This window comes from Pseudomonas sp. R1-18, assembly GCF_051132095.1.
Classification (GTDB): Bacteria; Pseudomonadota; Gammaproteobacteria; order Pseudomonadales; family Pseudomonadaceae; genus Aquipseudomonas.
The window spans coordinates 3,095,001-3,152,671 of sequence record NZ_CP071658.1; the positions used below are offsets into that span (position 1 = coordinate 3,095,001).

At 61.4% G+C, this 57,671-nt stretch carries 52 protein-coding genes (2 of these 52 cut by a window edge); 34 read left to right on the forward strand and 18 right to left on the reverse strand.

Annotation, left to right across the window (positions count from 1 at the left end; genetic code table 11):
• The 3 genes from J3P77_RS14230 to J3P77_RS14240 all read left to right on the forward strand — a co-directional run.
• Positions 1–267 carry the 3' portion of a hypothetical protein gene (locus J3P77_RS14230; RefSeq protein ID WP_434677248.1) on the forward strand. Its footprint begins 102 nt before the window's first position, so the window shows 267 of its 369 coding nt (coding positions 103–369); the start codon falls outside the window, past its left edge; the stop codon is at positions 265–267.
• A gap of 138 nt (positions 268–405) precedes the next feature.
• Complete coding sequence (rhtA, locus tag J3P77_RS14235) at positions 406–1,290, forward strand: threonine/homoserine exporter RhtA (RefSeq protein WP_434677249.1); 885 nt, start codon at positions 406–408, stop codon at positions 1,288–1,290.
• 173 nt (positions 1,291–1,463) lie between these two features.
• The gene (locus tag J3P77_RS14240; protein ID WP_434677250.1) at positions 1,464–1,778 is read left to right on the forward strand and encodes a hypothetical protein; all 315 of its coding nucleotides are present in this window, start codon (positions 1,464–1,466) and stop codon (positions 1,776–1,778) included.
• 36 nt (positions 1,779–1,814) lie between these two features.
• On the opposite strand, the gene J3P77_RS14245 is transcribed toward J3P77_RS14240, so the two are convergent.
• Positions 1,815–3,623: a M24 family metallopeptidase gene (locus J3P77_RS14245; RefSeq protein ID WP_434677251.1), complete on the reverse strand. Its 1,809-nt coding sequence runs from the start codon at positions 3,621–3,623 to the stop codon at positions 1,815–1,817.
• 58 nt (positions 3,624–3,681) lie between these two features.
• Positions 3,682–4,851 carry a cysteine desulfurase family protein gene (locus J3P77_RS14250; protein WP_434677253.1) on the reverse strand — a complete coding sequence of 390 codons (1,170 nt, stop codon included), beginning with the start codon at positions 4,849–4,851 and terminating at the stop codon, positions 3,682–3,684.
• Positions 4,852–5,795: 944 nt separating this feature from the next.
• On the opposite strand from J3P77_RS14250, the gene J3P77_RS14255 reads away from it, so the two are divergent.
• From J3P77_RS14255 to ssuE, 16 genes are all read left to right on the forward strand, one after another.
• Entirely contained in the window at positions 5,796–6,590 is a 795-nt protein-coding gene (locus J3P77_RS14255) for a hypothetical protein (RefSeq protein WP_434677254.1), read from the forward strand.
• 45 nt (positions 6,591–6,635) lie between these two features.
• Entirely contained in the window at positions 6,636–7,757 is a 1,122-nt protein-coding gene (locus tag J3P77_RS14260; RefSeq protein WP_434677255.1) for a DegT/DnrJ/EryC1/StrS family aminotransferase, read from the forward strand.
• Between the two features lie 4 nt (positions 7,758–7,761).
• Complete coding sequence (locus tag J3P77_RS14265; RefSeq protein WP_434677256.1) at positions 7,762–9,276, forward strand: lipopolysaccharide biosynthesis protein; 1,515 nt, start codon at positions 7,762–7,764, stop codon at positions 9,274–9,276.
• 3 nt (positions 9,277–9,279) lie between these two features.
• Positions 9,280–10,215, forward strand: coding sequence for a glycosyltransferase family 2 protein (locus tag J3P77_RS14270; RefSeq protein WP_434677257.1), 936 nt, complete (start codon positions 9,280–9,282; stop codon positions 10,213–10,215).
• On the forward strand, positions 10,205–10,657 hold the full coding sequence (locus tag J3P77_RS14275) for a low molecular weight protein-tyrosine-phosphatase (protein WP_434677258.1): 453 nt from the start codon (positions 10,205–10,207) through the stop codon (positions 10,655–10,657). Before J3P77_RS14270 ends, J3P77_RS14275 begins: the two co-directional genes overlap by 11 nt.
• Positions 10,658–12,874, forward strand: a complete 2,217-nt coding sequence (locus J3P77_RS14280) for a polysaccharide biosynthesis tyrosine autokinase (RefSeq protein ID WP_434677259.1) — start codon at positions 10,658–10,660, stop codon at positions 12,872–12,874. It abuts the gene before it with no gap.
• A gap of 53 nt (positions 12,875–12,927) precedes the next feature.
• On the forward strand, positions 12,928–13,716 hold the full coding sequence (locus J3P77_RS14285; protein WP_434677260.1) for a WbqC family protein: 789 nt from the start codon (positions 12,928–12,930) through the stop codon (positions 13,714–13,716).
• Positions 13,717–13,720: 4 nt separating this feature from the next.
• Positions 13,721–14,236 (forward strand): transcription/translation regulatory transformer protein RfaH, encoded by a 516-nt coding sequence (rfaH, locus tag J3P77_RS14290; RefSeq protein ID WP_434677261.1) that lies wholly within the window; start codon positions 13,721–13,723, stop codon positions 14,234–14,236.
• An 87-nt stretch (positions 14,237–14,323) separates the two neighbouring features.
• Entirely contained in the window at positions 14,324–15,325 is a 1,002-nt protein-coding gene (locus tag J3P77_RS14295; protein ID WP_434677262.1) for a glycosyltransferase, read from the forward strand.
• Complete coding sequence (locus J3P77_RS14300; RefSeq protein WP_434677263.1) at positions 15,322–16,575, forward strand: glycosyltransferase family 4 protein; 1,254 nt, start codon at positions 15,322–15,324, stop codon at positions 16,573–16,575. Before J3P77_RS14295 ends, J3P77_RS14300 begins: the two co-directional genes overlap by 4 nt.
• A gap of 150 nt (positions 16,576–16,725) precedes the next feature.
• Positions 16,726–18,018 (forward strand): hypothetical protein, encoded by a 1,293-nt coding sequence (locus tag J3P77_RS14305; protein ID WP_434677264.1) that lies wholly within the window; start codon positions 16,726–16,728, stop codon positions 18,016–18,018.
• Positions 18,019–18,072: 54 nt separating this feature from the next.
• Positions 18,073–19,188, forward strand: coding sequence for a glycosyltransferase family 4 protein (locus J3P77_RS14310; RefSeq protein ID WP_434677265.1), 1,116 nt, complete (start codon positions 18,073–18,075; stop codon positions 19,186–19,188).
• A gap of 71 nt (positions 19,189–19,259) precedes the next feature.
• Positions 19,260–20,483 carry a glycosyltransferase family 4 protein gene (locus J3P77_RS14315; RefSeq protein WP_434677266.1) on the forward strand — a complete coding sequence of 408 codons (1,224 nt, stop codon included), beginning with the start codon at positions 19,260–19,262 and terminating at the stop codon, positions 20,481–20,483.
• A 12-nt stretch (positions 20,484–20,495) separates the two neighbouring features.
• On the forward strand, positions 20,496–21,905 hold the full coding sequence (locus J3P77_RS14320) for an undecaprenyl-phosphate glucose phosphotransferase (protein ID WP_434677267.1): 1,410 nt from the start codon (positions 20,496–20,498) through the stop codon (positions 21,903–21,905).
• Between the two features lie 157 nt (positions 21,906–22,062).
• Positions 22,063–23,151, forward strand: a complete 1,089-nt coding sequence (locus J3P77_RS14325) for a polysaccharide biosynthesis/export family protein (RefSeq protein ID WP_434677268.1) — start codon at positions 22,063–22,065, stop codon at positions 23,149–23,151.
• Positions 23,152–23,427: 276 nt separating this feature from the next.
• Complete coding sequence (ssuE, locus tag J3P77_RS14330; protein ID WP_434677269.1) at positions 23,428–24,009, forward strand: NADPH-dependent FMN reductase; 582 nt, start codon at positions 23,428–23,430, stop codon at positions 24,007–24,009.
• Between the two features lie 331 nt (positions 24,010–24,340).
• On the opposite strand, the gene J3P77_RS14335 is transcribed toward ssuE, so the two are convergent.
• The 3 genes from J3P77_RS14335 to J3P77_RS14345 form a co-directional block, all read right to left on the reverse strand.
• Positions 24,341–24,949 carry a LysE family translocator gene (locus tag J3P77_RS14335; RefSeq protein WP_434677270.1) on the reverse strand — a complete coding sequence of 203 codons (609 nt, stop codon included), beginning with the start codon at positions 24,947–24,949 and terminating at the stop codon, positions 24,341–24,343.
• 137 nt (positions 24,950–25,086) lie between these two features.
• On the reverse strand, positions 25,087–25,362 hold the full coding sequence (locus tag J3P77_RS14340; RefSeq protein ID WP_434677271.1) for a hypothetical protein: 276 nt from the start codon (positions 25,360–25,362) through the stop codon (positions 25,087–25,089).
• Positions 25,363–25,449: 87 nt separating this feature from the next.
• Positions 25,450–26,340 carry a LysR family transcriptional regulator gene (locus tag J3P77_RS14345; protein ID WP_434677272.1) on the reverse strand — a complete coding sequence of 297 codons (891 nt, stop codon included), beginning with the start codon at positions 26,338–26,340 and terminating at the stop codon, positions 25,450–25,452.
• Positions 26,341–26,467: 127 nt separating this feature from the next.
• On the opposite strand from J3P77_RS14345, the gene J3P77_RS14350 reads away from it, so the two are divergent.
• The 4 genes from J3P77_RS14350 to J3P77_RS14365 all read left to right on the forward strand — a co-directional run bounded on the left by J3P77_RS14350 (position 26,468) and on the right by J3P77_RS14365 (position 30,485).
• Positions 26,468–27,169: a CoA transferase subunit A gene (locus J3P77_RS14350; protein WP_434677273.1), complete on the forward strand. Its 702-nt coding sequence runs from the start codon at positions 26,468–26,470 to the stop codon at positions 27,167–27,169.
• A gap of 46 nt (positions 27,170–27,215) precedes the next feature.
• Complete coding sequence (locus tag J3P77_RS14355) at positions 27,216–27,872, forward strand: CoA transferase subunit B (protein ID WP_434677274.1); 657 nt, start codon at positions 27,216–27,218, stop codon at positions 27,870–27,872.
• Positions 27,873–27,957: 85 nt separating this feature from the next.
• On the forward strand, positions 27,958–29,376 hold the full coding sequence (locus J3P77_RS14360; RefSeq protein WP_434677275.1) for a short-chain fatty acid transporter: 1,419 nt from the start codon (positions 27,958–27,960) through the stop codon (positions 29,374–29,376).
• A gap of 368 nt (positions 29,377–29,744) precedes the next feature.
• Positions 29,745–30,485: a CTP synthase C-terminal region-related (seleno)protein gene (locus J3P77_RS14365; protein ID WP_434677276.1), complete on the forward strand. Its 741-nt coding sequence runs from the start codon at positions 29,745–29,747 to the stop codon at positions 30,483–30,485.
• 15 nt (positions 30,486–30,500) lie between these two features.
• On the opposite strand, the gene J3P77_RS14370 is transcribed toward J3P77_RS14365, so the two are convergent.
• Positions 30,501–31,436: a 2-hydroxyacid dehydrogenase gene (locus tag J3P77_RS14370; protein WP_434677277.1), complete on the reverse strand. Its 936-nt coding sequence runs from the start codon at positions 31,434–31,436 to the stop codon at positions 30,501–30,503.
• A gap of 128 nt (positions 31,437–31,564) precedes the next feature.
• Between J3P77_RS14370 and J3P77_RS14375 the strand changes: the two genes are divergently transcribed.
• Positions 31,565–32,710, forward strand: coding sequence for a glycerophosphodiester phosphodiesterase (locus J3P77_RS14375; RefSeq protein WP_434677278.1), 1,146 nt, complete (start codon positions 31,565–31,567; stop codon positions 32,708–32,710).
• Positions 32,711–32,842: 132 nt separating this feature from the next.
• Entirely contained in the window at positions 32,843–34,186 is a 1,344-nt protein-coding gene (gene pssA / locus J3P77_RS14380; RefSeq protein ID WP_434677279.1) for a CDP-diacylglycerol--serine O-phosphatidyltransferase, read from the forward strand.
• Between the two features lie 10 nt (positions 34,187–34,196).
• Here pssA and J3P77_RS14385 read toward each other — a convergent pair whose 3' ends face one another.
• The 4 genes from J3P77_RS14385 to J3P77_RS14400 all read right to left on the reverse strand — a co-directional run bounded on the left by J3P77_RS14385 (position 34,197) and on the right by J3P77_RS14400 (position 40,156).
• A complete protein-coding gene (locus J3P77_RS14385) occupies positions 34,197–35,015 on the reverse strand; it encodes an aldo/keto reductase (RefSeq protein ID WP_434682019.1) in 819 nt (272 codons plus the stop codon).
• Positions 35,016–35,193: 178 nt separating this feature from the next.
• Positions 35,194–36,480 carry an NTP/NDP exchange transporter gene (locus tag J3P77_RS14390; protein WP_434677280.1) on the reverse strand — a complete coding sequence of 429 codons (1,287 nt, stop codon included), beginning with the start codon at positions 36,478–36,480 and terminating at the stop codon, positions 35,194–35,196.
• Positions 36,481–36,523: 43 nt separating this feature from the next.
• Entirely contained in the window at positions 36,524–39,217 is a 2,694-nt protein-coding gene (gene ligD / locus J3P77_RS14395; RefSeq protein ID WP_434677281.1) for a DNA ligase D, read from the reverse strand.
• Between the two features lie 21 nt (positions 39,218–39,238).
• The gene (locus J3P77_RS14400; protein ID WP_434677282.1) at positions 39,239–40,156 is read right to left on the reverse strand and encodes a Ku protein; all 918 of its coding nucleotides are present in this window, start codon (positions 40,154–40,156) and stop codon (positions 39,239–39,241) included.
• Positions 40,157–40,401: 245 nt separating this feature from the next.
• Here J3P77_RS14400 and ssuD point away from each other — a divergent pair, with 245 nt between their 5' ends.
• A complete protein-coding gene (gene ssuD, locus J3P77_RS14405) occupies positions 40,402–41,541 on the forward strand; it encodes an FMNH2-dependent alkanesulfonate monooxygenase (RefSeq protein WP_434677283.1) in 1,140 nt (379 codons plus the stop codon).
• Between the two features lie 106 nt (positions 41,542–41,647).
• On the opposite strand, the gene J3P77_RS14410 is transcribed toward ssuD, so the two are convergent.
• Both J3P77_RS14410 and J3P77_RS14415 read right to left on the reverse strand, forming a co-directional pair.
• Entirely contained in the window at positions 41,648–43,069 is a 1,422-nt protein-coding gene (locus tag J3P77_RS14410) for an FAD/NAD(P)-binding protein (RefSeq protein ID WP_434677284.1), read from the reverse strand.
• A 40-nt stretch (positions 43,070–43,109) separates the two neighbouring features.
• On the reverse strand, positions 43,110–43,679 hold the full coding sequence (locus tag J3P77_RS14415; RefSeq protein WP_434677285.1) for a helix-turn-helix domain-containing protein: 570 nt from the start codon (positions 43,677–43,679) through the stop codon (positions 43,110–43,112).
• A 94-nt stretch (positions 43,680–43,773) separates the two neighbouring features.
• Between J3P77_RS14415 and J3P77_RS14420 the strand changes: the two genes are divergently transcribed.
• The 7 genes from J3P77_RS14420 to J3P77_RS14450 all read left to right on the forward strand — a co-directional run bounded on the left by J3P77_RS14420 (position 43,774) and on the right by J3P77_RS14450 (position 50,993).
• Positions 43,774–44,694 carry a DMT family transporter gene (locus tag J3P77_RS14420; protein ID WP_434677286.1) on the forward strand — a complete coding sequence of 307 codons (921 nt, stop codon included), beginning with the start codon at positions 43,774–43,776 and terminating at the stop codon, positions 44,692–44,694.
• 202 nt (positions 44,695–44,896) lie between these two features.
• Positions 44,897–47,836, forward strand: coding sequence for a monovalent cation/H+ antiporter subunit A (locus J3P77_RS14425; protein WP_434677287.1), 2,940 nt, complete (start codon positions 44,897–44,899; stop codon positions 47,834–47,836).
• Positions 47,836–48,180 carry a Na+/H+ antiporter subunit C gene (locus tag J3P77_RS14430; protein ID WP_434677288.1) on the forward strand — a complete coding sequence of 115 codons (345 nt, stop codon included), beginning with the start codon at positions 47,836–47,838 and terminating at the stop codon, positions 48,178–48,180. Before J3P77_RS14425 ends, J3P77_RS14430 begins: the two co-directional genes overlap by 1 nt.
• Entirely contained in the window at positions 48,177–49,859 is a 1,683-nt protein-coding gene (locus J3P77_RS14435) for a monovalent cation/H+ antiporter subunit D (RefSeq protein ID WP_434677289.1), read from the forward strand. The genes J3P77_RS14430 and J3P77_RS14435 overlap by 4 nt, the downstream gene beginning before the upstream one ends.
• On the forward strand, positions 49,856–50,344 hold the full coding sequence (locus J3P77_RS14440) for a Na+/H+ antiporter subunit E (protein ID WP_434677290.1): 489 nt from the start codon (positions 49,856–49,858) through the stop codon (positions 50,342–50,344). The genes J3P77_RS14435 and J3P77_RS14440 overlap by 4 nt, the downstream gene beginning before the upstream one ends.
• The gene (locus J3P77_RS14445; RefSeq protein WP_434677291.1) at positions 50,341–50,619 is read left to right on the forward strand and encodes a K+/H+ antiporter subunit F; all 279 of its coding nucleotides are present in this window, start codon (positions 50,341–50,343) and stop codon (positions 50,617–50,619) included. Before J3P77_RS14440 ends, J3P77_RS14445 begins: the two co-directional genes overlap by 4 nt.
• Positions 50,616–50,993: a Na+/H+ antiporter subunit G gene (locus J3P77_RS14450; protein ID WP_434677292.1), complete on the forward strand. Its 378-nt coding sequence runs from the start codon at positions 50,616–50,618 to the stop codon at positions 50,991–50,993. Before J3P77_RS14445 ends, J3P77_RS14450 begins: the two co-directional genes overlap by 4 nt.
• A gap of 32 nt (positions 50,994–51,025) precedes the next feature.
• Here the strand turns inward: J3P77_RS14450 and J3P77_RS14455 are convergent, their stop codons facing one another.
• Positions 51,026–51,493 (reverse strand): hypothetical protein, encoded by a 468-nt coding sequence (locus J3P77_RS14455; protein ID WP_434677293.1) that lies wholly within the window; start codon positions 51,491–51,493, stop codon positions 51,026–51,028.
• Between the two features lie 394 nt (positions 51,494–51,887).
• Here J3P77_RS14455 and J3P77_RS14460 point away from each other — a divergent pair, with 394 nt between their 5' ends.
• Positions 51,888–52,118, forward strand: coding sequence for a DUF2789 domain-containing protein (locus tag J3P77_RS14460; RefSeq protein ID WP_434677294.1), 231 nt, complete (start codon positions 51,888–51,890; stop codon positions 52,116–52,118).
• 6 nt (positions 52,119–52,124) lie between these two features.
• On the opposite strand, the gene J3P77_RS14465 is transcribed toward J3P77_RS14460, so the two are convergent.
• The 5 genes from J3P77_RS14465 to iolB all read right to left on the reverse strand — a co-directional run.
• Positions 52,125–53,606 (reverse strand): phospholipase effector Tle1 domain-containing protein, encoded by a 1,482-nt coding sequence (locus J3P77_RS14465; protein ID WP_434677295.1) that lies wholly within the window; start codon positions 53,604–53,606, stop codon positions 52,125–52,127.
• A gap of 274 nt (positions 53,607–53,880) precedes the next feature.
• Positions 53,881–55,500, reverse strand: a complete 1,620-nt coding sequence (locus J3P77_RS14470) for a methyl-accepting chemotaxis protein (protein ID WP_434677296.1) — start codon at positions 55,498–55,500, stop codon at positions 53,881–53,883.
• Positions 55,501–55,675: 175 nt separating this feature from the next.
• The gene (locus J3P77_RS14475) at positions 55,676–56,080 is read right to left on the reverse strand and encodes a TraR/DksA family transcriptional regulator (protein WP_025259414.1); all 405 of its coding nucleotides are present in this window, start codon (positions 56,078–56,080) and stop codon (positions 55,676–55,678) included.
• A 283-nt stretch (positions 56,081–56,363) separates the two neighbouring features.
• The gene (locus tag J3P77_RS14480; protein ID WP_434677297.1) at positions 56,364–57,383 is read right to left on the reverse strand and encodes a Gfo/Idh/MocA family protein; all 1,020 of its coding nucleotides are present in this window, start codon (positions 57,381–57,383) and stop codon (positions 56,364–56,366) included.
• A gap of 63 nt (positions 57,384–57,446) precedes the next feature.
• Positions 57,447–57,671, reverse strand: partial view of a 5-deoxy-glucuronate isomerase gene (gene iolB / locus J3P77_RS14485; RefSeq protein WP_434677298.1) — the end only. The gene runs 585 nt beyond the window's last position; 225 of the gene's 810 nt are visible here — the last part of the coding sequence; its start codon lies beyond the right edge, outside the window; its stop codon occupies positions 57,447–57,449.

Below are 57,671 nucleotides of genomic sequence, written 5' to 3' on the forward strand. Positions count from 1 at the left end.
AAGTTTCAAAGTTTCCTTATTCACTTCAACCACTTGCGCCTCGATCAACTCTGCGTTGCTCGTCAGCGGGAGGCGAATTCTACAGCGTTACAACCGCGTGTCAAACTCTTTTTTCTCACCGCTGTCGATCAACCTGATCGACGCCACTTCTTCGCTGACCTCACCCTCAAAACCTTGCAACTCGTTGATTCGCAAGGCTTTTTCGTTTCCGTCTGCGCCGGAAGTGGGGCGAATTATAGAGAGATTGAATCAGGCGTCAACCCCTAATTTGACCTTCGATGAAATTAACCCGTTAACCACCACCTAAGGGCCCCAAGGATCGTTGAATGCGCATTATATTGCCCAACTCACGCACATAGACCATGATGTAGTGCACTGAAATCAACGACCCGGACACCAGCCACAATGAAAGGCCTTCCAGGCAAGTCTGCCTCCCTGCTGTTTCCTCTGTTTCTTCTATTGATCGCGATGGCGTCTATCCAGACCGGCGCGTCTCTGGCGAAAAGCCTGTTCCCCGTCGTCGGCGCTCAGGGCACCACTACGTTGCGGCTGGTTTTCGCCAGCCTGATCATGCTGATCATCCTGCGCCCCTGGCGCGCACGGCTGACCGCCAGGTCGCTGCGCACGGTGATCATCTACGGCATAGCGTTGGGCGGGATGAATTTTCTCTTCTATATGTCACTGCGCACTGTCCCACTGGGTATTGCCGTCGCGCTTGAGTTCACCGGTCCGCTGGCAGTCGCTCTGCTTTCGTCGCGCAAGGCTGTCGACTTCGTCTGGGTTGTATTGGCATGCATCGGTCTGCTGCTGCTTATTCCCACCGGAGCCTCAAGCGCGCAACTCGACCTGCCGGGGGTGTGCTACGCGCTCGGCGCGGGGGTGTGCTGGGCAGCCTATATACTGTTCGGCCAGAAAGCCGGTGCCGACAACGGCGTCCAGACCGCTGCGCTGGGCGTGATGATCGCCGCTCTTTTCATAGCACCCATCGGCATCGTTCACGCAGGGCCCGCATTGTTCGATCTTGCGCTGATACCTGCCGCGGTCGGCGTAGCCGTTTTGTCCACCGCCCTCCCCTACAGTCTGGAGATGGTCGCCCTTACGCGCATGCCGGCGCGCACGTTCGGGACCCTCGCCAGCCTTGAGCCGGTATTCGCTGCACTCTCAGGCCTGATCTTCCTGCATGAAATGCTGACGGTTACCCAGTGGCTGGCCATCGGCGCAATCATTGTGGCCTCGATCGGCGCGACGCTCAGCTCCTCGTCCAAATCCCGGCTGGTGCCAGCTGACTGACCAGTCAGCCGGACGCGCACGATAAGGCACTAGCATTTGTTTCGCGGTTGAGCCATGTTAAGCGCTGTCCGGTCCCGGATCCGAGATACGACGGAACGGCTGAAGTGCGACTGACAGACGAATTGCGAGCTGCGCCTGACAAAGGCTCAGATCGGTGCTGGCTAAGGAATTGAATGAAATACATCTTTATTGCGTTGGCTGTACTGGGGCTGGTCGGTTGCGCCGCCACTTCCAAGCCGATCAAGCAAGGCAAACGAGGCATTCACATCAATTGCTCCGGCCTGTCGTCGTCGTGGGACAAGTGCTACACGCTGGCCTCCAGTGCCTGTACGTCGAAACGCTACAAGGTCATCGCCAAATCCGGCGACGCGGTGGAAGAACCCGGTGATTACCCTTTCGGATTGAATCCGGCCGGTTATACCAGCCGCAGCATGATCATCGTCTGCCGCAAAGGTGCGCCAGGGATAGTCAGCGAGCCGCAACCCTGAGGTTGCGGCACACCAACAACAATTGCGAACCTGCAATCAGATCGCGACGGTTCGGGCATTCAGCCATTGCAGCGCTGCCCCTTCCACGAGCGGACTCACACGCTCCCTGACCTGCGCGTGATAGTCGTTCAGCCAGCGCCGTTCTTCCTCACTCAACAGTGAAACCTCCAGGCACCGCGTGTCGATCGGGCACAAGGTCAGCGTTTCGAATCTCAGGAAGTCACCGAATTCGGTTTTCCCCGCCTCCCGATTGAGCACGAGGTTCTCGATTCGCACGCCCCAACGTCCCGGCCGGTAAGTGCCCGGTTCGATCGAAGTGATCATGCCCGCTTGCATTGCGGTTTGCGGCGTGGGCGCCGCCTGATAGGCGATGACTTGCGGCCCCTCGTGCACATTGAGGAAGTAGCCCACTCCGTGCCCGGTGCCGTGCCCATAGCTGACGCCGTCGGCCCAGATCGGCGCGCGTGCAATGGCGTCCAGCAACGGTGACAGGATCCCTGCGGGGAACTGCGCGCGAGACAAGGCGATCACCCCCTTGAGTACCCGGGTGCAGTCCAGCTTCTGTTCTGCGCTGGGCGTGCCAACCGCAACCATGCGGGTGATGTCTGTCGTCCCGCCCAGGTACTGTCCGCCGGAGTCGATGAGCAACAGGCCGTCACCTTCGATCTGCGCATGCTCTGCTTCGGTGGCTCGGTAATGCGGCATTGCACCGTTGGCATTGAAGCCTGCGATCGTGGCGAAGCTGGGCGAGACGTACCCCGGACGGCGCTCACGTGCCTGTGTCAGCTTCTCATCAATGGTGAGCTCGCTGACAGGCTCGTTCCCGAGCGCGCTGTCCAGCCAGGCAAAAAATTCGCAGAGCGCGGAGCCGTCCTGCTCCATCGCCTGACGGATATGCTGCGCGTCGTTTTCGGTCTTGCAGGATTTGAACAGCGTCGTCGGATTCAGACCCTCGACCAGCGCGACCTCGCTGTTCAGGTAATCGAGCAGGCCGCAGGTCACTCGCGCTGGATCGATCAGCAACCGCGCGTCTTTCGGGACTTCGCGCAGAGCGGCACCGATCTGGGTGTATTCCAGCAGCGTCACACCGTCCTGCTCCAGGCTGCGGCGCACGGCGCTGTCCACTTTCCGCGAGTCAACGAAAAGCGTCACGCTTTGCGGCCCGATCAACGCAAAGGAGATAAAGACCGGGTTGTACGAAACGTCCGCGCCACGCAAATTGAACAGCCAGGCGATGTCATCAAGCGTCGCAATGAAATGCCAGTCCGCCCCGCGTTCGCTGATGACCTGACGCAGCCGCGCCAGCTTTTCTCGCCTGGCGACAGAGGCCTGCGGCGCCAGGTGCTCGTAGATTGGATTGGCCGGCAAGGCGGGACGGTCGCCCCACAGCTCGATAAGCGGATCCATGTCGGTGCGCAGCCTGGCCCCACGCGCATACAGCTCGCTGGCCAGTGTTCGGGAGGACGCCACGGCAAGGACTGCACCGTCGACCGCCACTACCGTATCGGCGGTCGCCTGCGCAGCCAGCCATTCGAGCGGGCCTTTCTGGCCTGGCATTAGCTTGACCAGCTCGATGCCGCTGCCGGCCAGCTCCTTGGTCGCCTGCTCCCAGTAGCGGCTGTCGGCCCACACGCCAGCAAAATCCTGGGTAATGATCAGAGTCCCGACCGATCCGTGGAAACCGGACAACCACTGGCGCCCCTGCCAATACCCTGGCAAGTATTCGGAAAGATGGGGGTCCGCCGAAGGCACCAGCCAGGCGTCGATCCGTTCCCGGCTCATAAGGGCGCGAGCTTGCACCAGACGTTCGGCCGCCACTGCACCGGTTTTGGATTGCGTAATCATCGATTCTCCTGCTGACCCGGAATTAACCCCTACATCGGGTCAGATAATGGAGCACGCGTCACGACTGAGCAACCGCCCAGAAGGGTCGCGCCTTGATCGCTGACCGGATCAGCGTCGCTGCGCGGTCGATGTCGGCTTCTGTCGTGTAGCGCCCCATGCTCAGGCGGATGGTTTGAGCTGCGGCAGCGGCGCTGTGCCCGAGCGCAAGCAATACATGCGATGGCGCATTCTTCGCTGAATTGCAGGCTGACGTAGAAGAGAACGCCAGCCCTTTGCCCAGCAAGCCAAGGTCGAGGTCGCCCGCACTGAACGTCAGATTCAGCGTGTGAGGAATCCGCGAGCCCGGACAACCGTTGACGTTCACTCCGGGAATTTGCGCAAGGTGTTCGCGTAACCGTGCATTGAGCCGTGCAAGATGAGCCGTTTCAAGCGGCAGCGACTGTGCGGCAAGCTCGAAGGCCGCACCCATTCCAGCGATCTGGTGGGTGGCCAGCGTGCCCGAACGCAGACCTGACTCATGTCCACCTCCATGGATCTGCGCCTGTACCCGCTGTTCGGCGCGCGGCCCGACATATAACGCGCCAATGCCCTTGGGCCCGTAGATCTTGTGCGCCGAAAGCGACATCAGGTCCACCGCCAATCCGGCCAGGTCAATGGGCATCTTGCCGGCCCCTTGGGCCGCATCCACGTGAAACAGTGCCCCGTGCTCGCGCACCAGTCGACCGACCGCAGCGATATCGGTCACTGTACCAAGTTCGTTGTTGACCACCATCAGCGAGACCAGAAACGTATCCGCCCGCAACGCGGTGCGCACCGCGTCAACAGTGATCAGCCCGTCGGTATCAGGCTCAAGCCAGGTCACCTCAAATCCAGCCTCTTCAAGCTGCTGCACCGTATCGAGCACCGCCTTGTGTTCGATACGGCTGGTGATGATGTGGCCGCGCGCCCGACGGCCTCGTGCCTGAGCGACGCCCTTTATCGCCAGGTTATTGGATTCGGTCGCGCCGGAGGTCCAAACGATCTGCGAGGCCTGTGTGCCAACCAGCCCCGCGACCTGCGCGCGAGCCTGCTCCACAGCCAGTCGAGCCTGCTGACCGAACGCGTGGCCGCTCGACGCGGGATTGCCAAAATTACCCGACATGCCAAGGCAATCGACCATGACAGAAATGACGCGCTCGTCTACCGGTGTGGTGGCGGCATAGTCAAAATACAGTGCAGTAGTGTTCATGGCTTCCTCTCGAACTCGCGAGCCGGTAAGACGAAAAGCTGGGACGCGGGAACGTCGACAGGCCAACCCGGCGGTCTTGCCATCATGCACTACCCGGATTAGAACCAAATATTATTAATAATTATGTGCATATACTGCGGGCGTCTATACACCGTCTGCTGCCGCTGCCGACTCCGCCGCATCGCAGCTAAAGTGCAGGCGTTTAATTTGAAAAACGTTGTCCGCCGGGCCAGGTATTGACCTCAACTTTAACCGGATGGCGACCGGACTGCGTATATTGGAATCCGGAAAAGGGCCCGCGCCCATAACGCCCATGGCGTTCGCCTGCTGATACACCCACGCGGCGATACCATGCACGAGACGGGCTCAATGGGTCGGAAGTGCGAAACGCGGGGCTAACAACGAGCTTTGTAAAACCGCCTGAAAAATGCCAGGAAATTCGCTACATGCACGTGCTGGTTTTTTGACTCCCTTTGAAATCAAAGGTTTAGTTTTACTAAGAAACCATTTATCAAAAATTTAACAGAAAGCTGACGAAATAATTTGACAGAATCGCTGACGCCACCAATATATATGCGTGTCAGACACCTCCTGATCTGTTCGCCACTGCCATAGAGCAATGCGCAGGAAGTTGTCAGCAGTGACCCTTTCCGTTTCGCCCACGAAGTTAGTTGTATCCACGGTGCTTATCATTTGTGCCGGTGGATGTCTGTTGGCTCCCACAAACTTTGAAAAAGACTGAACGCGTTCGGTGTGGCGGTAGCTTTGCCCAAAACAAAGCAAACGTCTGCAATGCGGTTCATCGCAACCTCGTGGGTGAGGAAAAGAATTCGATGTAAATGCCTGGATCGAGCGATTCGGGCGGTAGCGTGCCCGAACCCGACATACCAGGCAGCCGTATCGCTTTTGGTTTTTCGCCTCCCAACCTTCAGAGGTGTAACTGAATGCCAATTCCGTCCGATTTCAGTCCCCAGCAGATTCAAGCGCTGGCACAGGACATCGACACCCAAGGCTTCGTCAGGCTCGAAAATGCCCTGAGCGCTGCCGACCTTGAACAACTGCGTGCTTTCACTGACAGCCGGGCGGCCACTCATCCCGGCGAGTACTTTGCTTACCACGGCGAAGCGGCACTGGCCGAGAGCCGGCTGGCAAGCTTCTGGACCGATCCGTCGTTCAAGCAGTTGATGGCCGGCCTGTTCAACCAGGCTGCAGGACGCGAAAGCCAGAGCAATCAGATATTTCCGGTATTGCGTTGCGTACAGGGCGACGTCGGGCGCCGCGAATCCAACTGCTTTCATTACGACGCCAGTCTGGTCACTGCGCTGATCCCGATCTACATCCCGGTGGAAGGCGAAGAGACCGGGGACCTGATGCTGTTCCCCAACATCCGCAAAGTCCGCAATAACGTCGTGCTCAACGTCATCGAAAAATCGCTGATGCAGAACCGGTTCGGCCGCTGGCTGACCCGCCAGGCCATCGAACGCGGCTGGGCCAAGCCACGCGTGCTCAAGCTTCAACCCGGCGATATCTACCTGTTCTGGGGCTACCGCACGCTGCACGCCAATCAGCCTTGCAGCCCTAACCTCAAGCGCGCGACGGCCATCATGCATTTCGGCGACCCGCACAGCGGCAGCGCCGCTACCCGCTTCATCCTCGGGCTTAACCAGAGACGCGCCGCGCGGCGCAGCGCTCAGACCACTATCGCGCCTCCCGAAACCACACCGCGCCCGCAGCCGTAATCGCTGTCGGGCAAACCCCGATTCAACGTAGACATGGAGGCTTCGATGATTAACGTGACCAAAACCTACCTGGGTGATATCGACAAGTTTCAACGCTATGTCGAAGGCATCTACGCCCGTGGCTGGTTGACCAACCATGGCCCGCTGGTGGGTGAACTGCAAGAACGGCTCAAGGATTACCTGGGCGTCAAGCACATCATCCTGACCAATAACGGCACCCTCGCCTTACAGGTCGCCTATCGTGCTCTGGGCCTGGCCGGCAGCGCCGTGACCACGCCTTTCAGTTTCGTCGCCACCACCAGTTCGCTGCAGTGGGAAGGCATCCGGCCGATCTTCGCCGACATCGACCCGCTGACCTGGAATATCTCGCCACAGAACATCGAAAGCTGTATCGAGGCGGACACCACCGCGATCGTCGGCACCCATGTGTTCGGCAATCCGTGCGCCGTAGACGCTATCGACCAGATCGCCCGCAAGCACAATCTGAAGGTGGTGTATGACGGCGCGCATGCATTCGCGGTTCGCCATGGCGGCCAGTCGGTGCTCAACCGCGGCGACATCAGCACGCTCAGCTTCCACGCCACCAAGCTGTTTCACACCATCGAAGGTGGCGCGATCATCACCAATGATGATGACCTCGCCCGGCGCGCGTATCTGCTGTGCAACTTCGGCATCGCCGATGTCGACAGGATCGACGGCATCGGCATCAACGCCAAGCTCAACGAGTTCTCCGCAGCAATGGGCCTGTGCATTCTCGACAACATCGAGAACATCCTGGAAGAACGCGCCGAGATCGCTCACCGCTACACCTCGCGACTGGAAAACTACCTCGACCTGCAGCAGCCTGAAACCGACAGCCAGCTCAACCACAGCTATTACCCGGTGGCGCTGCGCGACGAACAGCAGCTGATGAGCGCTCGCACGTCGCTCAATGCACGCGGTATCAATCCGCGCCGTTACTTCTATCCGTCGCTGGACACACTGGAATATCTGCAACCGCAACTCGGGCAGCCGGTCTCGCGGGCCTTGAGCGAGCGTGTGCTGTGCCTGCCGATCTATCCCGGCCTGCAACCCGAGGACCAGGACCGGGTGATTCACACCCTGATCGAGGAATGCAGTCTGGGCAGTCTCACCTATCAGGTTCCGGCCGTGGCGCAGGTTGTATAACGCCATGCAGAGCAAGGTATCCGTCGTCCGCAGCACCGCCCTGAACTACCTTGGGCAGGCATACGTCCTGCTGATCGGCATTCTGATCATGCCGTTTTATCTGGTGCATCTGGGTGCGGAAGCCTATGGCCTGATCGGATTTTTCGCAGTCTTGCAGGCCTGGCTGCAACTGTTGGATGCGGGTCTTTCGCCCAGCCTGGTGCGCGCTGTCGCCCATCAGCAAGGCACGCCTGCCGGCGACCGAACGCTGGGCCGGTTGCTGCGTTCGTTCGAGATCATTTTCCTGCCGCTGGCGGGTCTGAGCTGCCTGGTGATCTACATCGCCAGCCCATGGATTGCCGTGCATTGGCTCAACGCTCAAGCGCTGGACCAGCAGACGCTGATCAACTGCATCGGCCTGATGGGCGTTGTGACCGCCTTGCGTCTGTATTCGACGCTCTACAAAAGCGGCATTCAGGGGCTCGAACAGCACGCCTGGCTCAACGGCGTCAATGTGTTCATCGCCACGTTGCGCTACCTCGGGGGCCTGCTGCTGGTCAGCTATTACTCACAGGATGCGCAGGACTTCTTCGAATTCCAGGTGCTGATCGGCCTGATTGAAACCCTGATATTTGCGCTGCGTGCCTGGCGGCAAATGCCGGTCGGACGCTGGCTGGCCGGCTTTGACTGGCAACTGGTCAGGCCGATTCTGCCGTTTGCCGCCAGCATGTCCGGGACAGCCGTGCTGTGGATCGTGCTGACGCAGATGGACAAGGTGCTGCTTTCCGAGCTGCTGCCACTTGACCAGTACGGTTACTTTTCGTTGGTGGCACTGGTCACCAACGGGATTCTGATGTTGACCAATCCATTGGTGCAGGCCTTGCTGCCGCGCCTGACGGTGTTGATCGCCGAAGGTCGTCATCAGGACATGCAGGCGCTGTTTCTGCTCGCCAATCGTTTCACCTGCACTTTTCTGTTTCCGCTCGCGGCGGTCATCGCCATGCACGCCGAGCCGCTGATTTTCGCCTGGACCGGCGATCAGGCGGCCGCGCAATGGAGCCGCTCGGTGCTGCCCTGGTACGCGCTGGGCAGCGCCATCATGGCCGCCAGCGCCTTTCAGTTCTACCTGCAATACGCCTACGGGCAAATGCGACTGCACATCTGGTACAGCGTGATTTCCGCCTTCGTTACCGTGCCGGTGATGCTTCTGGCTATCGACTATCAGGGTGCCTATGGCGCGGCGCTGGCCTGGTTCTTCCTGCGCGCGGTGTCGTTCGCGGTATGGCCGATGATCGTTCATCAACGCCTGGCGCCAGGTATTCACGGCCAATGGCTGCGTGACGTATTGCGTATCAGCGCGATGACCGGGGTCGGCGTGCTGGTCAGCGAGCCGGTGTTTCGCATGATCGCCGATCAGAGCCGCATCGGCGTGCTGCTGGCGCTTGCCGCCAGTGGCCTGATTACGCTGCTGGTGGTCGCGGCAAGCTACAAGCCGCTGGCTGTGAGGATCTTCATCTTGTTCAGCAAACCGAGTACATGAGCCATGGATGCCACCGCAAACATCGCGGGTCAACGCCCGCCCCAACCGCCTTTGCTGAGCATCGTGTGCCCGGCCTACAACCAGGAAGGCTTCGTCGCCCAGACGCTGGACGGGTTTCTGTCTCAACAGACCAGTTTCAGCTTCGAGATCCTGATTCATGATGACGCGTCCACCGACGGCACCGCGCGCATCATCGCGCAGTACGCCGAACGGTACCCGGACATCATCCGGCCGTTCTACCAGCAGGTGAACCAGTTCCGCCAGGGCAAGCCGTGCGTGCCCAACCTGTTCGCCAAGGCACGCGGGCGCTACATCGCCTACTGCGAAGCGGATGACTACTGGACCGATCCGCGCAAACTGCAATTGCAGGTCGACTTTCTGGAGAGCCATCCGGACTACGTGCTGACTTACCACGACGCGATTTCCTTCGACGTCAACGGCCAGTACGACGTGCAGCTGCAGGGCAAATTGCGCGCTGATGCCACGGCGCTGGAGCTGCAGAAAGCGAGACCGATCTCGACGCTGACCGCCTGCTTTCGCAACGTGTTCTGCAGCATGCCCCCGGAGCTGCAAATGGAAGTCGCCCCGCTCAATGACCTGTGCTGGTGGTCACTGCTCGGCGCCTACGGCAAAGGCAAGTTCATGGCCGAGATCAAACCCGCCGCGTATCGCCTGCACCCCGGCGGCATCTTTTCCATGCGCAGCAACAAGCGCAAGTTGCACATGAGCCTGCAGACCTGCTCCAGCCTGGCCAACTATTACAACCGCCTGGGCAATCAGGACCTGTACGAATACTTTCTGATGCAGGCCGTGGGCTTGTCGCTGTCGGCGCTGGCCCCGCGAAACAAGATCCAGACGTTGCTGATGGTGGCGCGAAACTTCAGCGTCAATATCGGCAGACGGTTCATCTCGGCATTCGGCAAACCTCATGTTCAGTGACGTGCTGGTGGTCTGCGTCGGCAACATCTGCCGCAGCCCGATGGCCGAAGCGCTGTTGCGTCAGCGACTGCTGGCGCCCGGCGTGAAGGTGCACTCGGCCGGCATCGGCGCAGTCTCCGGCACGCCGATGGACCCTTTCGCCATAACAGTGCTGCAGGCCAATCGCGTACCGGTAAGGCCCCATGCAGCACGCCGGGTGGACCGAGAAATGCTGCACGAGGCCGAGCTGATTCTGCTCATGGAGCGAGCGCACTTGCTGAACGTCCTGCAACTGGCTCCGGAAGTACGCGGCAAGACGTTTCTGATCGGCAAGTGGCAACGCAAGCCGGAAATAGCCGACCCCTATCGGCGCCCCCAGTCAGCCTTTGAACAGACCTTTGAACATCTGTCGCGCTGCGTCGATGACTGGCTTCCATATCTTCAGTCTGGAGAAACAAGATAAATGACCGTCATGAACCGCTCCTCCCTGGATTACTACCAGGACACCCGGGTCGATTTGGCAACTATCTTGCGTGTGTTGTTCGACCATAAAGGTCTGATCATCGCGATCGTCAGCCTGTTTTTCGCGGTGGGCCTGGCCTACGCGATTCTCGCCACGCCGATCTATCAGGCTGATGCCATGATTCAGATCGAACCCAAGAAAGTCGGTATCGAGGGCACCCCCGAGGTCAACAACAAGCCGATGTCGGTGTCCCAGGCGACCACCGAAATCGAACTGATCAAATCCCGCGCGCTGCTGGGCAAGGTCGTCGACGATCTGAAGCTCAATATTGTGCAGAAGCCGGACCTGTTTCCAGTGATCGGCCCCTACCTGTACCGCACCTTCCAGCCCGAGCACGACGGCGCGCTCGCCGAGCCATGGTTTGGCATGGATCAGTACGCCTGGGGCGGAGAGCGGATTGATGTGTTCCAGCTGGAAGTGCCTGAGCAACTTTTGGGGGAAAACCTGACCCTGGTAGCGGGCAAGGCCGGCGCCTTCACCCTGTACGACAAGGACCGCACCCTGCTGCTGAACGGCACAACCAACCGGGTTGTGGAAGGCAACGGTGTGAAGGTGCAGATCGCACGTCTGATCGCCCGTCCTGGTACCGAATTCACCCTGTCGCGTCTGCGCACCCTGAATGCGGCGCTGGATTACCAGAATCGCTTGAAGATCACCGAGGCCGGCAAGGACTCCGGGATCATCTATCTGTCTCTGGAAGATCCGGACCCGGATCGCGCCAACCACATCCTCAACGAAGTCAGCCGCCTCTACGTGCGCCAGAACGTCGAACGCAGTTCCGCTGAAGCCGCTCAGCGCCTGGAATTCCTGCGCTCGCAACTGCCGATGGTGCGCAAGCAGCTGGAAGCGTCCGAAGTGGCGCTGAACAACTTCCAGACCAGCGCCAAGTCGGTGGACCTGAGCATCGAGACCAAGGGCGTGCTTGACCAGGTCGTCAAGCTCGACTCGCTGCTGTCCGAACTCAAGCTCAAACGTGTCGAAACCGAACGGTTGTACACCCCGGAGCACCCGACCTATCGCGCTCTGCTCAGCCAGATGGGCCAGCTCGAACAGCAGAAACTGGGCCTGCTGAAAAAAATCGAAGCCTTGCCGCAGACCCAGCAGGAACTGCTGCGTCTGACCCGCGATATGCAGGTCACCAGCCAGACCTACACCCTCATGCTTAACAAAAGCCAAGAGCAGGACATCCTGCGTGCCGGCAGCATCGGTAACGTGCGGGTGATCGACAACGCCGACACCAACATCGAAAAACCGGTCAAGCCGATGAAAACGCTGACCGTGCTGTTCGCCACGCTGCTGGGCATGCTGGTCGCCGTGATCGTGATCTTTGTTCGTCAGGCCTTCTCGCGGGGCGTGGAAAGCGCCGAACTGATCGAGAACATCGGCATGCCGGTTTACGCGGCTCTCCCGTATTCCCGCCAGCAGGAGCGTCTGGAAAAAAGCGCCAAGGGCGGCACCGCGAACAACGAGACCGCGCTGCTCAGCGTTACGGCACCCAACGAGCTGGCGGTCGAGTCACTGCGCAGCCTGCGCACCAGCCTGCACTTCGCCATGCTTGAGGCGCGCAACAACGTGCTGATGATCTCCAGCCCGACTCCCGGCGCGGGCAAGTCGTTCGTCTCCAGTAACCTGGCGGCAATCATCGCCCAGACCGGCAAGCGCGTGCTGCTGATCGACGCTGACATGCGCAGAGGCTACTTGCACCGCATGTTCGGCCTGCAACCCAAACATGGACTGTCGGACACACTGGCGGCGCGTCTCAAACCCAGCGAAGTCATCAATCACACCCAGATCCGGCATCTGGATTTCATCTCCTGCGGGTTCGCGGCACCCAACCCGTCGGAGCTGCTGATGCATGACAACTTCAACAAGCTGCTGACCGAGCTGTCGCCGCAATACGACCTGATTCTGGTCGACACGCCACCGATCCTCGCGGTGACCGACGCAACGCTGGTCGGCCGCCAGGCCGGCACCTGTCTGCTGGTCGCCCGTTTCGGCCTGACCACCATCAAGGAGATCGAAGCGAGCAAACGGCGTCTGGGTCAGAACGGCATCCTGATCAAGGGCGCGATTTTCAACTCGGTCGTACGCAAGGCATCCACGTCCGATTACGACTGTGCCGCCTACGGCTACAGCTACCACCCCGTCCGCAAATGAACGTGCACGGCTGATCACTTCAATCCACACCCGCCATTCAAATGGAGCTCAACATGGCCCGGACCATAGCAATGATGCAGCCGTACCTTTTTCCCTACCTGGGGTACTTTCAACTCATCGCGGCAGCGGACGTGTTTGTGCTGGGGGATGACCTGCAATTCATCCGCGCCGGCTGGGTGAACCGCAACCGCATCCTGTGCAATGGCGATGCCCGACTGATCACCTTTCCGCTGAAGAAGGATCATTTCGAGCTGCCGATCATGCGCCGCCAGTTGGTGGACAACTTCCCGGAGGAAGCCAACCGCATCGTCAACCTGATCCGCCAGACCTATCGCAAGGCGCCGTTTTTCGCTCAGGTCATGCCGCTGCTGGAACGCCTGATTCGCTTTCCCCAGTTGAACCTGGCTCTTTATGCAGAAAATGCCATTCGTGAGCTGTGCGCCTACCTGCAGATCGACACGCCGATCCTGCGCGGTTCAGACATTGCGCTGGAATCCTGCACAGACAAGCAGGACCGGGTGATCGGCATTGCGCGCACCCTGTCGGCCACCACCGTACTCAATTCCATCGGCGGCCTGGAGCTGTATGACCGCGATCATTTCGCCCGCAACGGCCTGCTGCTGCGGTTTTTCAAGATGGACCCCGTCGTTTACGAGCAATTCTCGCAACCGTTCGTGCCCAACCTGTCGATCATCGATGTGCTGATGTTCAACAGCGTTGAGCGCATCCAGCAGCTGCTGAACTGCTGCAACGTCGACCAGAACGCGGCCGCCAACGACGCTTATATGCGTCTGGGCTCTGAGCCGCTTGCAGCCCTTTCCCCGCAACTGGCCGTGGAGTGACGACATGTCCCTGTATGACAACCCGGTACGCTGGTATCTGATTCAAACCAAGCCTCGTCAGGAAGCACGCGCGCAGGAGCACCTGCAGCGCCAGCACTTCGAGTGTTACAGACCGCTGAAGTCCGATCCGCTCAAACGCCGTACCGCAAGGCCGCAGAGCGAGGAGGAATTGTTCCCTGGTTATCTGTTCATCCGCATGGATCAGGTACATGACAACTGGTACCCGATCCGTTCGACCCGGGGCGTGGCGCGCATCGTGACCTTCGGCGGGCAACCGGTGCCGGTCGGCGATGACCTGATCGAACAGATCCGCCAGCGCCTGAGCGCGCCTGCCCCCAGGGCTGTGTTCACCCATGGGGAAATGGTGCGCATCACAGCCGGCGGCTTCAGCGACGTGGAAGCGATTTTCCTCGCTGCCGACGGTACCGAACGCGCTGTAATCCTGCTCAACCTTCTGCAGCGCCAACAGAAAGTGGTCCTGCCGATCAGCAGCCTGGTGCGCATGGAAGCCCGGGCCTGAACGATCGATGTCGAGCGCCTCATCCATCGCGCCACGGATGAGGCGGCAGTATCCGGGCCAATGTCACATTCCAGACGGACCTACCTCATGACCCAACGAACATCTCTGGTCACGCTCACTTACGGTGATCGTTTCAATTATCTGCACACGCTGGTCAGCCGTTCGCTGGAAAGCCCGCAGATCGATCGCGTGATTATCGTCAGCAATGCCTCGGTCGCCCCCCTACAGAACCTGTGCGACAAATGGCCCGGACAGGTTCAGGTCATTTATCTGGAGCACAACACCGGATCGGCCAACGGCTATTCCGTGGGCATTCAGACCGCGCTCGACGCCGGCGCCGAGTACATCTGGCTGATGGACGACGACAACGCGCCGACCATCAACGCTATAGAAGTGCTGCACAGTCGCTTGCGTCAACGCGAGCAGATCGACGGCCAGGAAAACGCCGCGGTGCTGGGCTTTCGGCCGACGCACCAGGCCGACATCGCCGCCGGTGTGCCAGAACGTTTCGCCATTCAACGCCGGTCGAGCTTCTTCGGTTTTCACGTCGCCCAATTGCCGTACAAGATCTGGCGCCGCTTGCCATGGGGCCGTCCACAGTCCACGGGTGGCACGCCGTCGATGGTGCAGTTGCCGTTCGCAACCTACGGCGGCCTGCTGGCGCACCGCACGTTGTACAAGAAAATCGGCCTGCCGCTTGATGCGCTGAAGCTCTATGCCGACGACAGCGAATACACCTGGCGCATCACCGCCAACGGCGGCCGGATATTCCTGGTGCCCGAAGCGCTGCTCGACGACCTGGAAGATTCCTGGAACATCAAGGCGCGCACCAGCAACATCTATGAAAGCTACCTGCTGGGTGGTTCGGACCTGCGCGCCTATTACGGCGCACGCAACCAGGCCTGGTTCGACAAGAATGTCTGGGCTTCCTCGCCGCTGGTCTACCGCCTCAACCGCTGGATGTTCTTCCGTTTGCTGCGCCTGATCGCCAGGCGCTGCGATGCCGGCCAACGCCTGAGCCTGATCGAGAACGCCATCCGCGATGGCGAAGCCGGCGTGCTCGGCCTCAACAGGTCCTATCCGCTATGAAAATTCTCTTCATCAGCAGCCTCTACGCACCCGATATCGGCGGCGGCGCGGAAATCATCCTGCAGCGCACCGTCGAAGGCCTGCAGGTTCGCGGCTATAAAGTTTCAGTGCTGGCCACTTCCGCACAGCCGGGCCTGCACATGGACGCAGTCAACCAGGTCAAGGTCTATCGCGCTGGCCTGCAGAATCTGTACTGGCATTTCACGGCTCAGCGCCCCGGACGCCTTGCCCGCCTCGGCTGGCACCTGCGCGACCGCTATAACGACGGCATGCGCCAGCACGTCAAACGTGTTCTGGAGCTGGAGCAGCCCGACCTGGTGGTGTGTCATAACCTGACCGGTTGGTCAGTGTCGGCCTGGGATGAAATCGCAGCCGCCGACCTGCCCATCGTGCAGGTGCTACATGACATGTACCTGCTGTGCCCCGGCAGCACCATGTTCAAGAAGGGTCACAGCTGCCAGCAGCAGTGCGGGCTCTGCGCGCGTTTTCGCAAGGGGCATGACGAGCGTTCGACTCAGGTCGACACGGTGGTCGGCGTCAGCCGCTACATGCTCGAAACCCTGCAGGCATACGGTTATTTTCAGGGCAGTCGCGGCTACGTCGTGCACAACGCCAGTCCGTATTCGGCACCTGCCTCAGCGGCGCCGGTTGCGGTACCCGCCGATAACGCCCGCGCCCAGGCACCGCTGCGCTTCGGATACCTGGGAACCCTGTCCGACCCCAAAGGCGTGGGCTGGCTGATTGAACAATTCCAGCACCTGCCCTGTGACGCTACGCTCCAGATCGCCGGGCGCGGACAAGCAGACGACGAACGCCGGTTCAAGGCGATGGCAAAGTCATCAAGGATCAGCTTTGTCGGCTATCAGAAGCCTGAGGAATTCTACAGCCAGATCGACGTGGCAATCGTGCCGTCGATGTGGAACGAGCCGTTCGGCATGGTCGCGGTGGAAGCCTGCGCCCATTCGCGCCCGGTAATCGCCAGCCGCATGGGCGGCCTGACCGAGATTATCCAGGACCAGTACAACGGCCTGCTGTGCAGCCCCGATGATCCCGACTCTCTGGGCATGGCAATGCTGCGGCTGCACCAGCAGCCACAGTTGCTCGCCCGCCTCAGCGCCCAGGCCCGCAGCAGCGTGGCCTCATTGCTGAACCTGGACCTGATGCTGGATCAATACGAAAGCATCTTCAATCAGACCCTGCTCGACCGCATTGTCCTGCCCGGAACGCATCACTTGTCCAACCCGGTCTGACGGACCGGCTGGTGCCGAGGACGAAGTAAACGAAGGAACGTAGTCACTCCCATCGGCCCGTGCCCCTACTGAGCGAGCGCTCCGGACCGTGCCTCTTCATTGAGACAAGACATGCGAAAAAAACCCGCGCGCCGATGGCGTCGAACTTTCATGGCTCTGCTGCTGAGCCTGACATGGGGCCAGTGGGCATCGGGCGAAGAGGATTTCATTATCGGTGTCGACACTCACCTGATGAACAATGACGGTGCGTCGGCCAAAGCGTTGCAGATGCTGGAGCAAGCCGGGGTCAACTCGGTGCGGGACGATGCCTACTGGACCACTGTGGAGCCCCGACGCGGCCAATTGCGCATTGCCCCGGCCTGGCAATCCTACCTGAGCAAGGCCGGGGAACACCGTTTGCGACCATTGCTGGTACTGGGCTATGGCAGCCCGTTCTATGAAAACTACGCCAAGCCCCGCCAGCCGGCCGTGCGCCAGGCCTTTGGCAACTACGTCAGCTACGTTGCCCGGGAGCTGGCTGACAGCGTCGATTTTTACGAGATCTGGAACGAATGGGACCGGGAGAACCCGATCGACGCCTGGGCCAGCAAGGATTACAGCAATCTGGTCGAGGAAACCGCCGCACGTCTGCGTCAGCACAAGCAACCGGTCACCGTGCTGGCCGGCGCGGTCACCAGTCTGGGCATGGACCTGGGCTTCGCCGACCGCCTGGTGCAGAACGGCACGCTCAACCACGTCGACGGCCTGTCGCTGCACCCTTACGTGCACTGCCGGCACGACCAGCGCCATACGCCGGAACGTTGGATTGCCTGGCTGCGCTGGATCGATGCGGATTTGCGGGCGCTGGCCACTCGACCGGTGCCCCTGTATCTGACCGAGATGGGCTGGCCGACCAGCACCGGCAAGTGCGGCATCAGCGAAAGCACCCAGGCAGCGTTTCTCGCGCGCAGTTTCTTCCTGGCGCGAACAGTGCCGGACATCAAGGGCTTGTGGTGGAACAGCCTGGCGGACAGCGGCAGCGATCCGCTGGACCCGCAACAGAACTTCGGTCTGCTCAGGCAGGACATGAGCGTCAAGCCCGCTTACCAGACGCTCAAGGCAATCAGCCAGACGCTGCGTGAATTCAACTATGACGCCGCCAAGAGCCGCGAAACGGAGTCGACCTATCTACTGCGTTTCACACGTGGCTCGGAACAGATTCTGGTCGCCTGGACCACCGGCCAGCGCCTGACCGCCCATGTCGAGGCGGCCAGCGTGCAGCGCGGCAACGTACAGATGATCGACACCGGGCAGCCGGACAAAGGCCTGTTTGAAACCGATATCGCGTGGAGCTGCAACGATGCGCGCTGCTCCGCCCAGGTGCCGATCAATGAGTTTCCGAAAATCATCGCGCTGGGCATCCGGCCCGCGCTGTTCGCACAAGAACAAGGGTACCGGCGCTAACGACCGAGTTCCCACTCACACACACCTTCAACCGTAGCTTGCAGGATGCGCCCGATGATCTTCATCAATTCACGTTTTCTCACTCAGAACATCAGCGGAGTCCAGCGATACGCCGAGCAAATGTGTCTGTCGCTCAAGAAGTATCGCGACGACATCGTCTGCCTCGCCCCCGACGGCATCAAGATGCACGAGGCCGCCAAGGCCCTGAATGTACAAATCATCGGTCGCAACAGCGGTCATCTGTGGGAACAGCTCGACCTGCCGCTTTATCTGCGCCGTCGCGGTAACCCGCTGCTGCTGTCGATCAGCAGCACCGGGCCGATGTTCTACCGCAACCAGATCGCGACCCACCACGACATCAACTATGTGCGCTACCCGCAGAGCTACACCCGCGTGTTCCGCCTTGCGTATCGCACCATCACTCCGATCCTGGCGTCCCGCGCCAAGACCGTAGTCACCTGCAGCAACTTTTCCCGGGGGGAAATCTCCAGGTTCTACGGAATTGAAGAGAGCAAGTTCCTGGTGTTGCATGCGGCGGTCAGTGAAGGCTTTCAGACGCGCACGCCCCAACCGGAAGGGCCGCAGTATCTGTTGGCGGTGTCCTCCCCCGCCGCGCACAAGAACTTCAACCGCATGATCCAGGCGTTCCTCAGCCTGCGTGGCTTTCCTGACCTGCAGCTGCGAATCGTCGGCGCGGTCACGCACATTTTCGCCAACCCGGATCTGCAGCGTCTGGCATCCCGCGACCCGCGCATCCGCTTTCTGGGTCGTCTGACCGATGCCGAGCTGATCGAACAGTACCAGGGTGCGTCGGCCTTCGTTTTCCCGTCGTTGTACGAAGGCTTTGGCATCCCTCCACTGGAGGCTCAGGCCTGCGGCTGCCCGGTGGTGGCGGCCAATGCGGCATCGATCCCGGAAGTGCTGCAAGCCAGCGCGCTGTACTTCGACCCGCTGGACGTCAGCCACATGGCGGCGGCCATGCAGCGGGTCCTGACCGATCAACCGCTGCGCGAAGCGCTGCGGCTGCACGGCCTGAACAACGTGGAGCGGTTTTCCTGGGACCTGTCGGCCCAACGCCTCTCGCAGCGCATCGACTCGTTGCTGGGCACCAAGGCCGTACGCGGCGCCAACGTCGGCACTGCCGCCGAGTCACCTTCGAGCAAATCCTGAACCACCAACGCAACGCCTGGTCGCGACCTGCGCGCCTGAAGTAGAGCGAGCCTTTACCGCAAGGAATTTCAATGAGAATTGCTATCGTCCACGACTGGCTTGTGACTTACGCCGGTGCCGAACGCGTGCTGGCTTCACTGATCAACATCTGGCCCGAGGCGGACTTGTTCGCCGTGATCGATTTTCTCAGCGACCAGGACCGTACGCATCTGGGTGGCAAGGTTGCCAGGACGACCTTCATTCAGAACCTGCCTGGCGCCAAAAAGCGTTATCAGCGTTACCTGCCCTTCATGCCACTGGCGATCGAGCAACTGGACCTGTCCGGTTACGACCTGGTCATCAGCAGCAGCCACGCGGTGGCCAAAGGCGTACTGACCGGCCCTGACCAGGTGCATGTGAGCTATGTGCATTCGCCGATTCGCTACGCCTGGGACCTGCAACACCAGTACCTGCTCGAATCAGGGCTCAATACCGGCCTGAAAGGCAAGCTGGCGCGGCTGGTGCTGCATTACATCCGCATGTGGGACCAGCGCACGTCGGCCGGCGTCGATGCCTTCGTCGCCAATTCGCGCTTCATCGGTGCGCGCATCAACAAGGCCTATCGTCGCGAGTCGACGGTGATCTATCCGCCGGTCGACACCCTCGCCTTCACCGGCCAGGGCAAGCGTCAGGACTACTACTTCACCGCATCACGGCTGGTGCCCTACAAGCGCATGCCGATGATCATCGAAGCCTTTGCCGCCATGCCGGACAAACGTCTGGTGATGATCGGCGACGGTCCGGACATGGCCAAGGCCAAGGCACTGGCCAGCCGCGCACCGAACGTAACACTGATGGGATTCCAGCCGGCGCCGGTGCTGCTTGAACACATGCGGTCGGCCAAGGCGTTCGTGTTCGCGGCCGAGGAAGACTTTGGCATCAGCCCTGTCGAGGCCCAGGCCTGTGGCACGCCGGTGATCGCGTTCGGCAAGGGCGGTGTGCTGGAGACGGTCCACGGTCTGGATCATCCGCACCCCACCGGTGTGCTTTACCCGCAACAGACCGTGGCCTCGTTGATCGCCGCCGTGAACGAGTTCGAGGCCGCGCAACCCCGCATTACCGCCCAGGCCTGTCGAGCCAACGCCGAGCGTTTCTCGGTGCAGCGCTTCGAGCAGGAAATGAAAGCCTTCGTAGACCGCGAGCTGGCCGCCGCGCACCTGGCGCGCATGCCCTCGCAATACTGGGTTCCACATGCCGCACCCAACCTGATCGACAACGAATTACCGTCTCGGGTGGTTCCTATCAAATCCGTTTGAGCGAGATCCTTCATGCGCACTTCCGTTCGCGGCATTCTTCACGCCCACCAATCGGCACTGTCGGTCGCCCATCGCTTGCTGGATCTGGCGGTCATCGTGCTGATCGGCTACTGGCAGAGCTGGCAATCGCCTCTGACCAGCGCCGAAACCTGGTTTCAGATCATTCTTGCGGTGCTGGTATTCCACTGGGTAGGCGAGTACCACCAGCTGTATGGCTCCTGGCGCGGCGAGCGCATTACGCGCGAGTTGACCAAGGTATTCAATTACTGGGCGCTGACATTCGTGCTGCTGCTATCAGTCAATTACCTGGTGCTGAACCAGGAGCAATTGCCCGACAACGGCCAGATGACCTGGTTCGCCCTGGTGCTGGCAGTGCTGTGTGGTTACCGGATGCTGATCCGCCAGTTGCTGCACAGCCTGCGCCGGCATGGATTCAACACGCGCCGGGTGGCGATCGTCGGCACCGGACAGGTCGGCGCACGGCTGGCACAGTCGATTTCCAGCGCACCGTGGATGGGCCTCGATCTTCTGGGCTTCTATGACACCGACCCACAGCAGATGGATCTGGACGCCGCCGGCCAGCGCATCCCAGTGCTCGGTGATCTGCAGCAGCTGGTGATCGACGCCCGTGAAGGTCGCATCGACAAGGTCTACATCACCCTGGCATTCAGCGCCGAACCGCACCTGCGCGAGTTGATCACCGGTCTGTCCGACACCACCGCTTCGGTCTATCTGATCCCGGACGTGTTCATGTTCGAGTTGCTGCATGCCCGCAGCGAGAGCATCAACGGGCTGGCGAGCATCAGCATTTTCGACTCGCCCATGGACGGCGCCTGGAGCCTGGTCAAGCGCGCTGAAGACATTGTCCTGTCGAGCATCATCCTGCTGCTGATCGCCGTGCCGCTGGTGCTGATCGCCATTGCCATCAAACTGACGTCGCCGGGTCCGGTGCTGTTCCGGCAGCGGCGTTACGGGCTCGACGGGCGTCCGATCGAGGTATGGAAATTTCGCAGCATGACGGTTCAGGAAAACGGTGCCGAGGTCCGCCAGGCGACCCGCAACGACGCGCGCGTAACGCCTCTGGGCAGCTTTCTGCGACGCACTTCGCTGGATGAACTGCCGCAGTTTTTCAACGTGCTGCGCGGTGAAATGTCGATCGTCGGCCCTCGTCCGCATGCCGTGGCGCACAACGAGCAGTATCGCAAACAGGTGAGCGGCTACATGTTGCGCCACAAGGTCAAACCGGGCATCACCGGCTGGGCGCAGATCAATGGCTGGCGCGGCGAAACCGATACTCTGGACAAGATGCGCAAGCGCGTCGAGTTCGACCTGGAATACATCGAGCACTGGTCGATCTGGCTGGACCTCAAGATCATCCTGCTGACCCTGTTCAAAGGCTTCCTCAACAAGAACGCCTTCTGAATCTCCATTTCCCTGCAAACGATTTCCGGGATTCCGTGCCCGGAGGGAGGTATGTGCGCACGACACAAAATTCCAGGAACGCGTAGATCGGTGTTGGAAAAGGGATGCTTTGAAATCATTGCGGTGCCAGGTGCACCTTCAGGAAGGAACACTCACTATGAATCGAACCCTAGTTGTCACTCTGCTCTCCAGTCTGATACTGCAGGGATGCGCATTTGCCCCCGGTCAGCACATGACCTCCGGCGACGTTACCACGACCGATCCGGACGAACCCAAGGCGCTCCTGGTCGACATCACGCCCAAGACGCTGCAGCAACAGCAGCATAAGGCAACCGGCGATGCCAACGGCCTGCCTGCGGAACTGCTCGCCTACAAGACCCCGGAATACGTGGTCGGCCCTGGCGACACGCTGCTGGTCACGGTCTTCGAGCACCCGGAGCTGACCGCTCCCGGCTCGCAGGACCAGCTGGACGCCAACACCCGTGAAGTATTGAGCGACGGCACGCTGTTCTTCCCGTACGTGGGGCGCATCCGCGCGGGCGGCAAGACCGTCAGCCAGATTCGCGAGCAGTTGCGCATGGGGCTGGCACCGCAATACACCGAGGTCAAGGTCGATGTGAAGGTCCTGCGCTATAACAGTCAGCGGGTTCTGCTGTCCGGTTCATTCAAGACTCCGGGCCCGCAATCGATCACCAATATCCCACTGAGCCTGGTGCAGGCGGTCAGTACCGCGGGTATCGACCTCACCGACGCCAATCTCGCCGGGCTGACCCTGCGCCGCGACGGCCGCGACTACCTGATCGACATCGACTCGTTGAACCGCAAGGGTTCGCAGCTGAGCAAGATCTACCTCAAGGACGGCGACTACCTGCACCTCAACAGCAACTCGAAGAACAAGATCTACGTGTTGGGTGAAGTACGTAACCCGCAGGTCATCTCCTTCGGAACCACCAGCGTGACGCTGCTCGAAGCACTGGGCAACTCCGGCGGCCTGAGCCCGGACAGCGCCGACGGCGACCGAGTCTATGTGATACGCGGCGCCGAGAACTACGCGAACGCAAGCTCTACCGTCTACCACCTCAACGCCGAGAAGCCGACGGCGTATCTGCTGGCAGGCCAGTTCGAGCTCAAGGCCCAGGACGTGGTATTCGTCGGCCCGGCCAACATCACCCGCTGGAGCCGCTTCATCAGCCAGCTGCTGGGCTCGGCCAGCGTCGTGCAGACCGGCGCGGCGTTCCGCAACTGATCCAACTGCGCAAGCTGAACACCGTCCCTGCAACCTGTCGTCTGCGGGGATTTTTTTGCCTGCGATTCGGTGCCAGGTGTTGCCCAGCCAACAGCGGCAAAGTGTTGGTCCTGCAACAGTTACAAGTGTTGCCCCAGCAACAGCGATTCAACAAATACAAGGCCAGCCAACACCCGAGTGGCGCGCACCGGCAGGCGATGTTCCCGGTTTGCGGGCGCGCGCGAGGCTGGCACACATGCTGCTTTGCATGATGACGCTCATCGCAAGGAATCCAGCATGCTCGTCGTATCAGTTTCAGGCAGCCCCTCGACCCGATCCCGTTCCGGTGTAGTGCTGGCGCATGCCAGCCGCTGGCTGGAAAACCACGGGGTCACGGTCACCTCACTGCGCATTCGTGACTTCAACGCCGAGGACCTGCTGTTTGCACGCTTCGACAGTCCGCAGGTACAAGACTTCATCGAGGCCGTGCGGCAGGCCGACGGCCTGCTGATCGCCACGCCGGTCTACAAGGCGTCATTTTCAGGCGCCCTGAAAACCCTGCTCGACCTGCTGCCCGAGCGGGCTTTGCACGGCAAAGTCGTCCTGCCGCTGGCAACCGGCGGCAGCATGGCGCATATGCTGGCGGTTGATTACGCTCTCAAGCCGGTCCTGTCGGCGCTCAAGTCTCAGGAAGTGCTGCACGGCGTGTTTGCCATCGACAGTCAGATTACCTACGGCGACAGCGCAGAAGGCGGAGAGCTGGAAGCGATTCTCACCGAGCGGCTGCATGAGGGTCTGGAGCATTTCTATCTGGGCCTGCAACACCGTCTTCGGGCGCGTAACCGACCGGCGGGTGGGCATTTGCAGTTGGCGTTGTAGGGCATATAACTCGCCATCCATGGCTCGTTTCCCCCTGCGCAACGCCTACGCTCGGCCTGCACAAGTCGCGTTCCGCGTCGCCCGTGAGATCGTGGTGGGAGCCAACGTCTTTCATGACCCTCTGATGAGCGGGCGCAGCCTGGTCCGCCCCCACAGCTTGCCCAGACCCAGTGGGAGCCAGCTTGCTGGCGAAGAGGCCGGTACAGTCGCAGCTGTTGTGTCGTCTGTCGCTATGTCCTCGCCAGCAAGCTAGCTCCCACATGAATATCCTGCGCCTCAACTCGTGGGACCGGACCAGGCGGCGATCCGTCGGGCGGCGCTCCCACACGCTTCAGTGACTCATAAACAACGGATACAACGAAGCCACCAACAATATCGCCATGACCCCATTGAACAAACGCAACCGTAAAGGATCCTGAAGCACGTTGCGCAGCAGGCTGCCGAAGCCTGCCCAGATGCCAACGCTCGGCAGGTTGATGAGCGCGAACACCGCCGAGATCACTACCACGTTGGTGAAGTATCCCTGCATCGGCGTGTAAGTGCTTATTGCACCGATGGCCATGATCCACGCCTTTGGATTGACCCACTGAAACAGCGCGGCGCCGAAAAAGCCCAGCGGTTCGCCACGCGCCTGATCCGATTCGGAGGCCGGGCCGGAGGTGGCTATCTTCCAGGCCAGATACAGCAGATAGGCCGCGCCGACGTAACGCAGAATGGTGTACAGCACCGGCCAGGCTTTGAATGCGCTGCCCAGGCCGAAACCGACGCCCAGCACCAGCAGGAAGAAACCCACGCTGATGCCCACCATATGAGGGATGGTGCGGCTGAAACCGAAATTGACGCCCGATGCCAACAGCATCATGTTGTTCGGGCCGGGTGTAACGGAAGTGACGAACGCGAACAGCGCGAACGCCAGCAGAAGATCGAAGGTAAGCGGCATGTTGCAGTCCAGGCGGCAAAGAAGGCAGACCTTCACCCTAACGGAGCGTCGCCCCGAAACACATGGACAGTTGCGCGAAACTTTGTACGGTACAGTCTGGCGGATTCAAAGAAACTGCGGATCTGTTTCGGCACTCATCAGCTCTGCGGAGAGCGCAGCAGCTCGCCGTTGTCGGCACTGATTTCGCCCTGGTCATCGAATTCGCGAGCCTGTTGAATCTGTGGGTTCGCCAGCAGCTGTGCCTTGCGAGCGTGATATTCCTCGAACGAAAGCCCGCGGCGGTTCAGGTCTTCAAGGGCCAGCTGGCGGGTTTCTTCGGCGGTATAGGGGCGCAGTTCAACGGCATGGTGGGTGGCACAGCCGGACAGGACAGCGGCGGAAAGTAACAGGGCAAGAGCAGCAAGACGGTTCATCGGGGGCCTCCATTCGGGCTTGATTCGGGAATGAAGCAAGGTTAATCCCGGCCCTCGTGCAGCAAAAATCACCCGACGTGATAGTAGCTATCGACTTTCCCGAGCGCACTCGATAAGCACTTCGCGCAGCGCTTGTGCGGCCGCTGACAACTTGTGATCGGCCAGCATGGTCAGGCCGATCCGACGCTCGATCCGCGGCTCGACCAGAGCCACACAAACCGCGCCCAGTTCCTGCATCTGCCCGATGCACAACGAGGGCACGGCGCTGACGCCCAGACCGTTGGCGACCATGCGCCCGATGGTCGATAACTGATGGCTTTCGAAGGCGACGGACAGCTTGCCGTGCCCGGCCAGAATCGCTTGTTCCAGCAGCAGACGCACGGCAGATGGCCGCTGCAGGGCTATGAAATCCTGGCCGAGCAATTCGCTCCAGGTCACTTCGTCACGACCGGCCAGAGGCGAATCCGCGGCGACCACTGCGACGAAGCGGTCCATGTAAAACGGCGTGAACACCAGCGAATTGCTCGACTCAGGCTCGAAGCCGATTCCAAGCTCTACCCGGCGATGACGAACCATTTCCAGCACTTGTTCATTGATCACATCGTGGACAGCGACATTGACGCGCGGATAGCGACCGCGAAAAACCTTGAGGGCAACCGGTAGCAGATTGCCGGCAAACGACGGCATGGCGGCGACCGAGACCTTGCCCATCTGCAGCGTGAAACGCTGCCGCAAAAGCTCCTCGGTATTATCCCAGTCTGCCAACAGTTGCCGGGCAAGCGGCAGCAACGTTTCACCTTCGGGGGTCAGGCTTACGTTGCGGGTAGTGCGGGCGAGCAGTTGCCCGCCCAGGTCATCTTCGAGACTTTTGATCGCAAGGCTCAGGGCCGGTTGCGACAGATGCAGTCGCTCACCGGCCTGGGCGAAGCTCAGACATTCGGCAACCGCCAGAAACGCACGAAGCTGCTTGACGTTCATATATTTGCGCTTCTTATCAATTCATCAGAAAAACAAAATTAACAAATCACTGAGCGCGGGAGAAGATGCGGCAACGCTATCCTCCGACAGTCCCGCTGTCGGTTCACAACTATAAAGGCGGATCATCATGGCTGGACTCGACAAACGAGTGGCAACTTACCAAGAGGCCCTCGCCGGGCTGACCGATGACATGACGGTGCTGTGCGGTGGTTTCGGCTTGTGCGGCATCCCGGAAAACCTGATCGCCGAGATCAAACGCATGGGCATTCGGGGGCTCACGGTGGTCTCCAACAACTGCGGAGTCGACGGCTTCGGCCTCGGCATCCTGCTCGAAGACCGGCAGATTCGGAAGATGGTCTCTTCCTACGTAGGCGAAAACGCCCTCTTCGAACGCCAGCTGCTCAGCGGCGAACTTCAGGTCGAACTCACTCCTCAAGGTACGCTGGCGGAAAAACTGCGCGCTGGCGGTGCCGGGATTCCTGCGTTCTACACCGCTACCGGTTACGGCACGCCGGTCGCCGAAGGCAAGGAATCCCGTCAGTTCAACGGTCGCAATTACATCCTCGAAGAAGCCATCACCGGCGACTTTGCATTGATCAAAGGCTGGAAGGCCGACCACTTCGGCAATGTGATCTATCGTCACACCGCGCAGAACTTCAACCCGGTGGTCGCTACCGCGGGACGCATTACCGTGGTCGAGGTCGAGGAAATCGTCGAACCCGGCGTGCTGCTGCCCACTGAAATCCACACCCCCGGCATCTACGTCGACCGGGTGATCCAGGGCACCTTCGAAAAACGCATCGAACAGCGCACCGTCAGAAAATCCTGAACCGGGTGCTCAGTAACGCCGGATAACAACAAAGAGATTTCAGACCATGGCACTTACCCGCGAACAAATGGCTCAACGCGTCGCACGCGAACTCAAAGACGGCTACTACGTAAACCTTGGTATCGGCATTCCGACGCTGGTCGCCAACTATGTACCGGACGGCATCGACGTGATGCTGCAATCGGAAAACGGCCTGCTGGGCATGGGCGCGTTTCCGACCGAAGAAACCATCGATGCCGACATGATTAATGCAGGCAAGCAGACCGTGACCGCGCGCATCGGCGCTTCGATTTTCTCCTCGGCCGAATCCTTTGCGATGATCCGCGGCGGCCATGTGGACCTGACGGTACTGGGCGCATTCGAAGTGGACGTCGAAGGCAACATCGCCTCGTGGATGATCCCCGGCAAGCTGGTCAAAGGCATGGGCGGCGCGATGGACCTGGTGGCCGGTGCCGACAACATCATCGTCACCATGACCCACGCTTCCAAAGACGGCGAGTCGAAACTGCTGCCGCGCTGCAGCCTGCCCCTGACCGGCGCGGGTTGTATCCGCAAAGTGCTGACCGACCTTGCTTATCTGGAAATCGAGAACGGTGCTTTCGTGTTGCGCGAGCGTGCGCCGGGCGTAAGCGTCGAAGAGATCGTGGCCAAGACCGCCGGCAAGCTGATCGTGCCTGACGATGTGGTCGAGATGAGCTTCTGAAATATCCCCTTGCAGGAGCGCCGCCCGGGCGCTTCTGCGTCTGAACGCCTGTCAACCCAAAAAATAACTACAAAAGGTAAGCCCCTTGGCCACCCACATCGAAGAAAGCCGCTCCGCTCGTTTTGCCCTGCGCTGTGCCGCATGGGCCGAGCGCTGGTTCCCTGACTCCTGGGTATTCGCCGCTCTGGCGGTGGTAATCGTCACCCTCGCCACACTGGCGATCGGCGCCCGTCCGGCCGAGGCCGCAAAGGCATTCGGTGACGGTTTCTGGAGCCTGATTCCATTCACCATGCAAATGGCCTTCGTCGTGATCGGCGGCTATGTGGTCGCCAGCTCGCCGCCAGCGGTGCGCCTGATCGACCGACTCGCGCGTATTCCGAAGAATGGGCGCTCTGCGGTGGCCTGGGTGGCGCTGATTTCGATGCTGGCCTCGCTGCTCAACTGGGGGCTGTCGCTGGTATTTGGCGGCCTGCTGGTCCGTGCCCTCGCCCGGCGCACCGACCTGCGCATGGACTATCGCGCTGCCGGCGCCGCGGCTTATCTGGGGCTGGGCGCTGTCTGGGCGCTGGGCCTTTCTTCGTCGGCGGCGCAACTGCAGGCCAACCCCGGTAGCCTGCCGCCGTCGATCCTCGCCATCACCGGTGTGATTCCGTTTACCGAGACGATCTTCCTCTGGCAATCGGGCGTGATGCTGTTGGCGTTGATCGTGATCTCGCTGATCGTTGCGTATGCCACGGCCCCTGGCCCGAACAGTGCCCGCGACGCGAAAGCGTGCGGCGTAGACCCGGCTTTCAATCTGCCGCCGCTGCCGCCTCGGGCGCGCCCCGGCGAGTGGCTGGAATACAGCCCGCTGCTGATCATTCTGATGGTATTGCTCGGTGCGGGCTGGCTGTTCAACGAGTTTTCGACCAAGCCGGCGATCACCGCGATCTCGGGCCTCAACACCTATAACTTCCTGTTCATCATGCTCGGTGCATTGCTGCACTGGCGGCCACGCAGCTTCCTCGACGCAGTCGCGCGCGCCGTGCCGACCACCACCGGCGTGTTGATCCAGTTCCCGCTCTACGGCTCCATCGCCGCGCTGCTGACCACGGTAAAAGGTGGCGACGCGCAGACCCTGGCGCACCACATATCGACCTTTTTCACCAGCATCGCGTCGCATGATACTTATGCGTTGCTAATGGGCGTCTATTCCGCAGTGCTGGGCTTCTTCATCCCGTCAGGCGGCGGAAAGTGGATCATCGAAGCGCCTTACGTCATGCAGGTAGCCAACGAGTTGCAGTACCACCTCGGCTGGGCGGTACAGATCTACAACGCCGCGGAAGCGCTACCGAACCTGATCAACCCGTTCTATATGCTGCCGCTGCTGGGCGTGCTGGGGCTCAAGGCCAGGGACCTGATCGGCTTTTCGTTCGTGCAGTTGCTGGTACATACGCCGTTGGTGCTGTTCCTGCTCTGGGCGTTGGGTACTACGCTGTCCTATATACCGCCGATGATGCCTTGATGATTGCCTGACTGGTCGGGGTTCTCGCCCCGGTCCGCTTGTCCGCGAAGACGTAAGCGAGGTTTGCAGTAATCCCATGCCTACGTCGTCGGTGGGAGCGCCGCCCATCCATGGCTCGTTTCCCCCTGCGCAACGCCTCCACTCGGCCTGCACAAGTCGCGTTCTGCACCGCCTGCTCCATTCGCGGTGGGAGCGGACTTGTCCGCGAAGGGCCGCCCGGCCCACGCTCTACCGTCCGTTCAGCGCCTTACGCATGGTTCACCTCAGACAGAACATGCACCCACGCACTGAATACTTGCCGAACCGCCCATTCCTGCTTGCGCCAGCGCCTGCTTATAGTCGCGGGCAATTTCATCAAGGAGCTGGGCATGAGCGGATCGGAAAGGACACATCGGACACTGCATATCGGGCTGGTCGGGGATTTCAACCCACAGGTGCCAGCACACCGCGCGATTCCACTGGCATTGGCGATGGCAGCCGAAAAGGTCGGCATACAGGTCACTCCGCACTGGTTACCGACCACGACCATCGGAACCGGCGACTCATTGGCAGTGTTTGACGGGCTGTGGTGCGTTCCCGCCAGTCCCTATCTGGATATGCAAGGCGCGCTCACTGCCATACGCTTTGCTCGCGAGCGACAGGTGCCGTTCCTCGGAACTTGCGGCGGGTTCCAGCACGCATTGATCGAGCACGCGCGGCATTGCCTGGGCTGGCAGGACGCAGAGCATGGTGAAACGTCACCGGACGCGCCGAACCTGATCATCGCGCCCTTGAGCTGTGCTCTGCTGGATACCACCGCAACCATTTACCTGACCGCCGATTCACGGATTGCCACGGCGTACGGCAGGCAGGAAATCACCGAGCGGTACCAATGCCGCTACGGACTGCGCCCGGAGCTGGAAGCGGCGATGTTCGCCGACGACCTTAAAGTCAGTGGTCGCGGATCGGACGGCGATATTCGCAGTGTGGAGCGCGACGATCACCCGTTCTTCATTGCGACGCTGTTTCAGCCTGAGCGCGCGGTGCTTGCCGGAACGCTGCCGCCATTGGTGGCGGCGTTCCTGCAAGCCTGCAACGCTCGACAAGCTGATCGGGCGGCGTGGCTGTAACTGGCCCGCACTCGGTCAGCCGGTGACCGGGCTCAACACCGGTTGGCCGGCGAAGAATGCCAGCAGGTTATCTCTGACCATGGTCACTGAATCCTCGGAAGCTTCAGGCGACAGCCCCGCCACGTGAGGTGTCAGCACCACGTTGTCCAGAGATTTGAGCACCCCGGGCACGTCGGGTTCGTCGTCGAAAACATCCAGCGCCGCGCCTGCGATGCGCCGTTCGATCAGAGCATGGATCATCGCCTCGGTATCCACGACGGATGCCCGGGCGATGTTCACCAGAAAACCGTCCGGTCCGAGAGCCTGCAGCACCTCGGCGTTGACCATCTGCAACGTCGCTGCGCCGCCGGGTGCCGCGACCACCAGCACATCCGAAGCCGCCGCCAGTTCCTGGGCCGTGGCGTGCCAGGCGTAGACCACGTCGTCGCGGGGTTTGCGGTTGTGATAGGCGACGACCATGTCAAAGCCTGCCACGCGCCGGGCGATGGCCATGCCGACCGCGCCCAGGCCAATTATTCCGACACGTTTGCCGGCCATTGACGGGCGCATTGCCTTGCGCCATTCGCCGCGCCGTACCGACGCGTCAGCCTGAGGAATGTCGCGCATCAACGCCAGCAGCAAAGCCATCGTGTGATCGGCAACCGTCGCCGCGTTAACACCGGCGCCGTTGGTGACGGTGATGCCTCGCGCCAGGGCGGCGGGCAGATCGACCTTCTCGTAACCGGCACCGCTGACGCAGATGATGCGCAGGTTGGGCAGTGCGTCCATCTCCTTGGCGAAAAGACCCAGCGGCCCACGGGTCACCACCGCAGTAACGGACGGGCCATGGGCGGCGATGGCTTGTTCACGCAGCTCGGCCGTGGGCGCGCGGACCAGTTCGAAGCCGCTGTCTTCAAGAATCCACAGGTACGCATCGAGGTTTTCGACCAGTACCAGCACCTTGTGGGTCATGCATCACTCCTGACGGAAACTGAAACGCCGACAGTAACGCGACTGGCGCCGAATGTGCAGCCGTTCATGCCACTGAAAAGCATCATTGCTATAGTCGTGAACTCACGCAAACGAGGGATACCCAGACCATGCAAGGATTTTCGTTGAGCAAGTCTCCATTGGCCGGACTCATCACGGCAAGCGCGCTTGCCGCGATGCTGTTGTCGCCAGGCCTGACATTGGCGGCCGATGCGCCGGGCAAGGTCTTGAGTGAAAAGCATGGCCTGCCGTGGCCTGCGGTGGTGGCCCATCGGGGCGCGTCCTTCGATGCGCCGGAGGAAACCATACCTGCCTACATTCTGGCTCGTGACCTGGGCGCCGATTATCTGGAGATGGATGTGCAGCGCACCAGGGACGGCGTGTTGATCGCCCTCCACGACGATGTGCTAGAACGCACCACCAACATTGCACAGGTCTTTCCCAAACGGTCGAAGGACCCGGTAAGCACCTTTACCCTGGCCGAGCTCAAGCAGCTGGACGCTGGTTCCTGGTTCAACAAGGCCTATCCGGACCGCGCCCGTGACAGTTTTGCCGGGCTGCAGATTCTTACTCTCGACGAGGTCATCGACATTGCGGAAGGCGGCGCCAACAAGCCCGGTCTGTACATCGAGACCAAAGTGCCCAACCAGTTCCCCGGCATCGAGGCGGACCTCAAGAAAGTACTGGCCAAGCGCGGCTGGCTCGGTCAGCGTCCGGCGGCGGCCGCGGGCCATGTGAACGTGGCACACATGCCCGGCCGGGTGGTGTTGCAGACGTTCGAGAAACAGAGCCTGGAGTTGCTGCAAAAAGAGATGCCTTCGGTGCCCAAGGTTTTGCTGCTCTGGATCGGCGAAGGGTCTATCGAGCCAAAATCCGCTGTGCCATTCAAGGACTCGGGCTTCAAGGACAAGGCCAGCTATTACGCAGCACAGGAAGTGAAGTCCCCTGAAGCCTTCCAGGCATGGGTGGACTGGGCCAAGGCCCATGGCGCCATCGGCACCGGGCCAGCTTCGCAACTCACCAACGGCGGCGACCAGAGCTATATGGACCTGGTGAAACCCTGGATGAACACCCTGACCCACGAAAAGGGTCTGATCATTCACCCCTACACCGTGGACGACGCGGTGGATTTCAAACGGATCAGCACTGACGGCGTGGACGGTTTCTTCACCAACCGCACCGCCGAACTGCTCAAGTTCTATGGCCGTCCGGCTGGCGAGAGCACCGACACCATCCTCAAGCGCAACGGCTACTGATCGCCTGCCCGCCTCGGCCTGCCGGTCGCTGAACCGGTCAGGCCGAGGATGCGCGACACGACTTTCGGGGCACGACCTGCCGCGCACTCTGGTGTAAGCTCGTCCGCTATTGGTTTATCCATCGAGAGGCCTATGCAGTCCCATTTCCGACGCTCGACCCTTGCAGCGCTTCGCGGTTTCACCCTGCCCGCCGACGCCATCTCCATCGTGCCCAGCGCCGCCGACTACCGTCGCACGCTGCTGGAGAAAATCGCTTCCGCCACCCGCCGCATCTACATCATTGCCCTGTACCTGCAGCAGGATGAAGCGGGACAGGAAATCCTCGATGCGCTGTATGCCGCCAAGGCGGCTCGGCCGGAACTGGACGTCGTGGTGCTGGTGGACTGGTTCCGCGCCCAGCGCGGGCTGATCGGCGCGGGCCGCCAGCCGGGCAATTCGAGCTGGTATCAGGCGCAGAATCTGGAGCATGACCACGAAGTGCCGATCTACGGCGTACCGGTGCAGACCCGCGAGCTGTTCGGCGTGTTGCATCTCAAGGGCAGCGTGATTGACGACTGCGTGCTCTACACCGGGGCGAGCATCAACAACGTCTATCTGCACAAGCTCGACAAGTATCGTCTGGACCGCTACCACCTGATCGAAAGCCCTCGGCTGGCCGATGCATTCGAGCACTTGGTACAACAGGACATCCTGCCATCGGCGGCGGTTCATCGCCTGGACCTGCAATCCCCTCCCACCTCGCGCAGCCTGCGCAGCGAGATCCGCGCTTTTCGGGGCCATCTCAAGCGAGCCGCCTATGACACTCAGGCCGGCGAGACCGAGAACGGCGAGCTGCGGATCATCCCGCTGCTGGGCGTAGGGCCGCGCAATTCTCTGAACCGGGCGATCTGCGATCTAATCGCGTCCAGCAAGACCCAGCTGACGCTTTGTACCCCTTATTTCAATCTTCCGGTGGCGGTCACCCGGGAAATCAATCGTGCGCTCAAGCGTGGCGTGAAGGTCGACCTTATCATTGGCGACAAGACCGCCAATGACTTCTTCATCGATCCGGATGAGCCGTTCAAAGTGATTTCGGCGCTTCCGTATCTGTACGAAATCAGTCTGCGACGTTTCGCCCAGAAACATAAAAAGGCGATCGCCAAGCATCGGCTGAACGTTCATCTGTGGAAGCACGGCGACAACACCTTTCACCTCAAGGGTGTCTGGGTGGACGATCGATACACCCTGCTGACGGGCAACAACCTCAATCCCCGCGCTTTCAACCTGGACCTGGAAAACGCGCTGCTTATCGACGATCCGCAGGGTCAGTGGCGCGAGCCGCGTCAGGCGGAAATCGAGCTGCTGATGCAGCATGTCCGGCGAGTTGGTCAGTACGATGAGCTGGACACGCTGGCCCACTACCCGGAAGGCGTGCGCAAGTTTCTGCGTCGCGTCAGCCGGGTGCGGGTCGAGCGGCTGTTGTACCGCATCCTTTAGGTCTGACTGCTCATCCCAGCAGCGCGATCAGCTGATGGCGCTGCGCGTCGGTCAGCATCGGCCCGGACCCGGCGCCAGCGTTTTCGCTCATGTAGCGCGGGTTGCCGGTGCCGGGGATCACGCAAGTCACTGCCGGGTGGGCGAGCAGGAACTTGAGCGCCAGTTGCGGCCAACTGCTGACGCCAACCTGCGCGGCCCATCCCGGTAACGGCTTGTCCTTGAGCCGCGACAGCAGACCGCCACCGCCGAACGGCCGGTTGCAGATCACCGCCACTCCGCGCTCGCGGCACAGCGGCAGCAGCCGCGCCTCTGCTTCGCGGTCGTCCAGCGCATAGTTGATCTGCAGAAAGTCCAGCTGCTCATTCTTCAGCACAGCTTCGACGTCGCCGTAGGCCGACGAGGTGTAATGGCTGACGCCGATGTAGCGAATCCGTCCCTGCTCTTTCCATTCCCTGAGCGTCGGCAGATGGGTTTTCCAGTCCACCAGGTTATGTATCTGCATCAGGTCGATACGCTCGGTGCGCAACAGCCTGAACGATTCCTCCATCTGCGCGATGCCTTCCTTGCGGCCCCGGGTCCAGACCTTGGTGGCCAGAAATGCCGGTGAGCGCGGTTCATGAATCGACAGCAGCTCGCCGGTCGTCTCCTCCGCGCGGCCATACATGGGCGAACTGTCGATGACGCTTCCGCCCGCCGCGAACAGCGCGTCGAGCACGGCGCGCAACTGTTTATACGCCGGGCTGGCCGTCGCGACGTCGAAGCCGCGATAAGTACCCAGGCCGATCACGGGTAGCGGTTCGTTACTCGATGGTATGTTTCGGGTCAGCATGGTCGTGCCTCCAGGTGTCAGCTTCGGGGAGAGCGATTCGGGCGAGGTCGGCGAAGGCAAGGTCGCCGGTCGCTCGCTCGCGGCGGCGCTGTCAAATGCCAGCGCTGCGCTGATGCCGGCCGCCAGGGTCAGCAGCTGTCTGCGCGTGAGACCATGAGGTGGGTGCATGGGTTTCTCCTTATCTGTCTGTTCCGGACGCAGGGACATCCGGATCGGATTCCGCCCGGGCCATACGCTTCTGGCTGCGACCCAACCAGAGCGACAGCCACGTCCAGGCACCGGCAAACGGCACCACGATAAAGGCCAGCAGCCCGAATCCGGCGCCCATTGCAGTCAAGGCGACCGACAACCAGCCGCTGGCCGCGTCGCCGCCGCGGTAGACGAGCGTCTCGATCACGTTCTTGGCCTTGTACTTTTCCTCGCGGCTCACAACGGTCCAGATGACCTCGCGGGCCGGTCGGACCACCGCGAATTCGACGGCCCGGCGCAAGCCCTGAGCGAGGGCCACCGTGGCCGGCAACGGCGCCGCAGCCATGGCGGCGAAAGCCAGCAGCGTTGCCAGCGGCAAGGCCGCCAGCGCTCCGCCAATGCCGACCAGCCGGATCAGCGGCGCAGTCAGCAACAGCTGAAACACCAGCGTCAGGCTCGACACTGTGAGATCGACCAGCGCAAAGAACCGGGTGCGCGAGGCAACGTCGTCGTAGCTGGTTTCCACAATGCGCCCTTGCTCGAAATACAACAGCGTAGCCGCGCTGGTGTGCAGCAACATGAACGCGACCATGGCCATCAGATAACGCGAACGCAGAATCAGCGTCACGCCAGCCAGCATCGAGCCACCCAGACGCCGCTCTTCAGCGACCAGGCCGCGCCCCTGCGAACGGGTGCGAACCAGCAGCGCGCGGTAGCACGCGACGGCGCCTTCCAGCAGCAGTGCCGCGCCTATGCCCAGCGCCAGCGGCCCCAGGCGGGTTGCCATGAGCGCCGCCAGCAGCGGCCCGACAAAAGTCCCCAGCGTACCGCCCGCGGCAATGAAGCCGAACAGGCGTCTCCCCTGCTCGCTGGAAAAACGGTCGACCAGCACACTCCAGAAAATCGAAACGATGAACAGGTTGTAGACGCTGATCCAGACGAAGAACACCCGCCCCACCGCGACCGGTGCCACCTGCTGGGCGATCAGCAGCCCGAAGCCGAGCATCGACAGGGCGATGAGCCGATAGACCAGCGGTACGAAACGCGCCGCCGGCAGACGCGACACCAGGGCGCCGAACAACGGGACCATGACCAGCATTACCAGAAATGTCGCGGTGAACAGCCACTGCAACTGACCGGAGCCGCCTTCGAGCCCGAGCGCATCGCGCAGCGGACGCACCAGGTAGTAGCTGGCCAGTACGCAGAAATGGAACGTGAAGCCCAATAGCAAAGCCGCCCTCTCGGACGGCTCGACGTTTACCCATCTCAGCAGCATGAGCAGGCCCGGGGGCAACCCGCCCACGGCAGACGGCTGACGTTCAAGGCCGCGGCGCGCCGAGTTGCTTCCACATCTTCTGGGTGATCCGCTGCGTGTTGCGATAACCCTCCCACGGATCGGATTTGAGCTTGCGCAGGCGCTGTTGAAGGTTGCCGATGTGCCATTGCCCAGCGGATTTGAGGTCGGCAAGCTCGCTGCGGGCGATCGGCACCGACACCGGCAGGCCGGGCCGCGCGCGTACCGAATAGGCGGCCACCGTGCTGCCACCTCGACTGTTGCGCAGGTAATCGATAAAGATTTTGCCGACCCGGTTCTTTGGTCCCATGGTGGCGGTGAAACGCTCGGGTAGTTTGTGGCTGACGAACTCGGCGATAGCCTTGGCGAATGCCTTCACCGTCTCCCAGTCGGCTTTTCGCGCCAGCGGCACGATGATGTGCATTCCCTTGCCGCCGCTGGTCTTGAGGAAAGCCTCCAGCCCCAATTCCTCCAGAACGGCCAGAACCATCTGCGTGGCTTCGATCATGCTGCGCCACGGCAATGCCGGGTCCGGATCGAGATCGAGGACGAAGTGGTCTGGCGTCTCGATCCGGTCGCTGGTCGCGCCCCAGGTGTGGAATTCGATTGCGCCCATCTGCGCGGCGCCGACCAGCGCCTGCACGCTGTCGATTTCCATCAGTGCCGCATGCCCGGGGTCCAGTTTGCGGTCGAGCTGTTTGATATGCGGAATGGCCAGTCGCTCTGAATGTTTCTGGAAGAACTGCTCGCCGGCAATACCGTCGGGACAGCGCAGCAGCGCAACGGGCCGATTATCCAGGTAAGGCACGATCCAGTCGGCGATGGCTTCGTAGAACTGCGCCAGTTCAACCTTATGGGTGCCGCTCTGCTCGTCGATCACCCGGTCGGGATGGCTGACGCTGACCCCGGCGACATTGATCCGGTCTTTGCCTGCCCTGGTCGCTTTCGCAGCGGGCGCTGCCTTGGCCGTTGGGCTTGCGACCTTGGTCGCCGGGGCTTTTGATGTGGCAACTTTTGATGTAGCGGCTTTGGAAGTGCGGCCGCGCCTTGCCACCGCGCTCGCCGGTTGGGGGTGTTCGCGGATGATTTCCCCGGTTGACTTGTCGTTGCGCAGACCGACGAATGCGGCTTGGCGCAAGATGCCCTCGCGAGTCCACTCGGCGAATTCCACTTCGCCGATCAACTGCGGCTCTATCCATTGCACTCCACGGCCTTGCGCGCTGGTCAGCTTGCCGGCCAGCGGGGAGTCATCGCGATGCAACGGCGTCAGCTGCGCATGGAGTTGCTTGAGGGTCTCGGCGCTGAATCCGGTACCGACGCGTCCGGCATAGACCAGCCCTTTATCTTCATCGTTGACGGCCAGCAGCAATGCGCCGAACCCCGACCGACTGCCCTGCGGAGCGGTATAGCCCGCGATCACGAATTCCTGGCGTAACCGGCATTTGAGCTTGATCCAGTCTGCGTTGCGAGTACTGACGTAAGCGCTGCCGGCACGTTTGCCGATCACGCCTTCAAGCCCCATCGCGCTGGCGCTTTCGACGATATCCTTGTGCCCTGAACGGAACGCGTCGGAGTATCGCAGCACCCGGCTGCGCTGGCTCTGCAACATCTGCCTGAGCGCCTCGCGGCGCTGCTCCACCGGTGTGTCCCGCAGGTCCTGCCCATTGTGAAAGGGTATATCGAACAGGTAGTAAATGATGTCCTTGCTGCCGCCGGCCTCGAAGGCGTTCTGCAGTGCCTGAAAATCCGGCAGGCCGTTTTCGTTGAGCACCACCATCTCGCCGTCCAGCCAGCTGTCGGTCAGCTTCAGCGCTTTGAGCGCCTTGACCTGCAAGGGCATGCGCTCGCTCCAGTCGTGCCCGTTGCGGGTCATCAGTCGCACGTCATCATTCTGGATTCGCGCCATGATCCGATAGCCATCGAATTTGATCTCATACAGCCAGTCGCCCTCCGGCGGTGACGCGACCAGAGATGCCAGCTGCGGCGTCAGTTGCTCAGGGAACGCGGATCGGCCTTTGCCGCTTTTCTTCGCACGCGCCTTGTTCGGGACTTGGTTCGGGGCTGGCTTGACAGCCACCAGTTCCGCGGCGTCGGCGGTCGACTTTGCTCTGGCCTTGCTCGCGGCGGCTGCGGTTTTCTTGCGCCCCGCGCCAACCTGGGCACCACTGATAACGCTATTGGGCAGTTCTTCGGTGATGTCGTACTCGTCGGCGGGCCGGGCAACGGCGTCTTTTTCCTTGATCAACAGCCATTGCTGTTTACTGCTGCTGCCGCGCAAGCGGGTGCGAACCAGTGTCCAGTCGCCCGTGAGCTTTTCCCCCACCAGCGTGAACTTGAGCTTGCCTTCTTCGTAGGCCTTTTGCGGGTCGCCGTGGGGCTGCCAGACGCCACGGTCCCAGACAATCACGTCGCCACCGCCATACTCGCCCTCTGGAATACTGCCCTCGAAGCTGGCGTAACCCAGCGGGTGATCCTCGACATGCACCGCCAGACGCTTCTGGGCGGGGTCGAGGCTCGGCCCTTTGGGGATCGCCCAGCTTTTCAGGGTACCGGCCAGCTCCAGCCGGAAGTCGTAATGCAGATGGCTGGCGTCATGCTTCTGGATGACAAAACTCAGCGCCGCCGAAGCGGCGTTGCCTGTGACGACCTCCGCTTCCGGAGGCTCTGACGTGACGTCAAAATTGCGTTTGCGGCTGTATTCGCTGACGGGCTTGGCCATGATCGATGATCCCCGCGAGACTCAAGAGGCCTTGCTGGTTTTCTTGCGTGCCGGGGCGCGACGCTTGGTCGGCGCTTTGGGCTTCTCGTCCTGGTTCTCATCCTGATCAGCGGCCTTCGCCGCTGGCTTGCGTTTGGCCGGTGCCGTCTTGCCTCCCGCCAGGCTGCGGCGCAGCAGTTCGGTAAGGTCGATAACGTCGGCGCTCTTGCGTTCTTCTTCGCCGGCATCGGCCTCGACATTCTGGATCTTGCCTTCCCTGGCCTTGGTTTCGACCAGTTGCATGATCTTTTCCTGGAAGGTGTCGCGGTAATCGCCCGGCTGCCACTCGGCGCTCATGTCCTCGACCAGACGCTTGGCCATGTCGCGCTCACTTTTATTGAGCTTTGCATCGGTCACCGCCTCGGGCAATTCCAGAGCGTCGAGATCGCGGACGTCTTCCGGCCAGCGCAAAATCACCAGCACCATGGCCGACGCCAGCGGCATCACCGCCGCCAGATGCTCACGGGTGTGAAGCACGACGTTGGCAAGGGCGACTTTTTTTGTGTCGTTCAGCGTCTCGCGCAACAGGGCGTAGACTTTTTCGCCACGCTTGTCGGGGGTCAGGTAGTAAGGCGTGTCGATGTTCTGCAGCGGGATCTGCTGGCTGTCGACGAAACCGAAGATGTCGATGGTTTGCGTGGACTTGGGGTGCGCGGAGCGAATTTCCTCTTCGCTGAGCACGACGTAGCGCCCTTTTTCGTGCTCCACGCCCTTGACGATGTTCTCTTTGGTGACCTCTTTGCCGGTCACCTTATTGATGCGTTTGTAGCCCACCGGGTCCATGCTGCGTTTGTCGAGCCAGTCAAAATCAACGCCCTTGGACGATGTCGCTGAAACCAGCGCCACCGGAATATGCACCAGCCCGAAACTGATCGCGCCCTTCCAGATTGCCCTTGCCATCGTTTGACTCCCATAAGTCCTATGAAAGTGACCGGCCCGTTCTGGCAAAGTTTCGAGCAGCGCGACCAGCCGGCTGTTAGCGCAGCCGGAAACCGGACAACGCTGCGCAAAATGCATCTGGGGCCATATTCATTTGAGGTCTAAAAATATGGATTTAGGTTCTTTTACGGAATAACCCTGAGTCTTTATAAAGGTCGGTACCTCAAGGCTGCCGGCGAGCGGCTGTTCACTTCCAAGGACCTGTCATGAACGTTTTCTGGTTTCTACCGACCCACGGCGATGGCCACTTTCTGGGCACCACCAAGGGCGCCCGCCCCGTAACCCTCAATTACCTGAAGCAGGTCGCTCAGGCGGCCGACGATCTGGGTTATTACGGGGTGCTGATTCCGACCGGTCGTTCCTGCGAGGACTCCTGGGTGATTGCCTCGGCGCTAGTCCCGCTGACCGAGCGCCTCAAGTATCTGGTGGCGATACGGCCAGGGATCATTTCTCCCACGGTATCGGCACGCATGGCCGCGACACTGGATCGCCTGTCCGGCGGACGTCTGTTGATCAATGTCGTGACCGGCGGTGATCCGGATGAAAACCGAGGCGACGGAAGCTTCCTCGACCATAGCGAGCGTTACGAAGTCACCGACGAATTCCTCAGGATCTGGCGTCGGGTGCTGCAGGGCGAATCCGTTGACTTCGAAGGCAAGCACTTGCGCGTGCAGAACGCCAAGGCCCTGTACCCGCCAATCCAGAAGCCTTATCCGCCCCTGTATTTTGGAGGCTCTTCAAATGCCGCCCATGAGCTGGCCGCCGATCAGGTGGACGTTTACCTGACCTGGGGCGAGCCGCCAGCGGCGGTTGCCGAGAAGCTGGCCGATATTCGTGAACGGGCCACCCGCAAAGGCCGTACCGTGAAGTTCGGCATTCGCCTGCATGTGATCGTGCGCGAAACCAGTGAAGAGGCGTGGAAAGCCGCCAACACCTTGATCGAGCACATCAGCGACGAAACGATTGCCGCGGCCCAGAAGTCCTTTGCCCGTTTCGACTCCGAAGGCCAACGGCGCATGGCCGCGCTGCACGATGGACGTCGCGATAATCTCGAAATCGCGCCGAACCTCTGGGCGGGCGTCGGTCTGGTGCGCGGTGGTGCGGGCACGGCTCTGGTGGGCAATCCGCAGGAAGTGGCGGCGCGTATCCAGGAGTACGCCGATCTGGGTATCGAGAGCTTCATCTTCTCGGGCTATCCGCATCTGGAAGAAGCCTATCGGTTTGCCGAGCTGGTCTTCCCGCTGCTGCCGGAACCTTACGCCAGCCTGGCGGGACGCGGCATCACCAACCTGACCGGCCCGTTCGGCGAAATGATCGCCAACGACCTGCCGCCGCAGAGCAGGTAACGTCTTTTCGCGGGCTCATGGGAGAGAACTCTCTTTAACCCACTGCTGACAAACGGCCAGACCATGGTCCCACCGGTCTCCCGCTAGCTGCCTGGCCCTACGGTTATCAGGCCTGATCCGATTGCAACGCCGCCAGCCGTTGGGCCAGAGCCTTGGCCTGGCTGGCGACGTCTGTCACTGCGGTGCTCTCCCACCATAGTCCGCGCAGCGGTGGGCCGAGGCTGAAGAGTCGGGCGCTGGGCTGGCCCTGGGCGTCGAGCACTGCGCCTCCGGTATCCGCGGCAATTCCCAACGCCAGCGGGCCAGGCTGGATCAAGCCACGCGCCAGCAGTTGCCGTGGCAATGGCCGGTCAACGCGACGCCAGTCGTACTCGATGCCTGTGGAGTTGATCAACGCGTCGCCGGTCACCGATGACAAACCCGCTTCGCCACGACGTCGAATGAATATCTGCAAACGGCCTGCGCCCGCCGGCTCGACGCCTTGCAGCGACGCCGCGTGAATCGTCAGCCGCCCTTCCTTCACGCATTGCGCCAGCAAGGCGGCGCTGGGCGGTGGCGAACGATGATGATGGCTTTCCCACCAGGGCCGCACGTGACGAACGAACTGGCGACGCTGGCGGTCGCTGGCCTGGTGCCAGAGCCTGCCAATGTTGATCCGCACTGTGTCGAGCGGAGCCTGCCAGTCGATGCCGCTCTCGATGGCCAGCTCGCATTGTTCGCGCACCTTGCGCAGCAATTGTCGGGGGCTGCGGATGTCGTGGTTCTGGCCGAGGAAGTCCGGCCACTCAGGTGGCTGACGGCGCACATGCGGCAGCAGGCCGTGGCGTGAATACACTTCGATAGGTCCGCGATGACCGGACTGCTGCAAAGACACCACCGCATCGACCATCGTCAGCCCGGACCCCACGATCAGCACCTTGGCGTGCGGATCGAGGCGGCGCATTGCTGCGACGTCCCACGGGTCAAGGGCCGAGGCATTGAGCCCGCTGGACTGTCGCTGTGGCGTGCGTGAGGCAGCGTACATACCGGTCGCCAGCACTGCGAACCGTCCATTCAACTGTCTGCCATCGGCCAGGGTTACCCGCGCGAGTCGGCCGTTAATTTGAAGGTCGGTCGCCTCGCTGCAGACATGCTCGACGCATGCCCCGTGTACAGCGCCAATCGCCTCGGCTTCCCTGAGACGTTGCTGGACATACAGCCCGAACACACCACGGGGCGGAAACAGTTCGGACACCGGCAACCGCTGCTCATGGGCTTGCGGCCAGCCGCCGTCGGCCAGAAACCCCGACAGCCAGCGGGTCAGGTCGTCGGCGTCATCGGGATCAACGCTCATGCGCGCGGCGTTACCGTTCAACGTATGCCCGGGTTCGGTGGCGCTGTAGGCCTCGCCCCTGCCCAGTTCGGCCCGACGCTCGATGATCAGAATGCGTCGCTTGCCCGGCTGGCGCAGCAGCTGGGCAGCTAGCAGAGTGCCGCTCAGGCCGCCGCCGACAATCAGGATATCGGCTGGGTTGTCGTCATCGATCATGATGGATTGGGTCTCGGCTGTCTGGCGCAATGGAAGGTTCTCAGAGCACTACCGTGCGCACGAAACGCAGCGGCAGTTCGCCAAGGTTGCGATAACTGTGGGGCTGATTGCTGGGGAACATGAAAAACTCGCCCGGACCGATCTCCTGCTGCGTCGCGCCTTCAGCGAAACCGATGGTCAGCCGGCCTTCGACGACGTAGACCTGCTCGCTCCAGCCATCCGGGTCGGCTTCGGAAGCGTAGACGTCGCCGGGCGCCAGGCAGAATTCCCAGAGCTCGACTTCGCGCCGGGCGTTGGCCTTGGCCAGCAATACCGCTTTGCTGCCTTCGCCCGCCCCGGCCCAGGCCAGCTCGTTGATGCGGCTGTGGTCGCGCAGCTCCGGGGCCTGAATCAGGTCGCTGAATGCTACATCCAGCGCCTCGGCGACCCGGTCGAGGGTTGCCAGGCTGACGTTTTTTTCTCCAGCCTCGATCGCTACCAGCATCCGGCGGCTGACACCGGATCGTTCCGCCAGCGCACTCTGGCTGAGATCGGCGGCATGCCGCAGACGGCGCACGTTCTGACTGACGTGCTGCAACACCGGAGCCCGGTGAACGTTTTCTTTATCCATTTGATTTCATCCGAAGCGGCTGCGCACTATACTGCCCACTTTTGCGCCGCAATGTGTGTCGTCCCATCAAAACTTCTCCAAGGCCCACTCATTCATGAAGACCTTTCGCTGGACGCCGCGCGTCAGTAAAGCAGAACTTGTACTGATTCTGATCACAATGGTGTGGGGCGGCACTTTTCTGCTGGTGCAGTACGCCCTGGCAGCCAGCGGGCCGATGTTCTTCGTCGGACTGCGGTTCGCCGCGGCGGCGGCTATCGTAGCGTTATTTTCGCTGAACGTGCTGCGCGGCCTGACGTTACTCGAATTCCGCGCCGGCGTGGCCATCGGAACTGCAATCATGCTCGGCTACGGCCTGCAGACCATCGGCCTGCAAACCATACCCAGCAGCCAGTCGGCTTTCATCACCGCGCTCTACGTGCCGTTCGTGCCGCTGCTGCAGTGGCTGGTATTGGGCCGTCGTCCGGGTCTGATGCCGAGCCTGGGCATCGCCCTCGCTTTCGCCGGTCTGTTGCTGGTTTCGGGGCCGCAGGGCGCGAGCCTGCAGTTCAGCCCCGGCGAGCTGGCGACACTGGTCAGCGCGGTGGCGATTGCCGCCGAGATCATTCTGATCAGTGCTTTTGCCGGAAAGGTCGACGTGCGCCGGGTCACCGTGGTGCAGCTGGCAACGGCTTCGGCACTGGCGTTCCTGATGACGGTGCCGACCGGCGAGGCGCTGCCGGATTTCTCCTGGTTGCTGGTGATCAGTGCTGTGGGGCTGGGAAGCATGAGCGCGGTGATTCAGGTTGCCATGAACTGGGCGCAGCGCAGTGTTTCGCCTACCCGTGCCACCGTGATCTATGCTGGCGAGCCGGTGTGGGCAGGAATTGTCGGGCGTCTGGCGGGTGAACGTCTGCCGGGAATCGCGCTCCTGGGTGCGGCATTGATTGTGGCCGGTGTGATCGTCAGCGAACTGAAGAAGCGAACCGCACCGCTTGCCGTTGACTCCACGGAGCATTCGCCGGAAAAAGCGGATTGATGGCGGTAAAGCTGAGCTGTCACATCGGATATAACAGTTAGAACGTAGGAACAGACCTGCTTGGCTGTAGGACAAAGAATAAAGCTGCGCATAAAACTTACCTGCATCAGACATTTCTTGTAGGAAATTCGACGATCTCAGGTTTGGTGATGTGCCGACTGGCACGTATGATGCTTATTTTTTTCCGGTAGAATAGAAGCCTATGTCCTTGATAGTTCTACTGCTCCTGCCATTCATCGGCAGCTGTCTGGCGGCCTTCCTGCCGCACAACGCGCGTAACGCCGAATCCATTCTCGCCGGTCTGATCGCGGTCACCGGCGCATTGCAGTGCGCGCTCTGGTTTCCGCAGATCGCCGATGGCGGCGTCATTCGGGAAGAACTGGTCTGGCTTCCGAGCCTGGGAATCAACTTCGTGCTGCGCATGGACGGCTTCGCCTGGCTGTTCTCCATGCTGGTGCTGTGCATCGGCGCGCTGGTCTCGCTGTATGCGCGTTACTACATGTCGCCGGACGACCCGGTGCCGCGCTTCTTCTCGTTTTTTCTGGCGTTCATGGGCGCCATGCTCGGGCTGGTGATGTCCGGCAACCTGATTCAGATCGTGTTCTTCTGGGAACTCACCAGCGTTTTTTCCTTCCTGTTGATTGGTTACTGGCACCATCGCGCCGATGCCAGGCGCGGGGCCTATATGGCACTGATGGTCACCGGGGCCGGGGGCTTGGCGTTACTGGCCGGCATGCTTCTGCTGGGGCACGTGGTCGGCAGTTATGACCTGGACCGGGTTCTCGCGTCTGGCGATGCCATTCGTGAACATGCCCTGTACCCCGTGCTGCTGAGCCTGATCCTGATCGGCGCCTTGAGCAAGAGCGCGCAATTCCCCTTCCATTTCTGGCTGCCCCATGCTATGGCGGCGCCTACGCCTGTATCGGCGTATCTGCACTCGGCCACCATGGTCAAGGCCGGGGTGTTTCTGCTGGCGCGACTGTGGCCGGCATTGTCGGGCACCGAGCAGTGGTTCTGGATCGTCAGCGGTGCCGGGGCCTGTACGCTGATCCTCGGCGCCTACGCCGCGATCTTCCAGTACGACCTGAAGGGGCTACTGGCATATTCGACCATCAGCCACCTGGGCCTGATTACCCTGCTGCTGGGCCTGAACAGCCCGCTGGCAGCGGTCGCTGCGGTGTTCCACATCCTCAACCACGCAACGTTCAAGGCCTCGCTGTTCATGGCGGCGGGCATCATCGACCACGAGAGCGGCACCCGCGACATTCGGCGGCTGAGCGGGCTGGTCAGGCTCATGCCGTACACGGCGACCCTGGCGATGGTGGCCAGCGCCTCGATGGCAGGAGTTCCGCTGCTCAACGGTTTCCTGTCCAAGGAAATGTTCTTCGCCGAAACCGTGTTCATCTCGTCCACCGCCTGGGTGGAGATGGCGCTTCCGGTCATCGCGACGATCGCCGGTACGTTCAGCGTGGCTTACTCGTTGCGCTTCACGGTGGATGTATTTTTTGGCCCGGCGGCCAAGGATCTGCCGCACCTGCCCCATGAGCCTCCGCGCTGGATGCGCGCACCGGTCGAGCTGTTGGTGCTGACTTGTCTGGTGGTCGGGATTTTTCCGGCCCAGTCTGTGGCACCGCTGCTGGCCGCCGCTGCACAACCGGTGGTGGGTGGCACCCTTCCTGAATACAGTCTGGCGATCTGGCACGGCTGGAATGCGCCGATGATCATGAGTCTGGTGGCGATGGCAGGCGGCATTACGCTGTATCTGCTGCTGCGCAAGCCGTTCAAGCGCGAGCGCTTCGCGTTGCCGCCGGTGATCGGTCGCCTCAACGGCAAGCGTTTCTTTGAACGCAGCCTGGTTGTCCTGATGCAGCGCGCCCGTGGCTTCGAGCGTCTGGTCAGCACGTACCGCTTGCAACCGCAGCTGTTTCTGCTGGTGGCCGCCGCGACCCTGGCGGGCTTCATCCCGATGTATTACGGTGGACTGACCTGGGGCGACCGCCCCAAGATTCCGGGTTCAGGCGTATTCGTAACACTGTGGCTGATTGCGATAGCCTGCGCCCTCGGTGCCGCCTGGCAGGGCAAGTATCACCGCCTTGCGGCGCTGATCATGGTCAGCGTCTGCGGCCTGATGACGTGTATTACGTTTGTCTGGTTCTCCGCGCCTGACCTGGCACTGACCCAATTGGTCGTCGAGGTGGTCACCACGGTGCTGATTCTGCTGGGCCTGCGCTGGCTGCCACGCCGCAACGAGAACGTCGCACCGGTAAGCGCACGCCTGAGGGCGCGCAGCCGCCGGGTCCGCGACCTGGTTCTTGCGACTCTGGTGGGCGTCGGCATGGCACTGCTGTCGTACGCCATGCTGACCCGTCAGACGCCGAACGCCATTTCTTCTTTCTACCTGAGTCGGGCGCTGCCGGAAGGCGGCGGGACCAACGTGGTGAACGTGATGCTGGTCGATTTCCGCGGGTTTGATACCTTCGGAGAGATCACCGTGCTGGCGGCCGTGGCGTTGACCGTCTTCGCGCTGCTGCGGCGCTTCCGACCGCCCAAGGAAAGCATCGCCCTGCCCGCCCAGCAACGGCGCCTGGCCCGCGACGTGGTCACCGACCTGATCAACCCGCGCAGCGCCAGCGACACGGCTCTGGGTTTCATGATGGTGCCGGCGGCACTGGTGCGCCTGCTGCTGCCGGTTGCGTTCATCATTTCCATGTACCTGTTCATGCGCGGCCATAACCAGCCGGGCGGCGGTTTTGTCGCAGGGCTGGTGATGTCGGTAGCGTTTATCCTGCAGTACATGGTCGCCGGTACCCAGTGGGTCGAAGCACAGATGAACCTGCGGCCCTTGCGCTGGATGGGCACCGGGCTTTTGACCGCAGTGGTTACCGGGCTGGGTTCGATGGCGCTGGGCTATCCGTTCATGACCACCCACACCGCCCACCTGCACCTGCCGGTGCTCGGCGACTTCCACTTTGCCAGTGCGCTGTTCTTCGACGTGGGCGTTTATAGCGTGGTGGTCGGTTCCACCCTGCTGATCCTTACCGCCCTGGCGCACCAATCGGTGCGCAGCCATCGTCCGACGGGGCTGCCCAAGCCAGTCCCCAACCCGGTCGCCGAAATCGCTGCATCACAAGGAGCCGTCTGATGGAAGAAGTCATTGCCGTAGCCATCGGTGTTCTCGCCGCCTCGGGCGTGTGGTTGATCCTGCGTCCGCGTACCTTCCAGGTGGTTATGGGGCTTTGCCTGCTGTCGTATGGGGTCAACCTGTTCATTTTCAGCATGGGCAGTCTGTTCATCGGCAAGGAGCCAATCATCAAGGACGGCGTGCCGCAAGACCTGCTCAACTACACCGACCCGCTGCCTCAAGCGCTGGTCCTGACGGCCATCGTGATCAGCTTTGCCATGACCGCACTGTTTCTGGTGGTGCTCCTGGCGTCCCGCGGCCTGACCGGTACCGACCATGTTGACGGTCGGGAGCCCAAGGCATGAGCTGGATGAATCAACTGATCATCGCGCCTATCCTGCTGCCGCTACTGACCGCCGGGTTGATGCTCTGGCTGGGCGAAAAGCACCGCACGCTCAAAGGGCGTATCAACCTGCTGTCGAGCCTGCTCGGGCTGGGTATTTCCGTTGTTTTGTTCATGTGGGTGCAGAAGTCCGGCACGACCGGCTCTATCGGCGTCTATCTGCCCGGTAACTGGGATGTACCCTTCGGCATTGTGCTGGTGGTCGATCACCTCTCGGCCATGATGCTGGTGCTGACCGGCATCATCGGCGTCTGCGCGCTGACCTTCGCGCTGGCACGCTGGGACCGCGCCGGGGCCAGTTTTCACGCGTTGTTCCAGATTCAGTTGATGGGGCTTTACGGTGCGTTCCTCACCGCCGATCTGTTCAACCTGTTCGTGTTCTTCGAGGTGCTGCTGGCCGCCTCCTACGGCCTGATGCTGCACGGCTCCGGTCGGGCACGGGTTTCAGCGGGCCTGCATTACATCTCCATCAACCTGCTGGCGTCCTCGCTGTTTCTGATCGGTGCGGCTCTGATCTATGGTGTGACCGGCACGCTGAATCTGGCTGACCTGGCGATCAAGATCCCGCAGGTACCGGAAGCCGACCTTGGGCTGCTGCACGCCGGTGCGGCGATCCTCGCCACGGCCTTCCTCACCAAGGCCGGCATGTGGCCGCTGAATTTCTGGCTGGCACCGGCTTATTCGGCGGCCAGTGCGCCGGTGGCGGCAATGTTCGCGATCATGACCAAGGTGGGCATCTACACCCTGCTGCGTCTGTGGACCCTGCTGTTCTCCGGCAGCGCTGGCGCGTCCGCATTTTTCGGCGGCGACTGGCTGATCTACGGCGGCATGGCAACCATCGTCACGGCCGCCGTGGCGATCATTGCGGCGCAGCGCCTTGAGCGCCTGGCGAGCCTGAGCATTCTGGTGTCGGCAGGCATTCTGCTGTCCGCCATCGGTTTCGCTCAACCGAGCCTGACGGCAGGTGCGCTGTTCTATCTGGTCAGCTCCACCCTGGCGCTGAGCGCGCTGTTTCTGCTCGGCGAACTGATCGAGCGTTCCCGCTCCGCCAACGAGATCCCGCTGGAGGAGGACGCTGACCAGTTGCCGCGCACCATGGAGTCCCTGCACCCGCCAACGGGCGTCAATCTTGATGAGCAGCAGAAAATCGTCGTCGGCCAAGTGATCCCGATCACCATGGCATTTCTGGGCCTGAGCCTGGTGGCCTGCGCTCTGCTGATCATCGGTATGCCGCCGCTGTCCGGCTTCATCGGCAAACTGGCTTTGCTGAGTGCGCTGATCAATCCGCTGGGGCTGGATGTCGCGCAGGACGAACCGATTTCGCTGCAGGCCGGGCTGCTCGTTGCGCTGCTGATGCTGTCCGGCCTGGCGTCGCTCATCGCGTTCGCGCGCCTGGGCGTGCAGCGCTTCTGGACGCCACATGAACGTCCATCGCCGGTGCTGCGCCGCTATGAATATGTGCCGATCGTGATCCTGCTTGGCCTGTGCATCACGCTTACGGTGATGGCCGAGCCGCTGCTGCGCTATACCCGCGACACTGCCGCGGCGCTTCATGAGCCCAAGCAGTATGTGCAGTCGGTGCTGGCGACCCGGCCGCTTCCCGGCTCGACGCGTGCCGGAACTTCGGAGGCGCAGCCATGAAGTATCTGTTTCCGGCTCCCTGGTTCTCCCTGGCGCTCTGGGTGTTGTGGCTGGTACTGAACCTTTCTCTGAGCCCGGGCAATCTGCTTCTGGGTGCGTTCTTCGGATTCCTCGCGCCGCTCCTGATGAAGCGGTTGCGGCCGCAGCGAGCGAACTTCAAGAATCCGCGCGCGATCCTCAGGCTGTTTCTGCTGGTTGGACGTGACGTGGTGGTGTCGAACCTGCAAGTGGGTCGCGCGGTATGGGCTGCCAAGCGGCGCCCGCCCCGCTCGGCTTTCGTGCGCATACCGCTGGATTTGCGCGACGCCAATGGCCTGGCGGCGCTGGCCATGATCACCACCGTGGTGCCGGGCACTGTCTGGTCGGAGCTGGCGCTGGACCGAAGCATATTGTTGATGCACGTTTTCGACCTGACGGATGAGGCGCAATTCATCGAACACTTCAAGGCCACCTATGAGCGCCCATTGATGGAGATTTTCCAATGAGTGCCCTGCTCGACAATGCGATCCTTATCAGCCTGCTGATTTTCGCTCTGGCGATGGTCGTGACGCTGGCCCGCCTGTTCATCGGCCCCTCCGCTCAGGACCGGGTACTGGCGCTGGATTATCTGTACATCACCGCCATGCTGATGATGCTGGTGCTGGGCATCCGTTATGCCAGCGACACCTATTTCGAGGCGGCGCTACTCATCGCGCTGTTCGGCTTCGTGGGTTCCTTCGCACTGGCCAAATTCCTTTTGCGCGGCGAGGTGATCGAATGAATTCGTTGCAAGGCATGCCGGTGTGGGTGGAAGCGTTGACCGGGCTGCTGCTGATCATTGGAAGCCTGTTCACGCTGACCGGCGCAATGGGGCTTTTGCGCATGAAGGATTTCTTCCAGCGCATGCATCCGCCTGCGCTGGCCTCGACGCTGGGCGCCTGGTGCGTGGCACTGGCGTCGATCGTGTACTTCTCGGAGCTGAAATCCGGTCCGGTCCTTCACGCCTGGCTGATTCCGATTCTGCTGGCGATTACCGTGCCGGTCACCACGCTGTTGCTGGCGCGCACGGCGCTGTTTCGCAAGCGCATGGCAGGAGACGATGTACCGCCGGAAGTCAGCAGCGCCCGCCGTGACGGGGAGTCCGGCGGCATCTGAACCAACGGCTCGCCACGTGCGAGCCATTCAGATCATTCGCTTGCCTTGAACGCCAGCTCGCCCTTGCGCCACTTGGCGGCCTTGCCAACGGCGGCCTTGAGGACCTTGCTCATCCCGGACTGGAGCTGTTCGTTCGCGGCGAAGACCATGAACACCACGTGACCTTCCCGGAAAACGATGCCCTGCCCCTCGGGCGTCGCGACATAGGCGTAATCGCCCAGCCCATAGACGGTCGACTTGATGTCACGAAACCTGATTTCGAACTTGCCGCCTTCACGACTGGGCAGAACCGCGGCACGAAAATGGTCGCCGACCTTGAGTTCCAGACGCGGCTTGTCGTCCACGACCATCGCGGACTCGGTGTCGATCTCGGCGATGTAGATGCCTTCGGCCGACTGCTCGATGACGTAGACGAAACGGGATTGGAAATGTTTGACCAGTTGTGCACGGAGATCTCCGAGCACGAACAACGCATGGGTATCCAGGTTACTTACAGCCAAGGTACAAACTCCCAAACATGAATTGAAACCTGCCCGGTCACTGCCAGGCAGTCACGAAGATTGCTGCATCCAATGCTGCCGCGCATGCGGCTGAAAAACGGTCGGGCACTGCATCGGTCGATTGACGCGTCTGGCGAAATCCGCAGCGGTCAGCGCAGGCCCGGTGTACGCCAAGCCTGGCGCGCTGCGGGGCATGCATCTAAGGAGGAGGCCGAGCGACTGGCTCCGGGACACGATTGTAGTGTCTCGCCCAGAGCTCACGCACATTAACATCTACCACCACGACAAAAAAGATTGTGTGGGGCACACAACCATAACCATCGAACTCTTGCCGGCCCGCAAGACTCCCATGCAGTACACCCGATGACCCGACGGCATTCGCCAAGGAGATGATATGGAACTGCAAGCACGTAGCCTCGGCGCCCTTTTCGAACAACTGGGGCTGGACTCCGATGAGGCGAGCATCGACGCATTCGTCGCCAGCCATTCGTTGCCTGAAGACGTAAAGCTGAGCGACGCGGACTTCTGGACCCCTCAACAGGCACGCTTCCTCAAGGAAGAGCTGCTGGACGACGCCGACTGGGCGCCCTACGTCGATGAGCTCAACGTCCTTCTGCATAGATAACGCCCTTCAATGCGGGTAGCCGGGCTGTCCCACGTTGGGATGCAGGACACGTCCACCCGGCTGCGGCGCATGCACGAACACAGCATCGCTCAGGCTGCTCACGCTGCCCAGCGTTCCACCCCAGTGAGCGGAACGATGAATGTAGCGCCAGCGCAGGATGCGTTCTTCCTGCTCGGTCAGGTCATACGGTCCACCACGCGCGTAGCGCATGAGCTTCTCCGCAATGCCGTGCAGTTCGGGCGGCAGGCCAAAGGACGCCCGCTCCGGGAACGGCAGCAAGGGCACGCCTTGATCCCGGGCCAGCGCATGCATGATGCGCAGGTTCACCAGCGACAGATGACCGAATACCTGGCGCCGCAGGCAGACCGATGCAGCGACCGTCTTCGCCCCAAGCGTCGAGGCATGACCCCGGCCGATGGACTCGCAGCATTCCACTCGCAGCGAAGCCTGCGGGTCACCGGGGTCGAGCATCCAGCGCTCGGCGCTCATGTGTTGCAGGTCAGCCAGTGAGCGCAGCCAGGCCTGACTGGCTTCGCACGGGCTGTCGCGAAAAACCAGGCTTACCCGCGGCCGGGTCAGCAGAACTTTCTCCAGCATCTGCACCGGATATCCACCGCCGATGTCCGAATGCGCGCCCGGCAGCACGATCTCCCTTGGCCAGTCCGGGGCCACGCTGTTGAGCGCAAAATTGCGCCTGGATTCATCGCGGGCTACCAGATGCACCACGTGCTCGGCGCAATGCGCCGGCAAATAGAGATTGAGCCGGTTATTGGACGAGTCGCGTATGTTGCCCAGGTCCTTGAGACTGCCGACCGCGGCGACCGTATCGAACAGCCCGATGAACCTGATCCTGACGCTACCGCGCTCCCAGCCAAAGCAGGGGCTGAGCGGCACTTTACGACTGCGTAGAATCGGTTCGAGCGATCCTCTGGACTGCTTCAGGATCTCATTGACGAAATGTCTTGCCGACGCCGCACCCCGGCTGAATCCGAAAACGTCGAGCTCCAGCGCGTCGATGACGCAGCCCGGGTTGTCCTGAGCAAAAGTTTTCAGCCTCGATTCAAGCTTGGTGAAAGCGCGCTCCACCTTGGCGATGACACCTGTGGCTCCGCGCCCGAAACTCTGGCCCGGCCATAACGAGTCGCGACCGCCGGAAGTTGTGCCAGCGCCGCTGATATATATCGGCCAATAAACCCGGAGACCCTGCCCGTCATTCCGGGCCACATATTGATGACGATAAAGATCCACCAGCCTGGCGATATTACTCTGTTCGATACCGTAACTACTGCCGTGTTCCAGATGCCGCCCGCCGCATTCTCGTGTATGCCTGTTATCGTTCGCCTCCATCATGGCCTGACACTCGGCGCCGATGCGACTATTGACCCTATTATTGGCCGTCCCGTCGAAGAACAGCCCGGCCCTCAAGGTCACCCGCAGGTTGGCGACCGCGCTGACTGTTGCCTGCTGAACATTCCCTGTATCTTGCATCGCACTTCCATCCGTAGAAGAGTTAACCAAAATCGCTACTGAATCATTTCTTGATACAGTTGATTAACAGCTTGCGCAGCGGGAGAGAACAGTCAAGTAACAACGCGATATTCAGACTTATCCTACATCTCTGAGTAACGGAGAAGCGGGCCCTGACAATACCTGGGCAAACAACTATCGTCCTTGCCCGGAACCGAAAAGGTTGAATGGATTATTCAAGCGGGGACCATGACATTGCATCACGGTCCGTTCTGACGGGTTGCTACAGCGCGGATCAGGTGCCGGGCTGTTCCGGCCTGTAGCCCAGACGCAGTCCGCCCCAGTGGCGGCCCTTGATCATGATCGGCACGGACAGGTCATGCATCAATTCGCCGGTGTCACGGGTGTAGGTCTGCAGCAGCACCGGTAGCTGGTGGCTGCCGCAACGGATGCCGGTGCGATCATCGAACTTGCGCTTGCTGCGGTTGCGCAGGTTGTCCACGGCCGGGTCGCCGGTCAGCGGCTGATTGAACGCCGAGTTGTGGGTGGGCACGTAACCCTGGGGCGTGCAGGCGATGGCGAACACCAGGCCTTCATGGAGCGCCAGCAAAGGCTCCTGAATGGCGGGCAACACCTGATCAGTGTAGCGATCAAAGCGGGTCTGAAAGCGTGGCGGCGAAGTATTGGGGATGGCCTGGTAACTGCGGTCGAACAGATCATCCAGGCCGATCTTGCCCTGCTCGATATCGGCTTCGAATTTCGCCACGATCTTGTTCGCGCCGTCACGCGCCAGGTCGTAAATACGCTGGTGGTAGCCATCCAGGCCGACCTGGGCCAGACGCTGGCTGATGGTTTCGGCCTGCCCTTCCATCTGCACTGCGGTAAGCGCCAGATTGCGGGTCTGCTCATCACTGACTACCAGATCGCCGCGCATCTGCTCCACTGCGCCAAACAGACTGGCCAGCTGCTCCTGATTGTTCTGCGCACCTGCCGCAATATCACTGACCTGGGTTTCTACCTCCACCGCCAGCCGGGCGATGTGATCGAGCTGCTGGCCGGTATGCTCGACCTGGCCGACACCGCTGTCCAGGTCGGCGGACAGCTGCCGGATCTGCTCGACGACCCTGGCGGTGCGCTGCTGAATGTCGGCCACCATTTGCCCGACTTCCTCTGTGGCACTGGCGGTGCGCCCGGCCAGTCCGCGCACCTCGTCCGCCACCACGGCGAACCCGCGGCCGTATTCCCCGGCGCGGGCGGCTTCGATAGCGGCATTGAGCGCCAGCAGGTTGGTCTGGCTGGCAATCGACTGGATGACGCTGGTCACCCGCTGGATTTCTTCACTGCGCTGACTGAGCGCCTCGATCATTTCCCGGCTGTCGCTGGCGCGCCGACTCAACAGGTGCATGCGCTCGATGGACTCGCTGAGCACCGCGCGCCCGGCGTCGCTGTTGCTTCGGGCATCGCTGGCGGCGGTAAGCGCCTGACGGCTGAGCTGCGCGGTTTGTTGCTCGGTGGCGATCATCACTTCGGCGCTGGCGACGATTCGTTCGGCCGCGCCCAGCTGAGACTGCACCCTGGCGGCCAGCTGGCGTACCGAAAATGCGACGCCGGCTGCCGACAGCGCGTTATGGCTAGTGGTGTGGGAAAGATCGCGGGTAAGGCGCTCGATGTCGGCCTGACCTTGCGTGGCCGGAGCGTCGCCAGGTTTATCCCGTCGCAGGCCGGGCAGCCAGATCATGATCAGGGCCGCCGGGAATGCGGCATACAGCGGGAGATCCGCCCATGCGGTGGCCGCGAGAACTGTGCAGAGTCCCAGGCTTTGCAGCACCGGCGCGACCCAGTGCCTGGCAGCCTGCGTGGTGGCTGCCTGCCGGGCAACCGGCAGTCCCGCGGCAATCGATCCGTCTTCGGCCATGCTGAACTTCCCCTGTATTTATCGTTGTCTGGCCTCATTAAACGCCAGCCACAGGCAATATGCCATGAGGCTTTGGTTGAACCGACCAGCGTTCACTTCGATAAAATCCGGGCACAACAAAACCGGGAGGCAATTGCTTGCCTCCCGGTCCGGTCACCCTGCGTGCTGCCGAGAATCAGGCTTGACGCTGGTGCTTGTCGATCTGCTCGTGGCGCTCTTGCGCTTCGATGCAGTATTTGGTGGTCGGGCTGATCAGCAGACGCTTGAGGCCGATAGGCTCTCCACTGTCGTCGCACCAGCCGAAAGTGTCGTCGGCAATCCGCGACAAGGCCATTTCCAGCTGCGGCAACATACGCTGGTCACGGTCGATCACATTGACCAACCAGTGACGCTCTTCTTCCACCGAAGCTGCATCGGCGGGGTCAGCAGGCGTATCCAGGCTCTCGATGGCAATGCGGCTCTGCTCGATACGCTCGTGGATCTCGACCTTCATGGCCTGTAACAGCTCGACGAAGAAAGCATGCTGTTCAGCATTCATGTAGTCATCGGCCGGCATGGCCAGCAACTTTTCCTTTGTCATTGATTTCTCTATAAAAAAACGTGCATTGAGGAGCGGCTCAACGTTGCCGTAAAAGCGCCATCATTTCCAAGCGCCACCCGGCACTCAATTTACGAGGGGCGGCAGTCTAAGGCCGGCTTGGTCACTCGGCAACCTAATTGAAGGTTTTTCCACAACAATTGCGGCCTCTCCCCTGCGAAGCGACGTTCGGAGACGAATAAGCAACCCGCTTGAAGAGCTTCTGACCCGGCCCGCGCCGGTCGGTTCCTGAACTGGCGCGGGCCTCGCTGCCCGGCTGGCGGGTTTACAGGGTGACGACCTGGCCGAGCGCAGCACTGGTCCGCGCGGCATCCAGCACAGCGGTTGTGGCCAGCGCTTCATACGGATCGACCGGGTTGCGGCCCTGGCCGTCCACCGCAGTCTGCAACTGCCGGTAGAACATCTGCCAGCAACCGCGCTCCGACGGCACCCGCTCCCGGTGGCCGCCCTGTTCGAACCAGCCCCAGCGCTGATCGTCCTCGACGCCCCAGCGCTCGCCTTCGCTACGCGGCGTACGCCCGGCGAAAGCGGCGGCTTCCTGGCCATCCAGCCCTTCGACACTGTAACAACCCGATGAACCACTGACCCTGAACCGGGGTCTGGGCGTGTTTTGCAGACAACTGCCGGACAGATGCGAAACGACGCCATTAGCGTGGGTCAACGCCACGAAGAACGTGTGATCCAGTACTTCGCCGGGTGCGGGATATTGCAGCTCGGCGTAGACCCGCTTCACCGGGCCGAACAGCACCAGCGCCTGGTCTACCAGATGGCTGCCCAGATCGCGCAGCACGCCACCGCCGCTCGCCTTGCCCACTGATGCGGGCGAGAAGCGCTCGATACTCGACTCGAATCGGCTGATCGTGCCCAGTGCCTGGCTGTCGATCAGCTTGCGCACGGTCAGAAAGTCCGAATCCCACCGGCGGTTCTGATAGACACTGAGCATGACACCCTGTCGTTCGGCGCTGTTCACCAGCTCGCGGGCCTCGTCGACGTCATGGGCGAACGGCTTGTCACTGACCACGCCTACGCCCAGGTCGATGGCCTCCATAATCAACGCTTTGCGAGAGGCCAGAGGCGTGGAGACGACCACCACGTCGACGCCCGCGGCGACAAGCTGCGCCAGGCTATCGAAGGTGGCCACGCCCGGATGGTCCTTGGCGACCTCCAGCCTGCGCTCGGGCGAGCGTGTGACCACACCGACGAAGCTCGCGCCTTGCAGGCCGGATATCAGGGTCGCATGAAAATACCGCCCGCCTTTGCCATATCCCACCAGTCCGATTCTCATGAAAGCTCCCTGTCAGGTTCCGGCGGCAAGCCAGCCTGGTGTATGTGACGTATCACTCGTGGATCAAAGGTCCAGCAGCCAGCCGGGCTGCCGCTCGTTCGGGATCGGCCAGTTGCGCGTCGGCCCTGCCATCACGTTCAGATACCAGGACTCATAACCGCAAGGTACACAGATGGGATGATAACCGCCGGGGACGACGACCAGATCGTGGTTTTCCACGGCCATGGCCTGATCCACACTGCGGTCCTCAGTGTACACGCGCTGGAACACGAAGCCTGCGGGAGGATT

Coding starts and splice junctions, on each gene's coding strand:
- J3P77_RS14250 (WP_434677253.1), bottom strand. CDS start 4,851: ATGAACACTACTGCACTGTATTTTGACTATGCCGCCACCACACCGGTA.
- J3P77_RS14445 (WP_434677291.1), top strand. CDS start 50,341: ATGAGTGCCCTGCTCGACAATGCGATCCTTATCAGCCTGCTGATTTTC.
- rhtA (WP_434677249.1), top strand. CDS start 406: ATGAAAGGCCTTCCAGGCAAGTCTGCCTCCCTGCTGTTTCCTCTGTTT.
- J3P77_RS14370 (WP_434677277.1), bottom strand. CDS start 31,436: ATGACCCACAAGGTGCTGGTACTGGTCGAAAACCTCGATGCGTACCTG.
- J3P77_RS14375 (WP_434677278.1), top strand. CDS start 31,565: ATGCAAGGATTTTCGTTGAGCAAGTCTCCATTGGCCGGACTCATCACG.
- J3P77_RS14460 (WP_434677294.1), top strand. CDS start 51,888: ATGGAACTGCAAGCACGTAGCCTCGGCGCCCTTTTCGAACAACTGGGG.
- J3P77_RS14260 (WP_434677255.1), top strand. CDS start 6,636: ATGATTAACGTGACCAAAACCTACCTGGGTGATATCGACAAGTTTCAA.
- J3P77_RS14465 (WP_434677295.1), bottom strand. CDS start 53,606: ATGCAAGATACAGGGAATGTTCAGCAGGCAACAGTCAGCGCGGTCGCC.
- J3P77_RS14320 (WP_434677267.1), top strand. CDS start 20,496: ATGCGCACTTCCGTTCGCGGCATTCTTCACGCCCACCAATCGGCACTG.
- J3P77_RS14420 (WP_434677286.1), top strand. CDS start 43,774: ATGAAGACCTTTCGCTGGACGCCGCGCGTCAGTAAAGCAGAACTTGTA.
- J3P77_RS14365 (WP_434677276.1), top strand. CDS start 29,745: ATGAGCGGATCGGAAAGGACACATCGGACACTGCATATCGGGCTGGTC.
- J3P77_RS14390 (WP_434677280.1), bottom strand. CDS start 36,480: ATGCTGCTGAGATGGGTAAACGTCGAGCCGTCCGAGAGGGCGGCTTTG.
- J3P77_RS14410 (WP_434677284.1), bottom strand. CDS start 43,069: ATGATCGATGACGACAACCCAGCCGATATCCTGATTGTCGGCGGCGGC.
- J3P77_RS14245 (WP_434677251.1), bottom strand. CDS start 3,623: ATGATTACGCAATCCAAAACCGGTGCAGTGGCGGCCGAACGTCTGGTG.
- J3P77_RS14240 (WP_434677250.1), top strand. CDS start 1,464: ATGAAATACATCTTTATTGCGTTGGCTGTACTGGGGCTGGTCGGTTGC.
- J3P77_RS14265 (WP_434677256.1), top strand. CDS start 7,762: ATGCAGAGCAAGGTATCCGTCGTCCGCAGCACCGCCCTGAACTACCTT.
- J3P77_RS14275 (WP_434677258.1), top strand. CDS start 10,205: ATGTTCAGTGACGTGCTGGTGGTCTGCGTCGGCAACATCTGCCGCAGC.
- J3P77_RS14270 (WP_434677257.1), top strand. CDS start 9,280: ATGGATGCCACCGCAAACATCGCGGGTCAACGCCCGCCCCAACCGCCT.
- J3P77_RS14450 (WP_434677292.1), top strand. CDS start 50,616: ATGAATTCGTTGCAAGGCATGCCGGTGTGGGTGGAAGCGTTGACCGGG.
- J3P77_RS14335 (WP_434677270.1), bottom strand. CDS start 24,949: ATGCCGCTTACCTTCGATCTTCTGCTGGCGTTCGCGCTGTTCGCGTTC.
- pssA (WP_434677279.1), top strand. CDS start 32,843: ATGCAGTCCCATTTCCGACGCTCGACCCTTGCAGCGCTTCGCGGTTTC.
- ssuD (WP_434677283.1), top strand. CDS start 40,402: ATGAACGTTTTCTGGTTTCTACCGACCCACGGCGATGGCCACTTTCTG.
- ssuE (WP_434677269.1), top strand. CDS start 23,428: ATGCTCGTCGTATCAGTTTCAGGCAGCCCCTCGACCCGATCCCGTTCC.
- J3P77_RS14315 (WP_434677266.1), top strand. CDS start 19,260: ATGAGAATTGCTATCGTCCACGACTGGCTTGTGACTTACGCCGGTGCC.
- J3P77_RS14425 (WP_434677287.1), top strand. CDS start 44,897: ATGTCCTTGATAGTTCTACTGCTCCTGCCATTCATCGGCAGCTGTCTG.
- J3P77_RS14345 (WP_434677272.1), bottom strand. CDS start 26,340: ATGAACGTCAAGCAGCTTCGTGCGTTTCTGGCGGTTGCCGAATGTCTG.
- J3P77_RS14480 (WP_434677297.1), bottom strand. CDS start 57,383: ATGAGAATCGGACTGGTGGGATATGGCAAAGGCGGGCGGTATTTTCAT.
- J3P77_RS14415 (WP_434677285.1), bottom strand. CDS start 43,679: ATGGATAAAGAAAACGTTCACCGGGCTCCGGTGTTGCAGCACGTCAGT.
- J3P77_RS14385 (WP_434682019.1), bottom strand. CDS start 35,015: ATGCTGACCCGAAACATACCATCGAGTAACGAACCGCTACCCGTGATC.
- J3P77_RS14440 (WP_434677290.1), top strand. CDS start 49,856: ATGAAGTATCTGTTTCCGGCTCCCTGGTTCTCCCTGGCGCTCTGGGTG.
- J3P77_RS14435 (WP_434677289.1), top strand. CDS start 48,177: ATGAGCTGGATGAATCAACTGATCATCGCGCCTATCCTGCTGCCGCTA.
- J3P77_RS14310 (WP_434677265.1), top strand. CDS start 18,073: ATGATCTTCATCAATTCACGTTTTCTCACTCAGAACATCAGCGGAGTC.
- J3P77_RS14430 (WP_434677288.1), top strand. CDS start 47,836: ATGGAAGAAGTCATTGCCGTAGCCATCGGTGTTCTCGCCGCCTCGGGC.
- J3P77_RS14325 (WP_434677268.1), top strand. CDS start 22,063: ATGAATCGAACCCTAGTTGTCACTCTGCTCTCCAGTCTGATACTGCAG.
- rfaH (WP_434677261.1), top strand. CDS start 13,721: ATGTCCCTGTATGACAACCCGGTACGCTGGTATCTGATTCAAACCAAG.
- J3P77_RS14475 (WP_025259414.1), bottom strand. CDS start 56,080: ATGACAAAGGAAAAGTTGCTGGCCATGCCGGCCGATGACTACATGAAT.
- J3P77_RS14255 (WP_434677254.1), top strand. CDS start 5,796: ATGCCAATTCCGTCCGATTTCAGTCCCCAGCAGATTCAAGCGCTGGCA.
- J3P77_RS14350 (WP_434677273.1), top strand. CDS start 26,468: ATGGCTGGACTCGACAAACGAGTGGCAACTTACCAAGAGGCCCTCGCC.
- J3P77_RS14295 (WP_434677262.1), top strand. CDS start 14,324: ATGACCCAACGAACATCTCTGGTCACGCTCACTTACGGTGATCGTTTC.
- J3P77_RS14400 (WP_434677282.1), bottom strand. CDS start 40,156: ATGGCAAGGGCAATCTGGAAGGGCGCGATCAGTTTCGGGCTGGTGCAT.
- J3P77_RS14470 (WP_434677296.1), bottom strand. CDS start 55,500: ATGGCCGAAGACGGATCGATTGCCGCGGGACTGCCGGTTGCCCGGCAG.
- ligD (WP_434677281.1), bottom strand. CDS start 39,217: ATGGCCAAGCCCGTCAGCGAATACAGCCGCAAACGCAATTTTGACGTC.
- J3P77_RS14285 (WP_434677260.1), top strand. CDS start 12,928: ATGGCCCGGACCATAGCAATGATGCAGCCGTACCTTTTTCCCTACCTG.
- J3P77_RS14305 (WP_434677264.1), top strand. CDS start 16,726: ATGGCTCTGCTGCTGAGCCTGACATGGGGCCAGTGGGCATCGGGCGAA.
- J3P77_RS14340 (WP_434677271.1), bottom strand. CDS start 25,362: ATGAACCGTCTTGCTGCTCTTGCCCTGTTACTTTCCGCCGCTGTCCTG.
- J3P77_RS14355 (WP_434677274.1), top strand. CDS start 27,216: ATGGCACTTACCCGCGAACAAATGGCTCAACGCGTCGCACGCGAACTC.
- J3P77_RS14280 (WP_434677259.1), top strand. CDS start 10,658: ATGACCGTCATGAACCGCTCCTCCCTGGATTACTACCAGGACACCCGG.
- J3P77_RS14300 (WP_434677263.1), top strand. CDS start 15,322: ATGAAAATTCTCTTCATCAGCAGCCTCTACGCACCCGATATCGGCGGC.